Source organism: SAR202 cluster bacterium (assembly GCA_016872285.1).
Taxonomy (GTDB): Bacteria; Chloroflexota; Dehalococcoidia; order Lucifugimonadales.
In genome coordinates this window covers 1-57346 of sequence record VGZZ01000004.1, presented here as the reverse complement: position 1 = coordinate 57346, position 57346 = coordinate 1, and the positions used below count along the sequence as shown (strand labels likewise).

54 protein-coding genes and 2 tRNA genes (1 of these 56 cut by a window edge) are annotated in these 57346 nt (G+C 60.0%); 25 read left to right on the top strand and 31 right to left on the bottom strand.

Annotated features, from left to right (window positions below; translation table 11 throughout):
• Both FJ320_02400 and FJ320_02395 read right to left on the bottom strand, forming a co-directional pair.
• Positions 1-400, bottom strand: the beginning of a protein-coding gene (locus tag FJ320_02400) for a B12-binding domain-containing radical SAM protein (protein MBM3924828.1). It extends 1220 nt beyond the left edge of the window; 400 of the gene's 1620 nt are visible here — the first part of the coding sequence; its start codon is at positions 398-400; its stop codon lies beyond the left edge, outside the window.
• A gap of 156 nt (positions 401-556) precedes the next feature.
• Complete coding sequence (locus FJ320_02395; protein MBM3924827.1) at positions 557-1174, bottom strand: cyclase family protein; 618 nt, start codon at positions 1172-1174, stop codon at positions 557-559.
• Positions 1175-1225: 51 nt separating this feature from the next.
• Between FJ320_02395 and mtaB the strand changes: the two genes are divergently transcribed.
• A complete protein-coding gene (mtaB, locus tag FJ320_02390; GenBank protein MBM3924826.1) occupies positions 1226-2539 on the top strand; it encodes a tRNA (N(6)-L-threonylcarbamoyladenosine(37)-C(2))-methylthiotransferase MtaB in 1314 nt (437 codons plus the stop codon).
• Positions 2540-2589: 50 nt separating this feature from the next.
• On the opposite strand, the gene FJ320_02385 is transcribed toward mtaB, so the two are convergent.
• On the bottom strand, positions 2590-3420 hold the full coding sequence (locus FJ320_02385; protein MBM3924825.1) for an MBL fold metallo-hydrolase: 831 nt from the start codon (positions 3418-3420) through the stop codon (positions 2590-2592).
• A 287-nt stretch (positions 3421-3707) separates the two neighbouring features.
• On the opposite strand from FJ320_02385, the gene FJ320_02380 reads away from it, so the two are divergent.
• Together FJ320_02380 and FJ320_02375 are read left to right on the top strand one after the other, a co-directional pair.
• Positions 3708-4106, top strand: coding sequence for a VOC family virulence protein (locus tag FJ320_02380; GenBank protein ID MBM3924824.1), 399 nt, complete (start codon positions 3708-3710; stop codon positions 4104-4106).
• A 258-nt stretch (positions 4107-4364) separates the two neighbouring features.
• Positions 4365-5489 carry a CBS domain-containing protein gene (locus FJ320_02375; GenBank protein MBM3924823.1) on the top strand — a complete coding sequence of 375 codons (1125 nt, stop codon included), beginning with the start codon at positions 4365-4367 and terminating at the stop codon, positions 5487-5489.
• Positions 5490-5671: 182 nt separating this feature from the next.
• On the opposite strand, the gene FJ320_02370 is transcribed toward FJ320_02375, so the two are convergent.
• From FJ320_02370 to FJ320_02360, 3 genes are all read right to left on the bottom strand, one after another.
• Positions 5672-6718, bottom strand: a complete 1047-nt coding sequence (locus tag FJ320_02370; protein ID MBM3924822.1) for an LLM class flavin-dependent oxidoreductase — start codon at positions 6716-6718, stop codon at positions 5672-5674.
• Between the two features lie 337 nt (positions 6719-7055).
• Positions 7056-8102 (bottom strand): LLM class flavin-dependent oxidoreductase, encoded by a 1047-nt coding sequence (locus FJ320_02365; protein MBM3924821.1) that lies wholly within the window; start codon positions 8100-8102, stop codon positions 7056-7058.
• A 220-nt stretch (positions 8103-8322) separates the two neighbouring features.
• Positions 8323-9447 carry an LLM class flavin-dependent oxidoreductase gene (locus FJ320_02360; GenBank protein MBM3924820.1) on the bottom strand — a complete coding sequence of 375 codons (1125 nt, stop codon included), beginning with the start codon at positions 9445-9447 and terminating at the stop codon, positions 8323-8325.
• Between the two features lie 454 nt (positions 9448-9901).
• On the opposite strand from FJ320_02360, the gene FJ320_02355 reads away from it, so the two are divergent.
• Entirely contained in the window at positions 9902-11083 is a 1182-nt protein-coding gene (locus FJ320_02355; GenBank protein MBM3924819.1) for an acyl-CoA dehydrogenase, read from the top strand.
• A 279-nt stretch (positions 11084-11362) separates the two neighbouring features.
• Here FJ320_02355 and FJ320_02350 read toward each other — a convergent pair whose 3' ends face one another.
• The 8 genes from FJ320_02350 to FJ320_02315 all read right to left on the bottom strand — a co-directional run bounded on the left by FJ320_02350 (position 11363) and on the right by FJ320_02315 (position 17154).
• Complete coding sequence (locus tag FJ320_02350) at positions 11363-11983, bottom strand: DUF4389 domain-containing protein (protein MBM3924818.1); 621 nt, start codon at positions 11981-11983, stop codon at positions 11363-11365.
• A gap of 51 nt (positions 11984-12034) precedes the next feature.
• The gene (locus tag FJ320_02345) at positions 12035-12718 is read right to left on the bottom strand and encodes a TrkA family potassium uptake protein (GenBank protein ID MBM3924817.1); all 684 of its coding nucleotides are present in this window, start codon (positions 12716-12718) and stop codon (positions 12035-12037) included.
• A 12-nt stretch (positions 12719-12730) separates the two neighbouring features.
• A complete protein-coding gene (locus FJ320_02340; GenBank protein ID MBM3924816.1) occupies positions 12731-13690 on the bottom strand; it encodes a hypothetical protein in 960 nt (319 codons plus the stop codon).
• Complete coding sequence (locus FJ320_02335) at positions 13426-14202, bottom strand: hypothetical protein (protein MBM3924815.1); 777 nt, start codon at positions 14200-14202, stop codon at positions 13426-13428. The genes FJ320_02340 and FJ320_02335 overlap by 265 nt, the downstream gene beginning before the upstream one ends.
• A gap of 130 nt (positions 14203-14332) precedes the next feature.
• A tRNA-Arg gene (locus tag FJ320_02330) sits at positions 14333-14409 on the bottom strand.
• 72 nt (positions 14410-14481) lie between these two features.
• Positions 14482-14558 (bottom strand) — tRNA-His (locus tag FJ320_02325).
• 339 nt (positions 14559-14897) lie between these two features.
• The gene (locus FJ320_02320; protein MBM3924814.1) at positions 14898-16418 is read right to left on the bottom strand and encodes a leucyl aminopeptidase; all 1521 of its coding nucleotides are present in this window, start codon (positions 16416-16418) and stop codon (positions 14898-14900) included.
• A 130-nt stretch (positions 16419-16548) separates the two neighbouring features.
• Positions 16549-17154, bottom strand: a complete 606-nt coding sequence (locus FJ320_02315; protein ID MBM3924813.1) for an ATP-binding protein — start codon at positions 17152-17154, stop codon at positions 16549-16551.
• 241 nt (positions 17155-17395) lie between these two features.
• On the opposite strand from FJ320_02315, the gene FJ320_02310 reads away from it, so the two are divergent.
• Positions 17396-17977: a methyltransferase domain-containing protein gene (locus FJ320_02310; GenBank protein ID MBM3924812.1), complete on the top strand. Its 582-nt coding sequence runs from the start codon at positions 17396-17398 to the stop codon at positions 17975-17977.
• Here the strand turns inward: FJ320_02310 and FJ320_02305 are convergent.
• The 5 genes from FJ320_02305 to proC form a co-directional block, all read right to left on the bottom strand.
• A complete protein-coding gene (locus tag FJ320_02305; protein MBM3924811.1) occupies positions 17962-18828 on the bottom strand; it encodes a DegV family protein in 867 nt (288 codons plus the stop codon). The genes FJ320_02310 and FJ320_02305 overlap by 16 nt on opposite strands.
• Positions 18807-19811: a hypothetical protein gene (locus tag FJ320_02300; protein ID MBM3924810.1), complete on the bottom strand. Its 1005-nt coding sequence runs from the start codon at positions 19809-19811 to the stop codon at positions 18807-18809. Before FJ320_02300 ends, FJ320_02305 begins: the two co-directional genes overlap by 22 nt.
• Before the next feature lie 7 nt (positions 19812-19818).
• Entirely contained in the window at positions 19819-20163 is a 345-nt protein-coding gene (locus FJ320_02295; GenBank protein ID MBM3924809.1) for a PadR family transcriptional regulator, read from the bottom strand.
• 60 nt (positions 20164-20223) lie between these two features.
• On the bottom strand, positions 20224-20412 hold the full coding sequence (locus FJ320_02290) for a YggT family protein (protein ID MBM3924808.1): 189 nt from the start codon (positions 20410-20412) through the stop codon (positions 20224-20226).
• A gap of 89 nt (positions 20413-20501) precedes the next feature.
• Positions 20502-21305, bottom strand: coding sequence for a pyrroline-5-carboxylate reductase (proC, locus tag FJ320_02285; protein MBM3924807.1), 804 nt, complete (start codon positions 21303-21305; stop codon positions 20502-20504).
• Positions 21306-21422: 117 nt separating this feature from the next.
• Between proC and FJ320_02280 the strand changes: the two genes are divergently transcribed.
• Positions 21423-22124 carry a hypothetical protein gene (locus FJ320_02280; GenBank protein ID MBM3924806.1) on the top strand — a complete coding sequence of 234 codons (702 nt, stop codon included), beginning with the start codon at positions 21423-21425 and terminating at the stop codon, positions 22122-22124.
• A gap of 339 nt (positions 22125-22463) precedes the next feature.
• Here the strand turns inward: FJ320_02280 and FJ320_02275 are convergent, their stop codons facing one another.
• The 7 genes from FJ320_02275 to rsmH form a co-directional block, all read right to left on the bottom strand.
• On the bottom strand, positions 22464-22646 hold the full coding sequence (locus FJ320_02275; GenBank protein MBM3924805.1) for a hypothetical protein: 183 nt from the start codon (positions 22644-22646) through the stop codon (positions 22464-22466).
• Between the two features lie 18 nt (positions 22647-22664).
• Entirely contained in the window at positions 22665-24941 is a 2277-nt protein-coding gene (locus FJ320_02270; protein ID MBM3924804.1) for an adenosylcobalamin-dependent ribonucleoside-diphosphate reductase, read from the bottom strand.
• 329 nt (positions 24942-25270) lie between these two features.
• Positions 25271-25519, bottom strand: coding sequence for a hypothetical protein (locus FJ320_02265; GenBank protein ID MBM3924803.1), 249 nt, complete (start codon positions 25517-25519; stop codon positions 25271-25273).
• A 50-nt stretch (positions 25520-25569) separates the two neighbouring features.
• Positions 25570-26118: a transcriptional repressor NrdR gene (nrdR, locus tag FJ320_02260; GenBank protein MBM3924802.1), complete on the bottom strand. Its 549-nt coding sequence runs from the start codon at positions 26116-26118 to the stop codon at positions 25570-25572.
• Positions 26119-26659: 541 nt separating this feature from the next.
• Positions 26660-27802 carry a cell division protein FtsZ gene (gene ftsZ / locus FJ320_02255; GenBank protein ID MBM3924801.1) on the bottom strand — a complete coding sequence of 381 codons (1143 nt, stop codon included), beginning with the start codon at positions 27800-27802 and terminating at the stop codon, positions 26660-26662.
• A gap of 37 nt (positions 27803-27839) precedes the next feature.
• Complete coding sequence (gene ftsA, locus FJ320_02250) at positions 27840-29075, bottom strand: cell division protein FtsA (GenBank protein MBM3924800.1); 1236 nt, start codon at positions 29073-29075, stop codon at positions 27840-27842.
• Between the two features lie 11 nt (positions 29076-29086).
• Positions 29087-30046: a 16S rRNA (cytosine(1402)-N(4))-methyltransferase RsmH gene (rsmH, locus tag FJ320_02245; protein MBM3924799.1), complete on the bottom strand. Its 960-nt coding sequence runs from the start codon at positions 30044-30046 to the stop codon at positions 29087-29089.
• 569 nt (positions 30047-30615) lie between these two features.
• Between rsmH and FJ320_02240 the strand changes: the two genes are divergently transcribed.
• From FJ320_02240 to secF, 10 genes are all read left to right on the top strand, one after another.
• Entirely contained in the window at positions 30616-31902 is a 1287-nt protein-coding gene (locus tag FJ320_02240; protein MBM3924798.1) for an anion transporter, read from the top strand.
• A 39-nt stretch (positions 31903-31941) separates the two neighbouring features.
• On the top strand, positions 31942-32436 hold the full coding sequence (locus FJ320_02235) for a MogA/MoaB family molybdenum cofactor biosynthesis protein (protein MBM3924797.1): 495 nt from the start codon (positions 31942-31944) through the stop codon (positions 32434-32436).
• A 4-nt stretch (positions 32437-32440) separates the two neighbouring features.
• Positions 32441-33199: a tRNA (guanosine(37)-N1)-methyltransferase TrmD gene (gene trmD / locus FJ320_02230; GenBank protein MBM3924796.1), complete on the top strand. Its 759-nt coding sequence runs from the start codon at positions 32441-32443 to the stop codon at positions 33197-33199.
• A gap of 86 nt (positions 33200-33285) precedes the next feature.
• Entirely contained in the window at positions 33286-33888 is a 603-nt protein-coding gene (locus FJ320_02225) for a hypothetical protein (GenBank protein ID MBM3924795.1), read from the top strand.
• 90 nt (positions 33889-33978) lie between these two features.
• Positions 33979-34365: a 50S ribosomal protein L19 gene (locus FJ320_02220; GenBank protein MBM3924794.1), complete on the top strand. Its 387-nt coding sequence runs from the start codon at positions 33979-33981 to the stop codon at positions 34363-34365.
• A gap of 43 nt (positions 34366-34408) precedes the next feature.
• On the top strand, positions 34409-36835 hold the full coding sequence (priA, locus tag FJ320_02215; GenBank protein MBM3924793.1) for a primosomal protein N': 2427 nt from the start codon (positions 34409-34411) through the stop codon (positions 36833-36835).
• Positions 36836-36914: 79 nt separating this feature from the next.
• Positions 36915-37439, top strand: coding sequence for a peptide deformylase (gene def / locus FJ320_02210; protein MBM3924792.1), 525 nt, complete (start codon positions 36915-36917; stop codon positions 37437-37439).
• 52 nt (positions 37440-37491) lie between these two features.
• Positions 37492-38973 carry an HD domain-containing protein gene (locus tag FJ320_02205; protein ID MBM3924791.1) on the top strand — a complete coding sequence of 494 codons (1482 nt, stop codon included), beginning with the start codon at positions 37492-37494 and terminating at the stop codon, positions 38971-38973.
• A gap of 34 nt (positions 38974-39007) precedes the next feature.
• Complete coding sequence (gene secD / locus FJ320_02200; protein ID MBM3924790.1) at positions 39008-41686, top strand: protein translocase subunit SecD; 2679 nt, start codon at positions 39008-39010, stop codon at positions 41684-41686.
• Positions 41647-42630 (top strand): protein translocase subunit SecF, encoded by a 984-nt coding sequence (gene secF, locus FJ320_02195; protein ID MBM3924789.1) that lies wholly within the window; start codon positions 41647-41649, stop codon positions 42628-42630. The genes secD and secF overlap by 40 nt, the downstream gene beginning before the upstream one ends.
• A 126-nt stretch (positions 42631-42756) precedes the next feature.
• On the opposite strand, the gene FJ320_02190 is transcribed toward secF, so the two are convergent.
• Together FJ320_02190 and FJ320_02185 are read right to left on the bottom strand one after the other, a co-directional pair.
• Entirely contained in the window at positions 42757-43191 is a 435-nt protein-coding gene (locus FJ320_02190) for a hypothetical protein (protein MBM3924788.1), read from the bottom strand.
• Positions 43192-43347: 156 nt separating this feature from the next.
• Positions 43348-44163, bottom strand: coding sequence for an SDR family oxidoreductase (locus FJ320_02185; GenBank protein ID MBM3924787.1), 816 nt, complete (start codon positions 44161-44163; stop codon positions 43348-43350).
• A gap of 50 nt (positions 44164-44213) precedes the next feature.
• Here FJ320_02185 and FJ320_02180 point away from each other — a divergent pair, with 50 nt between their 5' ends.
• From FJ320_02180 to FJ320_02155, 6 genes are all read left to right on the top strand, one after another.
• On the top strand, positions 44214-45074 hold the full coding sequence (locus tag FJ320_02180) for an LLM class F420-dependent oxidoreductase (protein MBM3924786.1): 861 nt from the start codon (positions 44214-44216) through the stop codon (positions 45072-45074).
• 80 nt (positions 45075-45154) lie between these two features.
• Positions 45155-46138 (top strand): polysaccharide deacetylase, encoded by a 984-nt coding sequence (locus FJ320_02175; GenBank protein ID MBM3924785.1) that lies wholly within the window; start codon positions 45155-45157, stop codon positions 46136-46138.
• The gene (locus FJ320_02170) at positions 46128-47042 is read left to right on the top strand and encodes a hypothetical protein (protein ID MBM3924784.1); all 915 of its coding nucleotides are present in this window, start codon (positions 46128-46130) and stop codon (positions 47040-47042) included. Before FJ320_02175 ends, FJ320_02170 begins: the two co-directional genes overlap by 11 nt.
• Before the next feature lie 8 nt (positions 47043-47050).
• Positions 47051-47413, top strand: a complete 363-nt coding sequence (locus tag FJ320_02165) for a VOC family protein (GenBank protein ID MBM3924783.1) — start codon at positions 47051-47053, stop codon at positions 47411-47413.
• 21 nt (positions 47414-47434) lie between these two features.
• On the top strand, positions 47435-47833 hold the full coding sequence (locus FJ320_02160) for a hypothetical protein (GenBank protein MBM3924782.1): 399 nt from the start codon (positions 47435-47437) through the stop codon (positions 47831-47833).
• Between the two features lie 87 nt (positions 47834-47920).
• Entirely contained in the window at positions 47921-49339 is a 1419-nt protein-coding gene (locus FJ320_02155; GenBank protein MBM3924781.1) for an amidase, read from the top strand.
• Here the strand turns inward: FJ320_02155 and FJ320_02150 are convergent.
• Positions 49336-50211: a hypothetical protein gene (locus tag FJ320_02150; GenBank protein ID MBM3924780.1), complete on the bottom strand. Its 876-nt coding sequence runs from the start codon at positions 50209-50211 to the stop codon at positions 49336-49338. The two genes, FJ320_02155 and FJ320_02150, sit on opposite strands and share 4 nt — an antisense overlap.
• Positions 50212-50985: 774 nt before the next feature.
• On the bottom strand, positions 50986-52629 hold the full coding sequence (locus FJ320_02145) for an ABC transporter substrate-binding protein (GenBank protein ID MBM3924779.1): 1644 nt from the start codon (positions 52627-52629) through the stop codon (positions 50986-50988).
• Positions 52630-53138: 509 nt separating this feature from the next.
• Between FJ320_02145 and FJ320_02140 the strand changes: the two genes are divergently transcribed.
• The 3 genes from FJ320_02140 to FJ320_02130 all read left to right on the top strand — a co-directional run bounded on the left by FJ320_02140 (position 53139) and on the right by FJ320_02130 (position 56200).
• Complete coding sequence (locus FJ320_02140) at positions 53139-53891, top strand: glucose 1-dehydrogenase (protein MBM3924778.1); 753 nt, start codon at positions 53139-53141, stop codon at positions 53889-53891.
• Between the two features lie 24 nt (positions 53892-53915).
• Entirely contained in the window at positions 53916-54671 is a 756-nt protein-coding gene (locus tag FJ320_02135) for a glucose 1-dehydrogenase (GenBank protein MBM3924777.1), read from the top strand.
• A gap of 356 nt (positions 54672-55027) precedes the next feature.
• A complete protein-coding gene (locus FJ320_02130) occupies positions 55028-56200 on the top strand; it encodes a PAS domain S-box protein (GenBank protein ID MBM3924776.1) in 1173 nt (390 codons plus the stop codon).
• A gap of 61 nt (positions 56201-56261) precedes the next feature.
• On the opposite strand, the gene FJ320_02125 is transcribed toward FJ320_02130, so the two are convergent.
• The coding region (locus tag FJ320_02125; GenBank protein ID MBM3924775.1) for an amidase at positions 56262-57346 on the bottom strand (1085 nt) is incomplete at its 5' end.

Sequence of the window (57346 nt, the reverse complement as noted above, 5' to 3'; positions counted from 1 at the left end):
AGAGCTGGCCTATGATATCCTCGCCCTCGCGCTGGACAATGACATCGAAGCCGCCTTCGCGAATGGCCTCGTCGGCCAGTGGGCTCATGTGGGGGCCGCCGCCGATGGTGACGATTTTGGGGTGGCGCTCTTTAGCCTCGCGAGCGATCTCGTAGGCCCTGGGGGCCTCATTGATGAGGGCGGATATGAGGAGGACATCGGCGTCCTCCAGGTCTTTCTGTGGGTCGATTTTGCCGCTGCGGTCCTCGAACCAGATCATGCGCTCATAGAGGTTGGGGCCTTGCCACTGCTGCAGGGCGCCGGAGAGAAATAACATGCCCTGCCTGGGTATGGCTACGTACTCGAAGTTGCCCCCTGGCGACCTGGGCTGGACAAGGACTACTTTTTTGAATCTAGACACTAGGGAACCTCCGCCTTTTTTTCCACCACCCCAGAGCCCCAGGCACCTTGGAGGGGCTATGAATATTAAAGGCTATTATACATGGCAGGGCGTGGCGTATAAATAGCGGTCGCAGCAAAGTAAGCGGTTTACCTACAAAGCTGGCGCAAATCACTCTTAAACCAGGACGGCCCGGGCGGGCGCGCCCTCCGCTTTTAAGATTTTGAGCGGCAAGCAGTAGAGGGTGCGAAGGCCCAAAGGCGCGGAGGACAGGTCCAGGCCCTCAAGGATAACAATGCCAGCGCCGAGCAAAAGATGATGCGCTGGATAGCCCCGGTCGCCGGCCGAGGAGCCTTCGATGGATAGCTGGTCGATGCCGACCAGATTGACGCCGCGCTCGACGAGCCATTGGGCGGCGTCGGCTAGAAGCCCCGACTCGCTTTCTGTTGATGATCCCCAGCCTGACAAACGAGTTCGGAGGAGGAGGCGCTGGGTCGCTTGAGGTATGCCTAGGGACTCCAATGTGGCGCTGGATATGGGGCCGGGGCCGACACGGCATACATAAGCTGGCCCGATGAGCGCATTCAGGGGCAAGGTTTCGACGGAGCCGGCGTCCTGGATGAAGTGGCTGGGGGCGTCGATGTGCGTGCCGGTATGGCTCGACATGAAGATGCTGCTCAAGGTGTAGGGATGGCCCTTCTCCAATCGCTGGTGGAATCGCAGGCGAAAGGGCGGGTCTCCCGGGTAGATGGGTGTGTCAGGCGATAGAGGAAGGGAGATGTCGTGAATACGCATAGGGCAGTCCTGCGTTGAGGGTGTTTTGCGGCGGCGCCTATAATAGCACCTATGGAGCCATTATCTATCATTGAGGGTCTGGGGAATAAGGGCGGCACGGTGGCAATAGTCACCCACGGCTGCAAGCTGAACAAGTCGGACAGCGACGAGATAGCGCGGCAGTTTGTCCAGGCGGGGTACCGGCTGGTGGAGCCGGATGAGGGGCCGGACGTGTTTGTTCTCAACTCTTGCACCGTGACCCACGAGGCGGACGCCAAGGCGCGGCAGGCGCTGCGGAACGCCCATCGAAGCAACCCGGGGGCCGTAGTGGTGGCGACGGGCTGTTATGCCCAGCGAGCGCCGCAAGAACTGGCGTCGATAACCGGTGTGGGGCTAGTAGTCACGAACTTCCAGAAACCGGGGCTGGTGGTATTGACCCTGTCGGCCCGGGGGCAGGCCGAGACGCCCTGCGCCATGGATGAAGAGCCCGGACTGGGGCCGGGCGTGTCAGGGAGGACTCGCGCGTTCATAAAAATACAGGAGGGGTGCAATCAGGTCTGCGCCTACTGCATTGTGCCCAGGGTGCGGGGCCGCGAGCGCAGCGTGCCTGTGGAGGAACTGGTGCGACAGGTGGAGCGATGCGTGTCGGAGGGGTACAGGGAGGTGGTGCTGACGGGGACGCAGCTGGGATCCTACGGGTTTGATTTAGAGGGCGCAAGCCTGGAATCTATGATTGGGCTGATATTAGAGAGGACGGGGATAGAGCGGCTGCGAGTTTCGTCTTTGCAGCCGCAGGAGGTAACGCCGGGCCTGCTGGGCCTGTGGCGGGACAGCCGGCTGTGCCCGCATTTCCACATGCCCCTGCAAAGCGGCAGCGACGGTGTGCTGGGGAGGATGCGACGCCGATATACGTCAGGGGAGTATGCTTTTGCCGTAGAGGAGATAAGACGGGCCGCGCCGCAGGCGTCGGTGACGGCGGACGTCATCGTCGGGTTCCCGGGGGAGAGCGACGCTGAGTTTGAGGAGAGCTTGGCCTTCTGCGAGAAGATGCCTTTTGCCGGCTTGCATGTTTTTGAATACTCGGTCCGGGGCGGGACCAGCGCGGCGCATATGCGGGGGCAGGTGTCCGCCCCGGCGAAGGCGGAGAGGATGGGAAGGATGCTGGCCCTGGCGCGGGACAAGGCGTCGGCCTTCCGCAGGGGTGCGGTAGGAGAGGTGCGGCCGGTGTTGTGGGAGATGCGCAAGAAGAAGGGCTGGTACGAGGGACTTACGGACCATTATCTGAGGGTAAGGACAGAGAGTGAGTCGGCGCTGGGTAATAGGATAACGCAGGCGCGGATGGCGGCGGAGGAGGGGGAATGGGTCGTGGGCGAGGTGACAAAATAAAAGAAGCCCCCTGATTTCTTGGGGGGCTTCTGATTAGGTCTGTGCGGAGTCTAGAGGTCGATGGGGCGGAGGCGGGTCAACTGGTCGTATCGCTCCAGGTATCCGGCTTTGCGGTCCATGCCGTGGGAAAAGACCAGGAGCCAGCCGTCCCTTTCCGCCTGGTGCAGGATTTCCCGCTTTTGCTGCAGGGAGTCTTCCGGAGAATGGTCCAGGGCTGGAATGGCCGCCAGGTCCAGGTGGTGGGCGGTGGGGACCAGATCGCCCAGGAAGGCTACCTTTTCGCCGCCGTGGTTGGTCACTACGATCTGATGGCCCTTGGAGGGGCCATTTGTGACGATGACGGAGAGGCCGGGGAGGATCTCCTCGTCGCCGTCCAGAAGCTGAAGTTTGCCGGACTCCTCGATGGGAAGGAAATCGTCCTCGAAGTATACGCTCTGGAAACGCTCGTTGGGCTGCTGGGCCTCTTCCCAGCACTTGCGCTGCATGAAGTGGGTGGCCCTGGGAAAGGTGGGAATGAGGTCGCCGGTCCTGTCGAGCTTGGTGCAGCCGCCGGTGTGCTCAAAATGAAGATGAGTAAGTATAACGATATCGATCTGATTCGGCGACACGCCCAGGGCTTTGAGGCTTTTGACCAGACGGCTGGGGCCCAGGCCGTACTCGTCCCTAAGGCCCTCCACCTCTTTGGAACCTATTCCCGTATCCACCAGAATATTCTTGCCGGCGAGCTGAATCAGGAGGCAGTTGAGATTCAGAGTCATGCGGTTTCTGCGGTCTGTGACGATTCTATTTTCCCAGACCGCTTTAGGGACCTGTCCGAACATACAGCCGCCGTCCCGCTTCATTGTCCCGTCACTAATTAACCGTATAGATGTGGTCATCATGTGCTAATGATCACCCCCCTGTCTTAAAAGTAATAGAAAATGCTAGTAATCCGCGTGCAAAAGGGGTTGAATGGGCGAGACGAGATAAACCCTTGAAAGCTGCCTCCCTTCCTGCAGGGCCTATTGGACTCTCCCGCCCTGCGCACTATCAATTGGACTAATCCATTTGGATAGTGTTATCTAGGTTGATAAGATAACATAAAATTTAGAAGTGTCAATAGTTTTTTATGAAAATTCTTATCTTATTTTAAGAAAATTAGCTAAATAGAGACGAAATGGAGGCTATCATGAAGGTAAAAGGCTTTGACCACCTGGTATTAAGCGTGCGGGACGTGGACCGGTCTTTAAGGTTTTTCCAGGACGTGCTGGGCTTAGAAGCGCTGCGGGTGGAGGAATACCGGCGTGGGGAGGCGCCATTTCCGTCGGTGCGGCTGTCGGCCACGTCGGTCATCGACATAGTGCGGAGCAAGGAGCCTCGACGCGGACAGAACGTCGACCACTTCTGCCTGGTCATCGAACCCACAGACCTGGAGGGGCTGGCAGCTGGGCTTAAAGAGAAGGGCGTAGAGGTAACGGGGACGCCGGGGCGGCGGTGGGGCGCCCAGGGCTGGGGCGTGTCGCTGTATATCAAGGACCCTGATGGGAATACTATTGAGCTGAAATGCCACCCGGAGGGGTATAAATAAGGGACATGGCTATGCAGTGGACATAAGAAATGGCGCACAGGATTAAAATTTTATAAGAATATTTCAACCTTGGGCATAGCGGACAGTTTTACGGCTGCTTATTAACCATACCTGCCTTTCCTGAAGGGCCCGTTAAAGAACCAGTGTCCACGGCCTTGCGGCCTGAGCAGCCGCATATAGAAATCTTTCTGTTCAGGCACAACCGTCGAGTGTTAACATTGAAGTAGTCAGGCAGATCACTTTCGCAACCGAGGGCAAATGGGCGGAACTATTGTAATAGGCCGAATTTTCGGCATCGATATAAAGATCCACTTCTCATGGGTGTTGATCTTTATTCTTGTAGCGTGGTCTTTGGCCAATACAGAATTCAAGACGGACTACCCGGATTGGGGAGTGAACGTCCGCTGGGGTCTAGGAATTCTTGGAAGCATCCTTCTTTTTAGCTCCGTCCTATTCCACGAGCTGAGCCATTCCATTCTGGCCATGGTACGAGGGCATAAGGTTCGGGGCATCACGCTCTTTATTCTCGGCGGGGTGTCGGAGATAGAGGAGGAGGCGCACAAACCCGGGGAGGAGTTCTGGATTGCCTTTGTGGGGCCGCTGTCCAGCTTTTTCCTGGGCGGTGTGTTCTACCTGCTGGCCTGGCAGACGGAGGGCGTCAATGACTATGTGCATGCCTTAAGCGCGTATCTGAGTTTTATTAACCTGGCGCTAGGAGTGTTCAACCTGATTCCGGGATACCCAATGGACGGCGGTCGGGTGTTGAAGGCGGCGGTGTGGCGGGCCACCGGCAGCGTTAGCCGGGCGACGCGGGTGGCGTCCCGTTCCGGGATGGTGGTGGCGTTTTTGATGATGGCAGGGGGCCTGGGCCTGGCGTTTATCTGGGACTCCTGGAGCGGGCTGTGGCTGGTGCTAATTGGCTGGTTCCTGATGTCCGCCGCGTCTTCGACACGGCGGCAGGAGGCGGTGCGGGCGCACCTTTCGGGCCGCAGGGTGCGGGATGCCATGCGGTCGGGGTACCCGTCGGCGCCGCCGGGGATATCGGTGCAGCGGCTGGTAGACGAGTATATGGCCAGGGGTTTCGAGCGGACGTACCTGGTGGTGCTGGGGGATACGGTACACGGGCTGGTGAGCGCAGCGGACGTGGCGCTGGTTCCGCCGGAGGAACGGCATAGCAAGTATGTGACTGAGATTATGGTGAGGCCGCCGAACATTGCGTTCGTCAGCCCTGATGACCCTCTGGAGGCGGCGATGCAGAAGATGAGCGCGGGGGAGTTCCATCAGCTGCCGGTGCTGGAGAACGGGAAGCCGGTGGGGATGGTGTCGAGGGGAGATGTGATGAGGGTGCTGGAGTTGTCGTCGCTGGTGGGGCCGAGGAAGTAGCCCTTTCGCGGGTCCTGGTTTATATTAAGCCACCCTTATCTTTAAGCGGGATACCTTCATCCCCTGGCCCCTTCTTCCTGCTGGAAGAAGGGGAAGATAAAAATTACACCAAATTCCCCCTCTAACTCCCCCTTTTCCTCACGAGGAAAAGGGGGAGAACCTGAGGAGGCATCCCCAACTCCTTACTTAAGTTTTGGGGTGACGTGTTCAGCCAGGAGGCGGAAGGAGCGGTCCAGGGCTGGGCCGGGGATCATACCGCCGAAGTTTACGTCGGCGATGGCGCTGCTGAGGCTTAGTTCTTCTTTGAGGGCGAGGAGGCGGTCCGCCACGCCTTCCGGCGTGCCCGCGACTAGGTGATTTCGCAGCACGTCGTCGTAGGTCATGGCGCGGTGCTTGTCGGCGCGGGCGACGCGCTGGAGGTTCTCCTCGTCGGATAGGCCGGCGATGGGCGTGTTCTGCGCGGGCATGATTTTGGTGTAGAAGTTCATGGCGCTGTCTTTGGGCTCGTCCAGGGCGGCTTGCGTGGTGGGGGCAACGTGGACTGGGAGGCGGAGGCAGACGTCAGGCGCGCCGGGGCGCTGGGCGTCGTGCCATGCCTGCTTGTAGGACTCGATGCGAGGTTTGAGGACAGCGGAGGGAGCGTTGAGGCCGAGGAAGATAGGAAGGCCCCGCTGGCCGGCCCAAGCGAAGGAGGCTGGCGAGGTGACGGCGATGCGCATGGGCGGATGGGGCTTCTGCAGGGGCCTGGGAACGACGGCGATGTTGTCGAAGGCGTAGAAGGCGCCCTTGTGGGTGAGGCGGTCGGTGGTCATGGCCTTGATGAGCACGTCCAGGCACTCGTCGAAGCGATGCTGGCTTTCCATATAGGGGACTTTGAAGCCTTTGTAGGCGCCCTCGCCGCTGCTACGCCCGACGCCGAATTCGAAGCGGCCCTGGCAGAGGTTGTCCAGGGTGGCGACTTCTTCAGCGAGGCGGACGGGGTTGTAGAGGGGGAGGACGTTGACGGCGGTGCCGATTTTTATGCGTTTGGTGCGGCCGGCCACGGCGGCGGCCAGGACCATAGGTGCGGAGCAGAGGGAGCGGTTGGGCTGGAAGTGGCGCTCGGCGATCCAGACGCTGTCGAGGCCGCAGGACTCGGCAATGTCCACGTGGCGGAGGGCTTCGGCGAAGGTGGGGGCGTGGGAGTCGCCGTCGCGGGGCGGGAGGTCAAAGAAGAGGCCTAGTTCCATAGGGGGCTCCTTCTGGGGGAATGGCCCTCATCCTCTTCCCCTCCCCTGCAGGAAGTGGGGAAAGGGAGAATTCGTAGCGTGGAAGGCAGTAGTGATAAAGGATTGTGGTGCCAGTGTTTCACCCTCATCCTTCGCCTTCTCCCATCAAGGGAGAAGGGATTTTCTCGATGGCGGTCAATCCTTTCAGCGCACGTAGAACCTGGACTGGTAATAGCCATCATCCAGAGAAAGGAGATTCTTGACAATGGAGAGTAACTCGGTTCGCCAGACTGGGCAGCAGTCATAACAGATTCTTCGACTTCGTCGGAGTACCGACTTCGCTCAGAATGACAGAGCATCACTTCAACCGTGGTGCGACTTTTTCGGCGAAGAGAGTTAGGGAGCGCTGGACTTTGTCTTTGGGGATCATGCCGCCGAAGTTGGCCTCCATCATGACGCCGGTGAGACTGAAGGTCTCTTTTAGCTCTTGCAGACGGTCGGCGACGGCTTCAGGGGAGCCGAAGGCGGAATCGGTCTCTAGGAACTCGTCGTAGCTCATGGACTGGAAGCGTTTGGAGCGGGCGGCGCGGTCGGCGTTTTCCTCGTCGGAGAGGCCGGGGAGGGGTTCGCCCAGGGTGGGGACCAGGTTTTTATACCAGTTCATGGCGCTGGGCTCGGCCTCACGGTGGGCTTTTTCGGTGGTGTCGGCCACATAGGTGGGAACGCGGATGCAGATGTTGGGCTGGCCTGAGTGGCCAGCCTTTCGCCAGGCGTCTTTGTAGCTGTCGACGCGCTCCTTGGCGGAGTCGAGGACGCCTCGGAGGCCGATGAAGATGGGAAAGCCCATCTGGCCGGAGAAGGGGAAGGAGCCGGCGGAGGAGGCGGCGTTTCGGATGGCGGGGTGGGGCTTCTGGAGGGGTTTGGGGATGACGCAGACGTTGTCATAGTTGTAGAACTGGCCGTGGTAGGAGAACCGCTCCTCAGTCCAGGCTTTCTTTATCACTTCCAGGCACTCGCGAAATCGGGGGCGGCTTTCGGGGTAGGGGATGCCGTAGCCGACGTACCCTCGTGGGGCGCCGCTGCGTCCGATGCCCAGCTCGAACCGCCCGTTGGTGACGTGGTCAAGGGTGGCCATGTCCTCGGCCATGCGGACGGGGTTGTTGAGGGGGAGGACGCTGACGGCGGTGCCGATTTTGATTTTCTTGGTGCGGTTGGCGATGGCGGCGGCGGCGATGAGGGGGGCGGAGATGACGGAGCGTTCCGGGGAGAAGTGGAGCTCGGCGAGCCAGGCGATGTCGAAGCCGACCTTTTCGGCTAGCTGGATGTGCTGGAACTCCTCCTCGAAGGCCTGGTGCTCAGACTTGCCGTTGCCTCGAGGGAACTCGAAATAGACGCCGATCTCCATGGACGCCTCCGCGGTGCGGATATTGGGATGAGGTTGGGGGAATTGTAGCACCGGAGAAGGCCATACGCTATGTGAAGGGTTAGAGAGGCGGATGTGAAAGGCTAGCGACTCTCTTGCCGCGAACTAAGGAAGGGCTGGATTCCGGCTTCCGCCGGAATGACGGAGAAGAGGGAGAACAAGGGCGCGGCGACCTCGCCCCTACATAAAAATGGAGAGTAGGTTACAGCTTGGGGGCGACTTTTTCTGCGAAGAGTTGGAGGGAGGCGAGTTCTTTGTCTTGGGGGATGAGGCGGCCGAAGTTGGGTTCGGCGATGACGCAGGAGAGGTTGAAGGTCTCTTTTAGTTCCAGAAGCTTTTCGGTCACTTCATCGGGGGTACCGTAGGCCAGGTCGGTCTTGAGGATGTCGTCGTAGGTGATGGAGCGGAGGCGCTGGCCGCGCTCGGCGCGCTCTCGGTTCTCCTCGTCGGACAGGCTGGGGATAGGCGTGCCGACGGTCTCGATAAGCTGTCGATAGAAGTTCATGGCGCTGGCTTTGGGGTCCTCCAGGGCGCGGCGCCGGTCCTCATGGACGTAGACGGGGATACGGAGGGAGAGGTGGGGCTTGCCCGGGTGGCCGGCGGACTCCCAGGCCTCACAATAGCTGGCGACGTGCTCGACGAGCTGGCTTCGGACGCCTCGAACGCTGAGGAAGATAGGAATGCCGGCTTTGCCGGAGAAGAGGTAGGTGCCTGGGGAATTGGTGGCGATGCGGATGGGCGGGTGGGGCTGCTGGAAGGGGCGGGGGACGACGCGCACGTCATCGTAGTGGTAAAACTGGCCGTGGTGGGAGAAGGTATCGTGAGTCCAGGCTTTTTGAATGACTTGGAGGCACTCGGAGAAACGCTGGCGGCTTTCGGCATAGGGAATGTTCATGCCGATGTAGCCTCGAGGGGCGGCGCTGCGGCCGACGCCGAAGTCGATGCGGCCTCCGGCGATGTGGTCGAGGGTGGCGACGTCCTCAGCGAGGCGGAGGGGGTTGTAGAGGGGGAGGACGGCGACGGCAAGGCCGATGCGAAGCCGCTGGGTGCGGGAGGCGGCTGCTGCGGCCACGACGACAGGGGAGGAGAGGACGGACTGCTCAGGCTCGAAGTGGAGCTCGGCGAGCCAGACGGAATGGAGGCCGGAGGACTCGGCCAGGTCGATGATTTTGAAGGCGCGGTCAAAGACCTGGGCGTCGGTGGCGCCTTTGGGGCGGGGGAACTCCATGAAGATGCCTACGTCCAATAGCGGCTCCTGGGGGCGTGGGTTGCTGGGGGCGGGCCGACACGTCGGCCTGCGCCGATTATATGCTGGTTCGTGGCGCATTGTAGCATCGGGAGGGGTGGGAGGGTAGGGAGGGGATTTTGAGGGGATAACAGTTGTATCGAGAGACAATCATGGATTAAAGTCAGGCGATGACTAAACCAATAATAAAGGGGACGATATAGGTAAGGCTAAAAAGACCAAAAGAGATAAGGTGACCACACCTAAGCGCGTAAGTAAGCGCGCGCCGGCGTCGCCGTTTGAGAAGTATAGGGGATATCTAAAAGAGCTGGCGGGAAAGGATCCTGACGAGTTGGTGAAGGAGATGCGTGGTGAATGACCGGAGGGGTGGCCGACTCAGCGCAACCTGGGTAGTGGGCATAGATCCTTCGACTGCGTCCCGACGAGTACATCGGGACTTTGCTCAGGATGACAAATCCCTTACACCTACAGACCTAGCACTGCGTCGACGGGAGTGAGGCGCTATACTGGGGCGGACTTGGAGGTGTCGCGTTTAATGGATTTCAGGCTGACGAGGGAGCAGGAAGAAATCGTCGCCAGGGCGGAGGGGGTGGCAAGGGAGGGGCTGGAGCCTCGCGCGGCGGAGGTGGACGCCCGGGCGACGCATCCCGTGGAGGGGTGGCGAGAGGTGTGGAAGGCGGGGCTGCTGGCCACCACGGTACCGAAGTCGTACGGCGGGTTGGGGCTGGACATGCTGACCTACGTCATGGTCATCGAAAAGCTGGCGTGGGGCTGCGCCAACACGGCCATGACGGTGCACATGCACTCGATAGTGCAGAAGTATATCGACCAGTTAGGGTCGGCGGAGCAGAAGGCGTCGTTTTATCCTGACGTGGTGGAGCACGGGAGGCTGTTTGGGAGCTGGGGGAGCGAGCCGTCGAGGCGGGGAGGGTCGGGCGTCGCGAACACGATTTTGAGTCCTCGTGATGATGGCTATGTGATCAACGGGCCGAAGCATTTTTGCACCATGGCGGGTGGGGCCTACCGGTACATGATCCATTGCGCCATGGAGGGGTACCAGGCGGAGAAGAGTGCGACTATGGCGCTGGTCCCCAGGGACAGTCCTGGGCTGACGATTACGGGGGGCTGGGACACACTAGGGATGCGGGGGACGGTAAGCCCCAGCGTAACCTTTGAGGAGTGCCCGGTGAGGAAGGAGTGCGTGCTGGGCAAGCCAGGGGACAGCGAGAGGGCGGGGCTGGGGCTGCATTTCGCCATGGGGTACGCGGCGGTGTTCATTGGGGCGGCGCAGCGGGCGCTGGACTACACCAAGGAGTTCGTAAAGAAGAACAGGTTCGACCCGGACCCGGCGCCTATGTCCCACAACTCGATTATTCAGCGGCACGTGGCGGAGATGGGGCTGGTGGTGGAGTCGGCGAGGCTGGTGATGCATGAGTCGGCGTATCGGTGGCCGGAGGGGCCGGACCCGCTGCTAATGCTAACGCTGGGGAGCCGGGCTAAGAACCGGGCGACGGAGGCGGCGCTGATGGTGACGTCTCGCGCATTGCAGGTGTGCGGGGGGCGGGTGGCGCATAAGAGGTACCCGCTGGAGCGGCTGTTTCGTGACGTGCGGACGTGCACGCTGATGCCGCCGAACGCGGACCGGACGCTGGAGGTGGTGGGGAGGGCGGAGCTAGGGCTGCTGGAGGGGGTGATGGAGGAGAGGTATAGGGTGTAGGTGGGATTCGTACTGGAAGTCAATCCTGTCTTTAATCGGGATACCATCTCACCCTTAATCCCTCTCTTCCTGCAGGAAGAGAGGGAAAGAAAACGGTTGCACAATTCCCCCTCCTTCGGACAGGCTCAGGACGGCGTCTAACTCCCTCTTTTCCTCACGAGGAAAAGAGGGAGAACCGGATGAGATGGACATCCCCAGGTACCCCGGAAGGGTCATAGGAATCCCGACACCCCTTAGGTATCTCTACCTAAAGAGGCAACTTGCAAGAATGCATGGGGACTACTCCCCCAGCCTAAAGGGTGGGTATTCGTCGGTGGTGAGGGCGGCGTAGGCGAAGACGCGGTAGACTAAGTGGTTGATGCCCATAACGAGTTCCCAGAGGTCTTTGGGGTAGGACTTGTTGAAGAGGTTGCCGACGGTGGCGAATAGGACCAGGAGGATTTGCAGGCCGCCAAATCGATAGCCGGCGCCGCCGACAAGCAAGGCGACGACGGCGTAGTGGGGCAGGGCCAGGAGCCACCACTTGATGAGGACAACACCTCGGTGGAGCTTTTCGGGGTAGTCGATGGTGATGTCGGCGGGGTAGGAGTCCAGGGGCTGAAGGGAGAAGGGCGGGTACTTGTTGGTGCCCATGGCCTGGTAGCTGTAGAAGCCGACGCGCCAGCCCCATCGTATGACGCCGACGTTGTAGTCGAAGAGGGCGCGGGGGTATTTGCCGGTGAAGGCGATGGCGATCATGGAGCCGAGCCAGCTAAAGATGAAGCCGATGTAGAGAAAGATAAGGAGTACCCAATGGGGAAGCAGAAGGAGCCACTTTATGAGAAAGAGCCAGCTACTGATAGGCTCCTCAAGCTGGCCGCGAATCTTAGCGGGATACTGCTTCGTAGCAAGGGTGTCCATTACGTCTCCTGAGATGAAGAGTGAACACTGGTTTTGAGAGGGCGGCTAACCCTACGTGTGGCCGTTTTTGTCCCTGTCGTCGGGGCGGGCCTCGACGCCGGGAAGCTCATGCAGGTCGCGGTCACGGGCGGAGATGACCAGGATGTCGCCGTCGGAGATGTTTTCGTGGTCGGACGGCTCCTCAATGATCTTGTCGCCGCGTCGCAGGATCAGGGTGGTGGCTTTGTATTTGTCGTAGAGCTTCTGGACGGTGAGGCCCTTTAGCTTGGAGTTGGCCTTGACGATGGCGACGCCGAAGTCTTTGTACACGGGAAGGTAGTCCACCAGGTTGGTGCCCATCATGTGGACGGCGCGGGCCACGCTGTCCCTGTAAGGCTCCAGGACGGCGGAGACGCCCAGGCTACGCAGGACCTCGGCGTGGAACTCGTTTTCCGACTTGGCGATGATGCGCGGCACGCCGGCCTTTTTCAGCAGCACCACGGTCTGGATGTTGTCGGCCATGTTGTAGCTGAAGGCGACGATAGCGATATCGATGTCTTTGACTGGGAGGTCGCGCCAGAGGCCGGGGCTGGTAACGTCGCCCTGGACGGCCTTGCTGATGGAGTCAGAGATTTCAGCCACCTTGTCCTCATCATTGTCGACACCCAAGACCTCATAACCGAAGCTGGTCAGCTCGACGGCCAACTGGCCTCCGAAGGGGCCGAGGCCGAGTATAAGAACGCTTCTTACGGCCATAAAATTCTCTCCTTAGCCGATGGGCAGGTCTCTTTGGGGCAGTTCATATCGAAGCTCGCGGTGCTGGCGGGCCAGGGCGTAGCCGAGGGTGAGGGGGCCGAGGCGGCCGATGAACATAACTACAATAATAATAACCTTTCCAGCGGGGGTCATGTCCGGGGTGATGCCGGTGGACAGGCCCACGGTGCCAAAGGCGGACACAACTTCAAACAGGACCTGCCTGAAGAGGAAGTCTTCAGTGAAGGTGAGGAGGAGGGTAGCGGCAAAGACCAGCATTATAGCCATGGCTACTATGGCCATGGCGCGATAGACCAGACGGTGGCCGAAGCGGCGGCCAAAGGCCTGGCCATGCTCATAACCTCGAACGCTGGCCCAGGTAGCGAGCATGAGGAGGGCAAAGGTGCCAACCTTAACGCCACCCGCGGTGGAGCCGGTGACGCCGCCTATAAACATAAGGCCAGAGATAAGGAACAGCGTCTCATCTCGGAGGTCTCCAATGGATATGGAATTGTAGCCCGCGGTCCTGGCGGTGACCGATTGGAAGAAGGAGTTGGTGAGCTTATCAGTAGTGTTAAGCAAACCCAGAGTAGCGTCGTTGTTAAACTCGGCCAGGAGAATGCCGCCTGCTCCAGCGCCCCACAGGACAAGGGAGAAGAGGAGGACTATATTGGTGCTGGGGGTGAGCCTTCGCCAGTTCCGCTTGGAGGCTATGTCCAACAAGACCAGGACGCTGATGCCTCCGGCCATGATGAGGACGGATACAACGGCCAGCACGAAGGGCTCAGAATTGAAGGGGACAAGATTGGCGTAGTCGCCCATAATATCGAAGTCAGCGTTGTTGAAAGCGGAGATGGCGTGAAAGGCACTTTCCCAAAGGCTTTCGCCCCCCCCGGGAACTGGTCTCGAAAGTGAACCCACAACGCAAAGGCGCCCAGGGCTTCGAAGGCTAAGGTGAGCAGGATAGTCAGCCAGAGAAGGCGGGTCACGCTCTGCACGCCGCCCGCTCTAGACATTTCGTGGACCTCAAAGGTGTCTTTGAGGGAGACGGGCCGTCGGAAAATAACCAGTACGAACATAGTGGCGGTCATGACGCCCAAGCCGCCAAGCTGGATGAGGGCAAGGATGACGCCCTGCCCAAAGCCGGTCCAGTAGGTGCCTGTGTCCTGGACTACCAGGCCGGTGACGCATACGGCGGAGGTGGCGGTGAAGAAGGCGTCCAACAGGTCCAGGTTGCGGCCTGGCGCGCGGGCCTGGGGCAGGGACAGGAGGAGTGTGCCGATAAGGATCAAAAGGGCAAAACCGACGACGACGCCCATGACGCCGATGGCGCGGGGCCTGGGGAAGGGCTTGGCGCTAAACTGGAGGACCCGGGCCAGGGGTCGATAGACACGCAACATGCGGACTACGCGCAGGTTGGTGTCGCCGGGGCGAGATATTTGAGGGGTGTCCGGACTGTTGGGAGAGTCGGAGGCTGGCTCTCTCAAAATGGGTCCTTGAGGGTTTAGCTGGGGTGAGAGTGGCCTAAAACGCGATGGGTGTCAAGGGTTTGGGCGTGGGGGTCGAGCGAGGATTCCAACGCATTTTGCCTGTCGATAACTTGATAGCGAGGAGAAGTGGCGCCCCGGAGAGGACTCGAACCCCTAACCCCTTGGTCCGAAGCCAAGTGCTCTGTCCACTTGAGCTACCGGGGCGCGTGATGGGGAGAGAAGCCCCCCATCCCAGTCTTTCCCCTCAAGGGGGAAGGAATATAAAGGTGTCATTGGTGGGGTGAGCGGAGGGATTCGAACCCTCGATCTCCTGATCCACAGTCAGGCGCCTTAGACCGCTTGGCAACGCTCACCACGAAAAGCGACCCCCTAGAGAGGGGGCCTTTAATACTATATCGCAGAGAGGAGTTTTTGTCATTTGTGGAGGAGGCTGGGCGCAGCAGGTCTGTCTTGAAAAGCTGATTTTGGTCTTAGTCGGGGCGCCCTCATCACCCTTAATCCCTCTTCTCCCGTAGTCGGGAGAAGAGGGAAAGAGAAATAAAGCGACCACCTCTCCCTCCATCTCCCTCTCCTCCTTGCCAAGGAGGAGAGGGAGGGCCAGAAAGACGACCCACCTCAGCCCTGCTAAAGATAACCAAGCTTGGCAAAGCGAATCGAGCCTTGCCTATTTAAGGATTCACTAAAGGTACGGGTTACTTTGCCTCACTTAAGGCCAGGTTGACCAGGGTGCGGACGGGGCCGCCGGTGGAGCCTTTGACCTGCCAGCCTTTGTCACCCTCACTGCGGTAGGTGCCGGCGATGTCGAGGTGGACCCAGGGGGTGTCGCCGGCGAATTCGGAGAGGAACTTGGCGGCGACAATGGAGCCGGCGTCTCGATTGCCGGCCACGTTCATCATGTCGGCAACGTTGCTCTTGAGGGCGTCTTTGTACTCGTCGAACATGGGGAGCTGCCAGACGCGCTCGCCGACGCCGTTGCCCGAGGCCATGACCTTGTCCGTCCATTCCTGATTGTTGCCGAAAACGCCGGTGCAGACCCGGCCCAGGGATATGACGATGGCACCGGTGAGGGTTGCGATGTCGACAATGCGGGTGACGCCGCACTTCTCGCGGGCGTAGCACATGGCGTCGGAGAGGATTAGGCGGCCCTCGGCGTCGGTGTTGATAACCTCGATGGTCTTGCCGTTCATGGCGCGGACCACGTCGCCCGGGCGCTGGGCCTCGCCGCCGGGCATGTTTTCGGTGGCGGGAATGATGCCGGTGACATTGATTTTGGGTCGAAGCTTGGCCAGGACCTTCATGGTGCCGATGACCGAGGCGCCGCCGGTCATGTCGCCCTTCATGTTCTCCATGCCCAGGGCGGGCTTGAGGGAGATGCCGCCGGTGTCGAAGGTGATGCCTTTGCCGACGAAGCCCAGGACGCTGTCGGGATTGGAAGGGTCGCCCTTGTATTTGAGGACGATGAGTTTGGGAGGCTGGTGGCTGCCCTTGGCGACGCCTACTAACGCGCCCATGCCCAGGGCCTCCATGTCCTTGCGCTCCAGGATGTCCACTTCCAGGCCTTCGGCATCGGCGACCTGGCGGGCAATCTGGGCCATGCGGGTGGGTGTCATAGCATTGGCGGGCTCGTTGGCCATGTCGCGGGAGAGGCAGACGCCTTCCGAGATGGTCTTGCCCAGGGTCACGCCGTCTTTGAGGGCCTGAATCTTGGCGGCGTCGCCTTCCACAATGGTGAGATCGTTCAAGTCTTTGGAGTCGCCGTTATTGGCGAGGTACTCGCGGAAGCGGTATATACCGAGGATGGCGCCTTCAGCGATGGCTTGGCCGGCGGCCTTGGGGTCGAGGCCGGCGATGCCCGCGCCGTGGGCAATGGTGCAGGCGGAGGTGACGCCTTTGCCTCGAAGGAATCGGGCGGCGCTGCCTATCACCTCGCGGGCAGTGTTGGCTGTGAACTTGTCCTGTTTGCCGAGGCCGGCGACGAGGACTCGCGCGGGGCCGATTTTGCCGAAGGTGTGGATAAGGGTTAGCTCGCCGCTTTTGCCCTTGATTTCGCCGTCGGCAATAAGCTGGGTAATGGCGCCGCCCAGGGCTTTGTCGACAGCGCCGGTGGCGCCGCCGGGATTCTTGACGCCGTCGAAGAGATTGACGATAAGGGCGGGGGTCTTAACCTTGGTGACGTCGTCGCGGATGACTTTGATATCGATGATGTTGGGCATGGGGTCTCCTTTAGGGTGGGGGCTTTAGGGATTGGAAATAAGGACAGGGTTGTCTTGGGATGGAATGATAAAGAATTTTGGTGGAGGGTGCCAGTCGGGGTGTGCAACGCAGCACATTGGAGCAGGACTGTTAGGTCAAAGGCAAGACTTCTCGCAGTCGATGAGCCAGTTTTTCTACAGTCGGTGTGATGTCTTTAGAAGTGTCCACCAGCAGGTGATCCCGCTTGGGGAGTTGGACGCCGGGGAGCATTTTTAGATAAACGGTCCAGCTGGCGTCAGAGCAGGCGGCTTCCAGGCTGCCCTTTTCGCGTGTATCGAGGCGGGCTTTGATCACATTCTGAGGGGCGGTGGTGAAGACGATGAAGAGTTTTGCATCCAGCTCGTCGGTGAGGCGGTAGAGGGGTGCGCGGTTGCGCTCGTTAAGGTTGGTGGCGTCGAAAAGGACAGGGATGCGGCGCTGGAGGAGGCGGTGGATGAGGAGGTGGAGGGCCGGGAAGAGGCGGGCGCTTTCCTGTTCCGAGTATATGGGACGGGGGAAGAGGGCCTTGCGCATAACGTCGGACTGGACGCAGGCGAGGGGGACTTCTTCGATGAGGCGTCGGGTGAAGTAGGACTTGCCGCTGCCGGGGAGGCCGCAGACGAGGACGAGGATGGGCCTGGGGGCCGGTGGCGGGAGGTCGGCGAGGGCGGATTGGAGGATGGAGAGGTCGGAGGGCATGGCGGGGTTATGATGCATCTTTGTTTTGAAGGGGCGGTTGAATGGGTATAAGCTGGCGCTAAAAGGACTAGTCCTAAAGAAATCGGACGGATATCGACTAAGTCAGACGGATGGTGCAGGCCCGGCGAATCAGCTACACAATTTATAGCCGCACGTGGTGGGGAGGATAGGGGTGTTTAGGCATCTTACCGATACGAGCACAGCCGACTCGCTGGCAAACAGGCTGCGCCGCAAACGGTTTGCTCTTTTTCATTCGTTGATGGAATCTATACCGAGGCCGTGCAGGATTTTGGATGTAGGTGGTAATCAGAGTTTCTGGGAAAATATGGGTATGGTCCGGGAACCTGGAATGGAGTTCCACATCGTGAACCTGTCCGTTGGTCCATCCAGGTATCCAAATGTGACATGCGGTGTTGGCGATGGCAGGGATATGAGGCAGTTCAGGGACGGAGAGTTTGATGTCGTGTTTTCGAACTCAGTGCTGGAACACGTGGGCGGGCTGTCGGACCAGACGCGAATGGCGCAGGAGGTCAGGCGCGTGGGCCAGCGGTATTTCCTGCAGACGCCAAATCGGTACTTCCCGGTGGAGCCGCACTACCTGACACCGTTTTTTCAGTTTATGCCGCGGGGCCTGCAAAGGGGCGTGGCGGGCAGCGTAAAGCTGGGCTGGTTTGGCAAAGAGTCAGTGGGAACGATACGGTTAGTGACCAAGGGGGAGCTGAGCCGGATGTTTCCTGGGGCGACTATTCTGCCGGAGAAGTTCAAGGGGCTGAATAAGTCCTATATGGTGTTTGACGGGTGGGGATACCCTAGGGATATTGACCGTCAGTCCTCGGTGTAGAAGGCGAGGCCCAGGAGGCCCGGGCCGGTGTGGGCGCCCATGACGGGTGTGAATTCGCTGATAAAGACTTCCAGGCAGTTGATGGAGGCCTGGGCACGAAGACGCAACTCTCGTGCATCGTCGGGAGCGGCGGCGTGCATGATGTTAACGTGGGCGGGCTTGCCGTTCAGGCGCTGGCAGGCGGTCTGAAGCATCTGCTCCATTGCTTTGGCGCGGCTTCTAGGTTTGGCGATGAGGCGGGCCTCGCCCTGGCTCATCTCGGTGAGGGGTTTGAAGCCCAGGAGGGAGCCGGCCCAGGCGGCCACTTTTGGAATCTTGCCGCTTTTTCCCAGGTATTGGAGGGTGTCCAGAAAGGCTAAAAGCTGGACCTTTGGCATAAGGGCTTCCACCCTGGCGGCGGTCTGGTCAAGGCTTGCGCCCTGCCACGCTAGGCGGGCGGCGCCCAGGGCCATGAGGCCCTGGGCGCCGGCGGCGGCCTGGGTATCCATCACGCGCACATCCAAGGAGGGCGATTCGTCTTTAGCCATTCGGGCGGCGATCTGGGCGGAGTCGAAGGTGGTGGCGCTGAATCGTGGGGACAGGGTCAGGCAGAGGACTTGTTTGCATAGAGCGCCGGCTTTGAGGAAGGCCTGGAGGAAGGCGTTAGGAGAGGGGCCGGAAGTGGTGGCGGTAACGCCGCGGCGCTGCATTTGGTAAAAGCGCACAGGATCGATGTCCACGCCGTCCAGAGAGGCGCGGCCGCCGATGACGAGCTGATGGGGGACGACAAAAAGCCCGCAGGTCTCCTGGAGGTCTTTAGGGAGGCAGCAGCTGCTGTCGGTGACTATGGCTAGGCGACGCTGGAGAACCAATGGGTCACCACTTCCTCCTTGGCGTCCGCGTCATCCACCGCGGGGCGGCGCTTTCTGAATCGGGCTTCCAGGAAGGCGGGGCTTAGGAGGAAGGCTATGGACGACAGCAAGATTAGAATAGCGGCCAGGAAGCCGAAGCTGATAGGTATGGCGACGGTGGTATAGACCACCAGCAGGGCGGTGGACGCGGTGAGCAGCCCGATCTGAAGCGCGCGCCTTCCCACCTTGAAGAAAACGGCAGTAGTGAGGGCCATGGCGAGAAAGATAAGGGCGCGGTCGCCGTCGGTCTCCTGGACGCGGGGGGAGCCAGCCCAGAACCCGCCCTGCCAGTTAAGGAAGAGGATCCACGAAGTCAGGAAGGGAAAGGGGAGGGCGGTGAGGGAGGCCATGAGCCAGTCCCGCTTGACTACTCCCCTGGTGACGCGGGCCAGAAGCCAGAGACTGAAGGGGACGTAGGCGACTAAGAGTATGAAGAGGGGCACGCCGAAGGGCAGGACGCCGGTGGTGACAAAGGTCCAGGCGGCATAGCCCAGGGCGAAGAGGGAGAAGAGCCAGGAGATGGCGGGGGCGGCCAGGGAGTAGCCGAGCCAGGAGTAGGCCCACTTGGCGCGACCGCTGCGCCAGCCCTTGTAGGCGATGAAGCTGACGGAAGGTATGGCGACCAGCAGGACCAGGTAGTTGTTCCAGATATGCATGGCAAAGAGGGCGGCCAGCAGCAGATGGGGCAGGGCAGCGAGGAGGACCTCCATCCAGGTGCCGCGGCTGTGGACGGCGTAAAGGTCGTCGGCGAGGAGGTCGGGGCGGCCCAGCTCCTGGGTGGCCCTGCGGTACGCCTGGGTGGAGGGGAGGCCATCGCGCTCCAATTCGCCGGCGCGCTCTTCGATGTGGCTTTGAAGCTCTTTGAGAATGTTATCTTTGGTGCGCGGGTCTAGCTTGAGCCGCCTGGCGAGGCCGAAGAGATATTTCTGGATCTGGTGGTCCATGAACGCCTCAGGAAGCGGGCTGGGAATCTAGCGCTGGCATGACCATGTTGACGGCGTCGGCGAAGCGGCGCCACTCCTCAAGGCGCTGCTCCAGGACTCGCCGGCCTTTGGCGGTGATAGCGTAGTAGCGTCGCGAGGTGTGGTTGACGCCCTGGCCCCAGTCTCCGCGGATGAGGCCGCCGGCCTCCAGGCGGTGGAGGGCGGGATAGAGGGTGCCTTCCTTGAATTGGAAGTAGCCGCGGCTGCGGCTTTCGATCTCGCGGACTATGCGGTAGCCGTGCATAGGCTCCCGGGCGATGATGGATAGAAGAAGGGTCTCCGTGTTGCCCTTCAGCATCTCTTTTTGCGACATGTCAGTCCCCTCGGCGGAGGAATAGGACAAATTTAAGGCCCAGGGGTTGGGCAGGTCAAGTTAACCGGCGGCCTGTCTGAAGATTTCCGCGATGATGCCCAGGACGATGATAGCGATCATAGGAGTGAAGTCAAAGAGGCCGACGCGGGGTATGACTTTGCGGAGGGGGGCCAGGATAGGTTCGGTGAGCTGGTATACGAGGTTTACGAATATGTTGTTGGACTGGCCCATGGGGCTGACCCAGGACATGAGAACCCGGGCCAGGACGGCGATCTGCAAGAAATACACAAAATAGGCGATGACGTCGCCGCCGGTGGTTTCAGCTCCGATAAATCCCACTAGTTCTCCCCTAAAGCAATGGATTTTTGATAGGCGGCCTGAACGGCGTTGAGGACGGCGGCCTTGAAGCTGGCGTCCTCCAGGGCCAGGAGGCCCGCCACGGTGGTGCCGCCGGGCGATGTGACCATATCCGTCAGCTCCGCCGGGTGCTTGCCGGTCTCTTTGACCAGCCGCGCGCTGCCTAGGACGGTCTGAAGGGCCAGGGTGCGGGCCATGGGCCGGGGCAGGCCGATGAGGACGCCGGAATCGATGAGGGATTCGATGAAGAGAAAGATGAAGGCTGGGCCGCTGGCGCTGAGGGCGGTGGCCATGTCGATGTACTTCTCGTTATGGACGCGGATCTCCTCGCCGAGGGTCTTGAGGATGGCCTGGGCCTCTTTGGCGACCTTTTCATCGACGCCAGGGGAGGTCATCCAGACGCTCATGCCGGCGCCGATTTGGGCGGGGGTGTTGGGCATAACTCGGATGACGCCGTTGTGGCCGAGGCCTTTGGTGAGGGCGGCCATTCTTGTGCCCGCCAGGATGGAGAGGACGGTGTGGTTGGGCTTGAGGGAGGGCTTGAGGTCCGCGGCGACGTCATTGAGGCTCTGGGGTTTGACAGCGAGGATGACCAGGTCCGCGCTGCGGACGGCTTTGGCGTTGCTGGGTGTGGCAAGGATTCGGTACTGGTTGGCTAGGTAGCGGCATCGCTCTTCGACAACCTCACCGACGGTTATCTCTTCGGGCTTGGCCATAGAGGCCGAGAGTGCGCCTTTGATGATGGCCTCAGCCATGGCGCCGCCGCCTATAAACGCGAGTTTCATGAAAAGATTCCTGGTGGGTACATCAAGGGATTATAACATTCTGAGGGGCCGGTGGCAGGCGTGAGGGACAAGTCCCTGTCAGATTGGCGTCCATGGAAAGCCAGCCTCGCTGTGCGCATGAGATACCATCATCCTCTTTATCTCTTTCTTTCAGCGGAAAGAAGGGGAAGAGAAAATACTCCACCACAAACCCTCCTTCGATCCGCCAGAGGCGGACTCAGGACGGCGTCTAACTCTCCCCTCGGCCCGGGCCGAGGGGAGACCGCATTCTCAAAGGAGAGTTCAGGCTGGTATGAGATGAGCTGTCCTAGCGAAGCGCATTACAGGTGTATCTTCGTAACCTTAGCGGAGTTGAAGAGGGATATACTTCCCGAATTTCACAAAGGATTTGTTGGACTAATCATTTGGGAGGTAGAAGGCCTAGTACTCTTGTTTGATGATGAGGGCAATCCTGGAAGTGGGGGAGGTATCATGGCCGAAATGAGGAGGCAGGAACAGGAGGAAGGCGCAATGGAAGGACAGCACAATCCTACAACCGAGGGACAAGGCCGGGGAATGGGCTACGATAAGCCTGAGTCGCCCATGGAGGCCGCGCCGTTCATCGCCTCGGTAGTGGAGGCGATGGAAGGGGTGGAATTTCCCGCTACAAAAGAGGATGTGCTGCAGTGCGCTGGGGACCAGGAGGTCCAGTATAAAGACCAGCGTATCTCCATTAGGAAGGCCATTGAGAGATCAGATATGGATAAATTTTCCTCCGTGGCCAATGTGGTGCAGGCAATAAGGGATAGGATAGAGGAGGGTGCGATACCGGAGCGCTGAAATGGCGAGTGTCCCGATATCCCCAAAGAGGCGTTCGTGAAAAGCCAGCGTTTCTTTACTAGGGATACCATCCCCTAGCCCCTTCTGCTGGAAGGGGAAGAGAAATATAGAGCACCAATTCCCCCTCCTTCGGCCAGGCTCAGGACGGCGTCTAACTCCCTCTTCCCATTTGCAATAGGAGAAGGGGAGAACCGGATGGGAGCCTTGCCCTTCGTTTGCCACAGTAAAGCACCACGCTCACATAGACACCTTGAAAAACAAAAGCGCCCCGAGGGTGGCCGGGGCGCTGTGACTACCGTGGAGGGAGCAGTCCAGGGTAGCAAGGAGGATCAACTGTATTTATGACGTAAGACCACCCGATTTTGTTCCCGTGGATGCCTTTTTGCCAGCGGAGGCTGACTTAGATTTCTTCTCAGGCATAGGGCAGGGCGTGGAACGGATATGCTTTGGGACTTTGGTGCCGTCCTTTTTTGTATAGGAATCGATTCGGATAAACTTCTGACCTTTTTCTGTTTTAGCCATTCCCAACCTCCCTATCCGCTACTCACATTTGTTCCAGCCGCAGGAGAGGCAGGCCAGGCATCCTTCCTGGAAGACCAGGCCGGAGTTGCAGTGGGGGCATCGAAGGCCGGAGCCTTTGGAGTCGTGGCGGCTGTGGCCGTTGCCGTTGGACAGCATTTTGGGGGCCTGGGGGTCCTTAGTCTCCAACTTAAGCTGGGCTGCCACGGGCTGCTTGTGTCCGCTTCTCAGGCCGCCGGTGATTCGACGCTCCATGGCCAGGGCCACGGCGTCGGCGGGGGAACCCACCAGGACGCCCTGGTCCCAGGCGGGGACGCAGGTGATGCCGCGAAGCTGCTCGACGATAGCCTGGGGGTCGACGCCAGAGCGGAGGGCCAGGGAGATGAGGCGGGATATGGCCTCCAGGCTGGCGGACTCGCAGCCTCCCGACTTGCCGAGGGTGGAGAAGACCTCGAAGGCCTTGTCGCTGTCGTCAAAGTTGATGGTGACGTACATGTTGCCGTGGCCGGTGCGGACGCGGTCGGTGACGCCGGTCATGTGGGCGGGGCGCTCCCTGGGGGTGAGAGTCACCGAGGACCTGCCGGCTTCCACGACGGCGGGCTTGGCATCGGCGGACTTTCCTTCGACTGCGCTCAGGACAGGCTTGGAGGACTTGACTTCCAACACCTGGGTAGGCTTAGAGCCATCTCGATAGATGGTGATGCCGGTGCAGCCGAGGTCGAAGGCCATTCGATAGGCTTGCTCAATGTCGTCGCGAGTGCCGGAGTTAGGCATATTGATGGTCTTGCTGACGGCCAGGTCCGTGTGCTTCTGGAAGACGGCCTGCATCTTAACGTGGGTCTGGTAGTCAATTTCCAGGGCGGTCTTGAAGAGGGCCTTCACGTCCTGGGGCACGGTGTCGATCTTCTGGACGGAGCCGGTGCGCGCCACTTCGTCCATGAGCTCCTTGCTGTAAAAGCCGCGCTCCTTGGCGATCTCCTCGAAGTAGGGGTTGACCTCGGTAAGCTGCTTGCCGTCCAGGACATTTTTGACGAAGGCGACGGCGAAGATAGGCTCTATGCCGCTGGAAGCGCCGGCGATGACGCTGATGCTGCCGGTGGGAGCGATGCAGGTGCGGGTGGCGTTGCGGACGGGGATGCTTTCTCGGCAGGCGGGGTAGGAGCCCCGCTCGCGGGCCAGCTCGAAGGAGGTCTCGCGGGCGGTGTCGTTGATTAGCCGCATGACCTCATCGGCGACTCCCAGGGCTTGAGGCGAGTCGTAGGGGATGCCCATCTTAATAAGGGCATCGTGCCAGCCCATGACGCCCAGGCCAATCTTGCGGGTGGCGTGGACGGCGTCGGTGACCTCCTGGACGGGGAACATGTTGATGGTGACCACGTTGTCCAGGAATCGAGTGGCGTTGCGGGTCAGGTCCTCCAGCCCCTTGTAGTCCACCCTGCCATTATGGACGAACTTGGCCAGGTTGATGGAGCCCAGGTTGCAGGCCTCGTGGGCCAGGAGGGGGACCTCGCCGCAGGGGTTGGTGCTGTCCAGGTTGCCCAGGTGGGGGGTGGGATTGTGACGGTTGGCCTGGTCAATGAAGTAGAGGCCGGGGTCGCCGGTCTTCCAGGCGGAGTCGATGATGTCGTTCCAGATCTGATTGGCAGGGAGGGTGCGGACCACCTGCTTGGTGCGGGGGTCGATGAGCTGCCAGTCCTTGCCCTGGTCCACGGCCCGGATAAAATCGTCGGTAATGGCCACGGAGACGTTGAAGTTCTGGGCCTCTTTGTTGGTGTCCTTGAGGTGGATGAAGTCCAGGATTTCAGGATGGGAGACGCTGAGGATGCCCATGTTAGCGCCGTGGCGCTTGCCGCCCTGGGTAATCATGTCGCTGAGGCCGCTGAGCATTTTGAGGACGGCTACGGCGCCGCAGGCCTTGCCCTGGGTGGTGGCGATTTTGCTGCCGCGAGGGCGCAGCTTGGAGAAGCTGTAGCCGATGCCGCCGCCGAACTTCTGGATCATGGCGCTGGTGGTGGCGGCTTTCATGATGCTGGACATAGTGTCTTCCACAGGGATGACGAAGCAGGCGGAGAGGGTGCCCTGGCCGGTGCCGGCGTTGAAGAGGGTGGGAGAGTTGGGCATGAACTGGCAGGAGGCCATCATGTCGAGGAAGACCTCTTGCCAATGGGCTTTGTCGGCCTCGGGCTGCGCCAGGGCTTTGGCGACGCGGGTGAAAAGGCCCTCCGGGGTCTCGCCGCCTATAAGGTAGCGGGTCTTGAGGACGATTTCAGCGTTTTTAGTGAGCTGCAGTGTGGTCATTAATATATGCCTCCCCTTCTCTTTTTTGTCCTTTATTAAATATTGGCGGCGGTGCGGGTACTAGAAATGGGGCCTTCTCCTGCTTGGATACCATCTCCCTCTACCTCTCCACCCCGACCCCCCATCCTAACCTTCCCCCTCAAGGGGGGAAGGGACCTGAGGGTTGCCTCGGAGTCTACTATCCCCTCGACCAGGCTCGGGTCAGATTCTAAGGATTTGGCGCTCTCTAGACTCTCCCTGAAAGAACTTCCCCAGCGCCTCCATCGCAGGGGTCTTGGCCCTTTTCGGACTCTTGCGCTTGGTATTCGGCGGCTGTTGGACATTTCCCTCTAGTTCAGGCAGATGACGCCCATGGCGCCTACCGATAGGGCCTGGCGAGAGGCGGTGAGGCGATAGACGTACTGGGACTGGCGGATGGAACGTTTCACCAGGCGGCGCTCCCGCAGCCGCTCCAGGGCCTGGGTAGCCTGGGGGTAGGTGATCTTGAGCAGCCGAGCTAGCTGGCCTCTGGTGATGCCGTCCGGCGGGGTCACCAGGGGAATCATGGTGTCGATAACGGCCAGACGTTCAATATTCATTCCAGCGGTTCCTTTAGTCGAGAGGTGGGGACAGAAAGGGGACGGGCGGGTTAAGCAGGGGTGCGGCTGCGCCGCCGGCCCCTGCCTTGCTGCGGTCGTTTCATGGGGAAGTCGTCCTTAAGGAGGGAGAGCTGGGTAGAGTCCTCCTTGGGGCGCCCCTCTCGCAGGTCTTTTACAACCTGCTCAAAGCTCTCTACGTCTTTGAAGTCTTTGTAGACGCTGGCCCACCGGACGTAGGCCACCCGGTCCAGGCTGCGCAGGCGCTCCATGACCATCTCACCGATGATGTAGGATGGGACCTCTGCCTTGCCGGTGGAGAGTAGCTGGCTTTCTATGTCCTGGGTCATCTTTTCGATCTGCTGGGAGGAGATGGGGCGCTTGGCGCAGGCGGTGATAATGCGGGACAGGAGCTTATTGCGGTCGAACTCTTGGCGGCGACCGTCCTTCTTCACTACCAGCAAAGCGGCGGTCTGTACCCGCTCATAGGTAGTGAAACGAAGGCCGCATCGAACGCATTCCCGCCGGCGGCGGATGGAGTCGCCTAGGGCGCGGGAGTCGGTGACCTTGGAGTCAGGATTATCACAGTAAGGGCATTGCATGAGGCAATTTCCCGAAATGGCCTACCTTTTGTATAACTGTTAGCGCAGGACACAATATATAGTATCGCATTTTTTCCGTGTCAAGGGGAGGGGGAAGAAATTTGGGGAGATTTTTAGCAATTTTTAAGGGGTTCAGGAGGGGTGAGGGGTGGCTGAGGGCGGCCTGGCGGCGGGGGGCTTCGGCCCTGACTCGCGACACCTTGCCATAAGCGGGACACCCTCATCACCCTTTATCCCTCTTCTCCTTTTCAATAGGAGAAGAGGGAGTACCTGAGGGGAAGGGGCCAGGCGGCTCCTTCATCGATATCAACATTGCAGGCGTTGTAAACAAAAAGGACTCGCGATACTGCTGCTTCCCAATCTAAAGAAGGGATATTCGACCTTAACAATTAAAATAATGTCAGGATGAAACCAAGAGCACGGCAAAACAGAGAGACCCCCCGATTAGTCGGGGGGTCTCAGATGGTTCCCGGCGCCTTATCGGTTTATAAAGAAGGAAGAGTCCATGGCCCCGGGAATATTACTCAGAGTTAATCAAGGTCTAGCCGAAGAGTCCCCGGCCCCTGGCTTTGGCTTCTTTGCGCAGGAAGCTGGGTATTTCCAGTTCGTCGCCGTTGCTGGCTACGGTGTCGCGGAGGAGGGTGCGCAGTTCCTCCTGCTTCTGCTGGAGGTTTTCCTGCTGCATGGGGAAGGAGGCGGCCACCAGGGTGACGCGGACCTCGTCGTCTAGCTTGGAGTCCTTGGAGGTGCCGAAGATGACGTTGGCGTCCTCGTCCACCAGGTCATGGATAACCTCGGCGGCCTGCTGGACCTCCTTGAGGGTGAGGGAAGGCCCGCCGCTGATGACGAAGAGGACGCGCTTGGCGCCTTCGATGGCGATGTCCAGGAGGGGGCTCTGGGTAGCCATTTTGGCGGCATCGACGGCGCGGTTCTCGCCCTTGCCCTTGCCGATGGCGAGCCAGGCCTGGCCGGCGTCGCGCATGATGGAGCGGATGTCGGCGAAGTCGACGTTGATCTCGCCGGGGACGGTGACGATTTCAGCGATGGAGGCGATGCCCTGCTGGAGGACCTGGTCGGCCATTTTCAGGGCGTCCTCCCAGGACTTGTTGGCGTCGTTGGCGTTCATTTTGAGAAGGGCGTCGTTTGGCACAGTGATGAGGGTGTCGCAGTGCTCTTTGAGGCGGGTCAAACCCTCTTCAGCGTTGCGGCGGCGCTGGGCGACTTCAAAACCGAAGGGCTTGGTGACGACGGCTATGGTGAGGGCGCCGGCCTCCTTGGCCAGCTGCGCCACCACGGGGACGCAGCCGGTGCCTGTGCCCCCGCCCATGCCGGCGGCCAGGAAGACCATGTCAGCGCCCTGGACCAGTTTCTGAAGCTGCTCTCTGCTCTCCTCCGCCGACTGGCGGCCGATGTCCGGGTTGCCGCCGACGCCCAGACCTCGGGTGAGGTTATGGCCGATGGCCAGTTTGTTGGGAACGTCGCATCGTGAAAGATGCTGGGCGTCCGTGTTGATAACAAAGTAGTCCACCCCTGGGAGTTTGTCCTTGTACATGCGGTTGACCGCGTTGCTCCCGCCGCCGCCGACGCCGAGGACTCGAATTATAGGGCTGCCGTAGGGTTTTACCTGGTTAGGAACAAAGCTTGTGGAGACATCGTCCGAAGGGACCTGCTCTTGGAACTGCATCTATTCCTCCTTTAAGGAATTCCTTTTGTTGCCGAGGTTACTTAGCTTCTATGACCTTCTTGATCCGCTGGAAAAGGGAGCCCTGCTGGCCGGGACTCTTCTCCGCGCCGGCCTTGTGCTTCTTCTCGTTTAGATGGTTGATGCCCCAGAGGAGGAGGCCCACCACTACGGAGTAGGGGGGCTTCTTCTCATCCGCCGAAAGTCCCGGCACGCTGGTGGGACCGGCGATGCGGACGGGGCAGCTATAGAGAAACTTAGCTAGCTGCTCAATGCCCGCCATTTCGGCGGTGCCGCCAGTGATGACCACGCCGCCGGGGGGCATTCTGGTCATGCCGGCTTGCTGCACTTTCATCATGACTAGGCCCAGGGTCTCTTGTAACCGCTCGGAGATGGGGCGGCAGGCCATAGAGCGTTTGACCATGGCCTTTGGCCGGCCCTGGAAGCTAGGCATAAGGATCTCCTCATCGCCATCCTTGGGGCCGAGCATGGCGTGGCCCCACTTGAGCTTCAGCTCTTCGGCATAATGGAAGGGGATGCTAAGGGCAATGGAGAGGTCGCGGGACACCAGGCGTCCGCCCACGGGCAGGCAGGTGTTGTACCAGAGGTTGCCGTTGCGGAAGACGGCGACGTCGGTGATGCCGGCGCCGATGTCTATCAAGACGACGCCGACCTCCTTCTCGCCTTCGGTCAGCACGGCCTCGCTGGCGGCCAGGGCATTGAGGGCGACGCCTCGAACGGGGACGCCGCAGCTTTCCACCGCCCGCTTGATATCTTCCACCGACGACTTGTCGGACAGGACGACGTGGGACTCGACCTCGAGCTTGGTGGCGTGAAGGCCAATCGCATCCCGCACGCTCTGATTGCCATCGATAATAAAGTTTCTCGGGTAGAGGTGGAGGATCTCCTTGTCCTCAGCGGGCCTGGGCACCGAGAGTTCCAGGACATGGTTGACGTCCGAGGCGCTGATGGAGCCGGAGGGGTTGAGGGCCTGAGTAGTGCCGGTGGTGTTGACGCAGGTGATGTTATCTCCGGTGACGCCCACGAAGGCGGGAGGAAGCTGGCCGCCGAGGTATTTCTGGGCTTCCGAAAGGGAGGCCTGAAGGGCTTCCTGGATCTCCGCCATGTTGACAATACGGCCCCGGTTGACGCCCTGGGAAGGCACATATCCCGCGCCGACGATCTTGAGCTCTCCCTCCTGTCCCACCCGGGCCACCAGGGTGGATATCTTGCTGGTCCCTATATCTATTGCTGTGTAGAAAACGTCTTTAGCCAAGCCGCTGCCTCCTAATTAGTAGTTGAAAGTTGTTGGTCCGCGAGGGGGAGACGCTCCGCGACCCGCAGTTTGGCGCTGCGGCTGCGGGGATTCCGGGCAATTTCTTCCCGGGATGGGGTGATGACTTTTTTATTGACCAGTCGAAGAGCGGCTTTGTGGCCGCAGACGCAAAGGGGTGTGGCGGGAGGGCAGAGGCAGTCGCGAGACTCGCGGCGGAGGAACTCTTTGACCAGCCGGTCCTCCAGGCTGTGATAGCTGATGACGGCCATCCTGCCGCCAGGCTTGAGGATACGAAGGGTCTGGGAGAGCCAGGACTGGAGGTTTTCCAGCTCTTTGTTGACCGCGATGCGAAGGGCCTGGAAGGCGCGGGTGGCGGGGTGGATGCCCTCTCGACGGCCTCCGGCGGCGCGGGCGATGACCTCGGCCAGACGGGCAGAGGTGTGGATGGGCCGGGCGGCGATGATGGCCCGGGCGATGGGGCGGGAGCGGCGCTCCTCACCCAGGGTCCAGATGAGGTCGGCCAGCTCTTCCTGGGTGTAAGTGTTGACGATATCCGCCGCCGTCAGAGGTTGGGATGAGTCGAAGCGCATGTCCAGGAGCTCGTCGCGCTGGAAGCTGAAGCCGCGGCCCGAGGCCTGCAATTGCATAGAGGAAAGGCCCAGATCGATAAGCATACCGTCGGCGGGGACAAAGCCGTGGTGCGAGGCCACGGACTCCACTTTGGTGTAGCTGCTGTGGACGGCGACCAGGTGTGGGAGGAAGGCCTGGAGGCGTAGGTTAATGGCGTCGATAGCGGCGGGGTCGGCGTCGAGGGCGAGGACGCGGCCACCGGGGAGGGAGTGTTGGAGGATAGCCTGGGTGTGGCCGCCTTCGCCGGCGGTGCAGTCGATATAGAGGCCGCCGCGCTGGACCTGGAGGGCCTGGAGCACTTCCTGGACCATGACGGGCTGGTGGTAGGGAATTAGCGTCATAAGCCACCGCAGCTCGGTTTGAGCTGTTTCAACCGCCAACCCATATGAAAGCGTAGCCAGCACCGGCCCTCCTCGACGAGATGGGTGCTCCTGGGCCGCCGGCGCCCCTTGGGTAAAACCCGGGGGCGCCCCAAGGCCGGAGGCCTGGAGCCTGTATTGAGGGGCCCGGGTAGGGGCCCGAAGGGCCGGGCAGCCATGCCGCCCGAGAAAGTTAGGGGGTGTTGCCCATGTAGCACCAGGCCCCACCCCCTAGATGATTGCGGAAGGTTACCACATCGATTTACTAAATTCAAGTATTTTTCGAACTATTTTTAAAATTTTAGATGATTTTTGTTTTAGTATACATAAAATCATAGACAGGAATCGATACAAAACGGCCTGCTAGCAAGAGCAGATGCAGGGTTAGGGGCATGTCCTTCATATATTATGGATAATTTCTAAGAAAAGTTTAAAGTTTCTGGAGCATAACGTCGTCCCTGATTTACCTGGATAAGGCGCGTAGACTTACAGCTTCAGGCCATCGAGGCGGCGTATAATCGGAGACATTTTTATCGGGGACGGCGATCTAGATGGCGGCTGCCATCCTTATCCTGGTCTTTACATATCTCGGAATTATCTTCACCCGCCTGCCGAGGATTAACTTCGACCGCACCATAGCGGCTATGGCGGGCGCCATTCTTATGATAGTGGCGGGGGTGCTGACCTTTAGCGAGGCGGTGGGCGCGGTGAACTTCGACACCCTGGCGTTGCTGCTGGGCATGATGCTGCTGATTGTAGTGCTGCAACGGGCGGGGCTCTTCGGGCTGCTGGCGTCGCAGTCGGTGGCGGTGGCGACGAATCCGTGGCGGCTGCTGGTGGCGGTGGTGGCGGTGACGGCGGTGTGCAGCGCCTTTCTGGTCAACGACGTGGTGGTGCTGCTGTTCACGCCAGTGATTATCCAGGCGTGCCGGATGATGAGGGTCAACCCCGTGCCGTACCTGGTGGCCGAGGCCATGGCGTCCAACATCGGCTCCACGGCGACGATTGTGGGCAACCCGCAGAACGCCATCATCGGCGTCACGTCGGGAATATCATTCACTCGTTTCTTCCTATACCTAGCGCCGGTGGCCGCCGTCAGCACAGCGATACTTCTCGCCGTCGTATTCCTTTTCTATAGAGGGAAGCTAAAGGTTTCGGACAGTCAACCGATAGCCGTTCCCGCAGTCGGCGGGGCGTCGCCCGACGATCCAGAGCCTCAGATAGGCGTTAAAGTGGACCGAAGCCTGTTGTATCGTACGGCGCCTATATTGGCTCTGACCATCGCCGGCTTCTTTTTATCCAGCGTCATCGACGTGGATGTGACGGTGGTGGCCCTGGCGGGCGGCGCTGCGGCGGTGCTGATAAGCGGCATCCGGCCCTCAGACGCGGTCCGAAGCGTCGACTGGCCGCTGCTGGTGTTTTTTGGCGGGCTTTTTGTGGTAGTGGGTGGGGCGCGGGAGGCGGGCGTGCTGGACTTTTTTCTCGATAGAGTGAGCCTGGAGCCTGATGCCAGCGGCATTGTGTCTATGCACATATTCAGCACGGTGGTGTCGCAGGTAGTGAGCAACGTGCCGCTGACAGTTATCACGATTCCGGTCATCGAAAATGTACCGGGCGACGCTTTGTGGATTAGTTTGGCGGCGGGTTCGACGCTGGGAGGCAACGCCACGCTCATCGGCGCGGTGGCGAATATTATCGTGGCGGAGCAGGCGTACCGGCAGGGTGTGGAGGTGAAGTTTGGAGAGTTCGCCCGGGTGGGTGTGGTGGTGACGGCGCTGACGGTAGCGGCGTCTATGGGGATATTGATACTGGAGAGGGAACTGGGGCTTCTGCGGTAGCGTGGATAGGAGGGCTGTGCTACTATGCCGCGCAAAGCCATGTTCACTCTAGGCATACTCACCGTCAGCACCAGCGGCTTTCACGGCCAGCGAGAGGACACCAGCGGCAAGGCTATCAGCGAAATCCTGGCGCCGCCGGAGTACGAATCGCGAAAGTATGAGATTGTCCCGGATGACAGGAGGACGATAGAGACGCGGTTTAAGGAGTGGTCGGATAGAGATAGGTTGGATCTTATCGTTAGCACCGGCGGAACGGGTTTTGCGCCTACCGACGTGACGCCGGAGGCGTGCCTGGCGGTATGCGACCGGTTGGCCCCGGGGTTGTCGGAGGCCATGCGGGCCAAGACCATGGAGAAAACACCGATGGCGATGCTAAGCAGGTCTGTGGCGGGAATTCGAGGGCGGACGCTTATCGTGACGCTGCCTGGGAGTCCCAAGGCGGTGCGGGAGTGCCTGGAGGTGGTCAAGCCGGTGCTGTCCCACGCTTTGCAGCTTTTGAAGGAGCAGGCCCAGGGGCATCCCACAGGGTCGTAGGCCCATGCGCATCCACATCTTCACGCTGTTCCCTGAGATGTTCCAGGGGCCTTTTGACCACAGTATTGTCCAACGAGCGGTGGAGGATGGGAAGGTGCATATCCAAGTCTATGACATTCGCGACTTTGCCCACGACCGGCACAAGACCACCGACGACTACCAGTTCGGCGGCGGCGCGGGAATGGTGATGAAGCCAGAGCCGATATTCAGGGCGGTGGAGTCGGTGCTGGACACGCTGCCCCAGGAGGAACGTGCGGAGGCGCCGGTGGTGCTGACCTCGCCACAGGGGAGGCTGTTCAGCCAGTCGATGGCGGAGGAGCTGTCGTCACGGCGGAACTTGCTTATCATATGCGGCCATTACGAAGGTGTGGACGAGCGGGTGCGGGAGCATCTGGCCACCGACGAGGTGAGCATCGGCGACTACGTGCTGACTGGGGGAGAGCTGCCGGCGATGGTGATAGTGGACGCGGTGTCGAGGTTGGTGCCAGGGGTGGTGGGGAGTGAGGAGAGTGTCAAGAGCGATTCCATCACCACAGGGCTGCTGCAGCACCCCGTGTACACTCGTCCCGCCGAGTTTCGAGACTGGGGCGTGCCGCCGGTGCTGATGTCGGGGAACCATGGGGAGATTGAGAAGTGGCGTCGGCGGCAGTCGCTGGAGCGGACGCTGCGGCATCGGCCTGACTTGCTGTCGAGGGTGGCACTGACGGCGGAGGAGGTGAGGTTTTTGGAGGGGTTGGGGTGGAGGAAGTCAGAGGCAAAATAACGGATTTAGATAGGGCCTGATAGATTATCTGTGCTATTTAGGTTATGCTTTTTATATAGCAAGCCTACTAGGCAACTATTAGTGAAATGGCAACTGCTTTTAAGATTCCGAGACCGGCGGCTCTGGTCTTACAAGAAAAAGAGGCCGATTCTTCCGGCCCGTTGATTGATAGATGGTTTGAGCTGCTTACACCGCTGACGCAGTCCAAGACGAGAGGAGAGCTTCACGGGGCTGTCGAAGAGGCGATCGTCGCGTTCATTCCGTTTAACCAGATAACCATGAGGGCTGAGACGTTTCAAATCGCGGTCGAAGCCACGCAAGAGTCGGGGGATTACCAGGTAAAAGAAGCGGTGTTCAACAGTCTTGTTAAGGGCGCCATCAGGCTATTGTCGACAAAGGACCTGGTTACTCTAAACAAGGCCCTCAGAACACGGGATGACTTTAACACCATGATTAGAGAACTGGCGCCTACGGATCGGGCATCATCCATGTCGCTTTACTTAGACAGGTTTTGGGGTCTTCAAAAAATCGAGCTGCTGATTTCAGCCCTCATTTTTGTCGCGTCTGGTGATTTGAAGCCGAGGTCCAAGAGCCTGGTGCGATGGGTCTGCTCGGAGATTCAGGGGCACGCCAAAGGGCTTGAGACGGCCATTGCCTCCAAGACCCCCGCGTTGGGGGTGGCTTCCTAAAGGGGCCGAAGGTCTGATTACTGGCTCTTGCCCATTCTGGCACCAACGCTGTAAAATAGCTCGGTTACGAAAACAGGAGATTTTCTTCCCATGCACGCTCATAAGTATGTTACTGTGAAGGCCAACCCCAAGATCCAGGAGTTTGGCGCTGGCGATACGGTAAAGGTGAACTTCCGAGTCCGCGAGGGCGATCGGGAGCGCATTCAGGCCTACCAGGGTGTGGTGATCAAGCGGCAGGGCGGCGGGCCCACCGAGAGCTTCACCGTGCGCCGCATCACACAGAACATAGGCATTGAGCGAACTTTCCCCCTGGGTTCCCCCCTCATCGAGTCGGTGGAAGTGCTGCGGCGGGGCAACGTGCGTCGCGCGCGCATCTACTACCTGCGAGGCCGTTCCGGCAAGGCTGCGCGCATCAAAGAGCGCAGCCGGTTTGTCGTCGCCCAGGACGGCAAAGACACCGAGCCTCAGCAGTCCTAGGCTCTAGCCCCTTGTTCTCATAGCCCCGGCAAAGGGGGCTTCGATGAAGTACGTCGAGGTTGCGGTGGACGCCCCGTTGGGTGTCAATCGTACGCTTACCTACGCCGCGCCGGAACATATCCACCCCGTGCCCGGGCAGATGGTATGGGTCCCTTTGGGCCAACGGCCGGTACAGGGAGTAGTATTTTCAGTAGCCGCCCAGACTCCTCTTGATTCAGTTCGCGACATCATATCCACCATAGAGCCGTCGCCGTTATTGTCGACGGCTTCTTTGGAGATGGCGCGGTGGATTAGCCGGTACTACATATCGTCGCTGTTTGAAGCGGCCTGCCTGATGCTGCCCCCGGGTTTTCGAGACCATGTGAACGTTTATTTGGAGCATGTAGAGGGCGAGGCGGAATCGCTTTCAGAAGTCGACGCCGCTTTGAGAAGGCTGGTGTCGCAGCGGGGACAGGTGTTGGAGCGGGAGGCGCTGTCGAGTTTGGGGGCGAAGGCGCGAGCGTCGATTGACCGGCTGGCGCGCCGGGGATTCTTGCGGCGTGTGTGGCGCATTCCGAACCATGCGCCGCCTGTGCGGTATGACACTTACCTGGTAGCCGCTTTGCCTGATGCCAGGACCGAAGAGGCGTTAGCTGCCTCACCCGCCAAAAAGACCAAGCGGGCCCTAATGGAGGCGGCCCTTTTGAGGGCTCTCGCAACTTCCAGGCTGGACATGGCTGTAGCCAGGAAAGAGTTTGGCAGAGAGACAGTGGCGAGGTTATTGGAACGTGGGCTGGCGGGGCAGGAGTGGGTAAGGGAGGAGGCGGTGTTTCGAGTCGACAAGCCGGAGGATGAGGGGCCGATCATTCTGACCGGGGAGCAGTCCGGCGCGGTGGACGCGATCACGGCGGCGCTAGAGGGTAAGGGCGATGGTCCGAGGACTTTTCTCCTCCACGGCGTCACAGGCAGCGGCAAGACGGAAGTGTACCTGCGAGCGCTGGAACGGTGCGTGGCGAAGGGCTGGCAGGGGCTTATGCTGGTGCCCGAGATATCCTTGACGCCGCAGACGCTGCATCGACTGAACGCCAGGTTTCCAGGTCGAGTGGGGGTGTTTCACAGCCGGCTAAGCGCCAGGCAGCAATCCGAGGTGTGGTGGCAGGCGTGCGAGGGGGCTTTCGACGTGGTGGTGGGGCCTCGCAGCGCTTTATTCATGCCCTTGCCCCGGTTAGGGCTGATTATGGTGGATGAGGAGCATGACGCCAGCTATAAGGAGCAGGAGAGATCGCCACGGTTCCATGCGCGGGATGTGGCGCTGAAGCTGGGGCAGTTGGCGGGTGCGCCGGTGGTGCTGGGCAGCGCGACTCCGGACATCGCCAGCTATCGCAGGGCGCTGCGGGGGAGGCATCATTTGCACGAACTGTCTTACAGAGTCGGCGTGGGGGTTAAGGCCCAGGGCGGAGGGGCGGGGCTGGCCAGCGTACAGGTGGTGGACATGCGGGAGGAGCTAAAGGACGGGAACTATAGCTCCTTCAGCCGAATGTTATCCCAGGCGCTGCGAGAGTGTGTATCGAAGGGTGAGCAGGCGATATTATTTTTGAATCGACGAGGCGCGGCTACCCTGGTGCAGTGCCGCGACTGCGGCCACGTGCTGCGGTGCCGGAGCTGCGACGTGTCGCTGACATATCATCGAACCGTAGGGCTATTGTGCCATCGATGCAATCGACGGCAGAAACAACCTGGGGCGTGTCCAAACTGTAAGGGGCCGAAGGTCCATTATCTAGGGCTGGGAACGCAGAAGGTGTCGGAAGAGCTAACGGCATTACTGCCTACGACGGCGACGATGCGGTGGGACGCAGACGCCGTGAGGGAAGCGGGGGGGCACGAGGCGCTGATGGAGGAGTTCACCAGTGGCCACTCGCAGGTGGTGGTGGGGACGCAGATGATCGCCAAGGGGCTACACGTGCCGAAGGTGAGCCTGGTGGGGGTGGTGCTGGCGGACGTGGGGCTTTATATGCCGGACTTTACGTCAGGGGAGCGGGCCTTTCAACTGCTGTGCCAGGTGGCGGGCCGAGCGGGGCGGGGGCTTGTTCCCGGGCGCGTTATCATTCAGACCTACAGCCCGGACAACTACGCCATTCAGGCGGCGTCGCGGCAGGACTATAAAGGCATGTACGAGAAGGAGATAGGGATGCGCCAGGAGCAGGGGAACCCGCCCTTCAGCCGCATTGTGCATATGATATATCACCATACGAACGAGGAGTCGTGCAGATTGGAGGCGGCTCGATTTGCGGATGAGATGCGCACCAGCGTACAGTCGCAGGGGCTGGCGGGGCTGGAGGTGGTGGGGCCGGCGCCGGGGTGTCCGTCCAGGGTGCGGGGGCGCTACCGGTGGCATTTGCTGCTGCGAGGCGTCAACCCCCATGCGCTATTGGAGACGATGGCGATTCCGAAGGACTGGACGGTAGATGTGGACCCGGTGTCAGTGTTGTGAAGTAAACACGAGTCAGCTTTACACTTTTATATACGCTGACTATAATCGACGAATCCCGTAATTATGAGGTCCTTGTCCTGTGGCTGTCCGCCCCATTGTCCATGCGCCAGACCCTATTTTGAATAGAAAAACGGTTCGTGTTAAGGCCATTGATGCCTCACTTCATAAGCTATTGGATGATATGGTTGAGACTATGATTGCCGCCAGCGGCGTGGGCTTAGCGGCCAACCAGATAGGGGTGCCGCTGCGGGTGGCGGTGATCCAGTTGCCGGAAGATGAGAAGGCCACGGTGCTGATTAATCCGGAGGTGGTAAAGCGTGAGGGTGTTAGGGAAGTGGATGAAGGGTGCCTGAGCATCCCGGGCTATCGAGGGCTGGTCAGGCGGTCGGTGAAGGTGCATGTGAAGGCGCTGGGCGTCGACGGCAAGCCAATTAAGATTAAGGCTGAGAATGACCTGCTGGCCGAGGCGCTGGAACACGAGACGGACCACCTCAATGGAGTCCTTTACGTCACTCACCTGGTCGACAAAAATGGCCTGGTCAAGGTCAGCGAAGAGGAGGAGGCGGAGGATGGCGGCGAGGCTGAGGCTCCGAAGGCTTCTTAGCTAGGACTGGTATCCTGCTACAATTACTATCGAAACAACGCATTTGACTCCCTTGGTTACTACTCTTATGAAGACCCCACCGACTTTAGACTCGCTTAAGGCCTTTTTTGCCTCGCAAGGTGCGGCCGCCTACCTGGTGGGCGGGTACCTTCGGGACTCGCTGTTGGGTCTGGACAGCAAGGATATCGACGTGGCGGTGAAGGGGGACGCCGTGGTCCTGGCGCGGGAGCTGGCGGACAGCATGGGCGGCGCTTTTGTGGGCCTGGACACGGAGCGAGGCATTGCCCGCGTGGTGTTTGTGGAAAGCGGCCTTGTGGTGGACGTGTCCACTTACGAAGGCGATATCTTGAAAGATCTGGCTCGCCGCGACTTCACCATTGATGCTATGGCGCTGCCACTGGGCGATATGGAGGAACTGGGCTGGCGAGAACAAGTATTGGACCCGCTGGGCGGACGCAGGGACATGTCGCTGAAGTTAATCCGCATGACGGCGCGGGACGTATTCAAAGAAGACCCCTTGCGACTGCTGCGGGCGCTCCGACTGGCGCATCGCCTGGGTTTTCAAATCGAAGAGGCCACGGAGGGCCAGGTTAGACGGGACACGGCCCGGCTGGCGCAGGTCTCCGCCGAGCGGGTGCGGGACGAGTTTTTGGCCCTCATTTCCCCGGATGGCGCTTATGAGGGCCTGGGAAGATTGGACGGCCTGGGCCTTCTAGACTATATAATTCCCGAGCTGGCCCTGGCGAAAGGGGTCAGCCAGCCCAAAGAACACTACTGGGACGTTTTTGAACATACAATGCAGACGGTGAAGGCGGCGGAGCGTATTACATCATCGCGGGCGGACGACGCGCTGGCCCAGGACGTTTACGGGGGAGATGACGTGTCGTCGTATTTCGGCGAACATGTGGGGGACGGGCACACGCGGCGGACGCTGTTGAAGCTGGGGGCCCTCTTTCACGATATAGCCAAGCCGCAGACCAAGGCCGTCGACGCCACGGGGCGCACCCGTTTTCTGGGGCACCCTGTCCTGGGGGCGTCCATGGCCCAGAAACGCCTGCGAGCGCTGCGCATGAGCGCGCGAAGCGTAAAGAGCGTTGGCTTAATGGTGGAGCACCACCTTCGGCCCACCCAGATGTCCCAGGGGGTGGAGACGCCGACGGCGCGGGCGACGCATCGATTCTATCGCGAGTTGGGAGACACGGCGGTGTCGGTCCTGTACCTCAGCCTGGCGGACTATGTCGCGGCGCGGGGGCCGCGGCTGGAGGTGGAGGAGTGGCGGAATCGCGTGGCCCAGGTCAACCACGTGCTGGAGAACAAGAGGCGTGAGGAGGCTCCCGAGCGAAAGGAGCGGCTTGTCACGGGACACGACCTGATTGAGGCCTTTCAGCTTCGGCCAGGGCCTATGTTCCAGACTTTGCTGGAAGGTGTAGAGGAGGCTCAGGCGATGGGGGAGGTCAGGGATAGGGTTGAGGCTTTGGAGTGGATGAAGGCGGAGCTTGCAAAAGAGAGGGGGCTAGAAGACACCCTTGCGTAGGCATAATCTCAGAATATTTCTTTTTCTGTTCTTAATGACGGCTCTGGCGGGGCTGGTCATAGGCTACCGGGATATAGACCTGCCAGGCGATGAACTGGACCGCGGCGGCACCGGCCCTATGGGGCTGGTGTTGGGTCTGGACCTGCGGGGCGGCGCCCACCTGGTGTATCAGGCGCAGCGGCCCGTAAAGCTGGATATCACGTTCGCTGAGCCGGTGGCGGAGGAGACGCTGCGACAGGGGCTGACGGGGATGGGCCTAGGCGCGGCGCAGGTGACCTCATTCACGAAACAGAATTTTGTGATAGAACTGCCTGGCCTGGCGGCCGATAGAGTCGACGGGTTTATCCAGGAGATGGAATCCAAGACTTCGGATATCACGGCGGCGACGCCGACGAGGGAAGACCGCACGCGTCTCGAGATCCTCGCTAAGCCTGAACCTAACGAAGGCCGGATTAAAGAGGCGGCCGCTGCCTTAAATTACCCCGACGCCGAGATCCAGACCGTCGCCAGCCAGTTCTTCGCTATCCTCAAACTGCCCGAGGACATAAACGCGGACGCTGAGAAGGCGCTGAAGGACGCACTGGAGCGGCTTTACCCGGTCCAGACTTTCCAACTATTGGACTCCCAGGCCGATGAGAACCATAAGGAGGGCTACGTAGTCTTTCAGCCCATTCCGGTGGAGGGGACTATACAGGGCGTCCTGGAGGACTTGAATCACACGCGGGCGCCCGTGATTACGGAGGATGGGAGGGCCTTCACCACAGCCATTGAGGCCCTGGACGAAGCGGGCCAGGCCAAGCTGGTGACGGACCTTAAAGAGAAGATGCCGGCCATAGAAGAGGTGAAGACGTCCAAAATTGAGGCGGCGATTTTAGACTTAACCTTCCAGACGGGCATTGACCAGGGCACGCTGGAGAACGTGCTGACGGAGCTGAATTTTGACAACGCTCTGGTCGTTTCGGCCAAGGGCACAAACTATTCTGTAGACCTGGCGGCCCTGGCGCCAGAGCGGGACCTGGCCATTGAAGGCGAGTTTGCCAGCAGGGTGGGGCCGATAGCAGCGGGCGGCTTCCGTCTGCAGCGGGATGACCCCACATCCGAGCGGATGGAGGGGGTGATCGACACCATCGAGCGGCGCGTTGACGCCTTCGGCGTTACGGAGCCGGTGGTGCAGAGGCTGGGCGACGACCGCGTCATAGTCCAGCTGCCGGGCGTGGAGGACACCCATATAGAGGTGGGGTTTGCTTCGGTTATAACTAGAGATTCGCTGGAGCAAAAGCTTAAAGAGCTGGGTTTCAGCAAGAGCAGCGTAGAAAGCATCCAGGGTTCGCCTATTCCCAACTCGGCCTTGATAATCGCGGCTGGGCTTACCGAGGAGAATACGGAGAAGATTCGGACCGCCTTAACAGACAAGTTCGGCGCTTTGCAGAACTACAACTACAACCAGGCGGCCAACAGCATACAGGTAGTCTTTGGACAGCAGGTGTCCACCACGGACCTTCGGGCGCTGCTGTCGGAGCAGGGCATCACGAATCCGGTGATTACGCGGGCGCAGAGCACGTCCTTCCGGGTGCGAGTGCCTACCCAGACCGCTTCAGAGCAGGAGAGGCTGCGCTCAGACCTGGCGGCAGCCTTTGGGTCGGTCGTGGGATTCAGGGTGACCGGCGGCGTGGAGCAGGCCAAGCAGCTCATAGGCCAAACGGCACAGCTGGTTATCAAGGAACGGACCTGCCTGGACCTGAACTGCACGCAGTTTACCGACAAGGAGGCCGTGGGCCGTTCCGGCGAGTCCCTTACCGGCGACAGGCTAGTCAGCGTGTTTCCGGGAACCCATCCCACTACGAGCGCGCCTATAGTCAACTTTGTCTTCGACGGCACCGGCACCCGCATTTTCCGGGAGCTTACGGACCGCATTGCCGGAGACACCACCAAATGCGTAGCCCACGTGCTGGACGGGGAGAGCATTGTGTGCCCGGTGGTGCGGCAGCCCATAACCAACGGCAGCGGCTTCATAGAAGGTCAGGACTTCACCTTCGATAGGGTGAGGACGCTATCGATACAGCTTCAGTCTGGCAGCCTGCCGGTGTCGCTGGACCTGGTGAGGGAGACGACGGTAGAGTCCATTTTGGGCGACGAGACTCTCAAGGCCAGCCTGGAGGCGGGGGTACTAGGCCTGTTGTTGGTAGCGATATACATGATTGTCTACTACCGTATGGCAGGACTTATGGCGTCAGCAGCGCTGGTGGTCTACGTCATTATGGCGCTGGCTATCTTCAAGACGGTGCCGATAACGCTGACCCTTTCAGGAATCGCCGGCATCATACTGTCGATAGGCATGGCGGTGGACGCGAATATAGTGATATTTGAGCGGCTGAAGGAGGAGCTGCGGGCGGGACGCAGCCTGCTGTCGGCCATGGAGATAGGGTTCAGGAGGGGGTGGCCGGCCATTCGAGACGGCAACATAGCCACCTTTATAAGCTCCGCCATTCTGTTCTTCTTTGGCCGCGAGCTAGGCGAGCCAAAGATTACAGGGTTCGCCATCACACTGGGTATAGGCACTGCCCTTAGCATGTTCACGGCTATTACTATCACCAGGAACTTCATGAACCTGATGGTGTTCACGCCGGTGGGACGCAAGCTCAATTTATTCACACCTGAGAGCCTGGAGCGGCCATCCGCAGTCCCCGTACCCGCTCAGGGGGGAGAGAGATAAACGTGGATATAGTCGGCAAGCGAGGCTGGTACTTTCTGCTGTCCGCGCTGGTCATAGTGCCGGGCATCGTATCGTTGTTGATACCTCCGCCGCTGAAGGCAGGTATAGACTTTTCCAGCGGTTCGGCCTTCGATGTCACCTTTCCAGCGGAGGTGGCAGTGGAGGACGTGCGGGGCGCCCTGGGGACGGCAGGTCATGAAAATGCGCGGGTCCAGCAAATTGACTTCAACGAGGTCTTTGTCCGGACCAAGGAGCTGAGGGAAGGCGACCGACAGAGGATAGAAGAGGCCTTTCAAGCAAGGCTCGGCGATAAGGGCACGTTCTCCAGCATCGACACAGTATCGGCGGAGGTGGCCGGAGCCACTGTGCGGAACGCTATCATTGCCGTTGTCCTGTCCACCATAGCCATCCTGTTCTTTATCTGGTGGGCCTTCCGCAACGTGCCGGGGTCCTATCGCTACGGGATAGCAGCAATACTGGCGGTAATCCATGACGTGCTGGTAATCCTGGGGGTCTTCTCCATATTGGGGAAGGTGATGGATACCGAGGTTAACGCCATGTTCGTGGTGGGAGTGCTGGCAGTGGTGGGCTACAGCGTGAACAACACCATAGTGATATTCGATCGGATCAGGGAGAACGTAGCCAGGGACGTGAACCGTCCCTTTGCCGAGACCGTAAACATAAGCATTCTTGAATCGGTGGGCAGGACCATGGGCAGCAGCATGACCACGCTCGTTGCCCTGGTGGCTATCATGGTCTTTACCGGTTCGACCCTGAGGGAGTTCTTGCTGGTGTTCCTCATCGGCCTGGTGGCGGGCACATACAGCGCCATATTCATCGCCAGCCAGTTCCTGGTGCTATGGGAGCAAGGAGAGGTGGGCAGGGCGTTCCGCTTCTTGCGGCCCCGGCGGGCGCGGGCTGCGGCGGCTTCGCAAAAAGCGTAGAAGCGCCAGGCCAATAGACGACTTACAGCGATAGCAACGGGTCAAAATGTAAGCGGGCGGTCCGCCTCAGGCGGACCGCCCGCTTACATTTTTCGGCTTTAGACCTGACGTCCAGGGCCGCGGTTTTTAGGCTTTAGCCTGGTGGTCGTCGCCGGGGCGGGCCAGGATGATGCCGGCTTTGATGGCCTGGATAACCGCCGCCGGAGCGGTGAATATGGCCATGTAGCTGACGATGAGGTTGAGGTGGTCGCCAAAGCCGCCTGCGACGTCATTTAGGGTGGTGAAGGGGTCGGCGGTGCCGACAAGGACTAAGGCTATGGCCGCGACCAGGTAGGGGATGATCTCTTTGCCGGTGATGTTGAAGAGGCCTACCAGGAGACCCATAATCACTAGAGCCAGGGAGACGCTGCCGCTAATATCATCATTGGCTATGCCCGCAATGACCGATAGGACGTAGCCCGCGATGAAAGAGATGGCGGCCGCGACGCTCGCCAGCCACTGCATCTGGTCCATTCCCCCTTTTACACGCCCACCGCCGCCATCAGACTCGTGAGTTGCCATGTTTGCCTCCTTTTTAAAGATTCATGGCTTGGCACGGGTTTCGAGCGAACCCGTTTGTAACCAGGGCAAAGCTACACTCACAGGCGTGGAAAAGTCAAGTGTTTTAGAAACGTCTAAAACGGAATATCTAAAGGTAACAAGAGTCCCAGTATTCGCCTAATACCAGGGGCCGGGGCGCTGGTATCCGCCGGTGACGTGGAGGGCGGTGCCGGAGACCCAGCGCGCGGCGGGGCTGGCTAGATAAAGCACGGCTTGTCCAACATCTCGAATGGAGCCGATGCCCAGGGGGTATTCGGCGATGCGCGTCGCCCGCTCTTCAGGCGTCCAGCCGAAGTCGCGCGATTCGATAAGGGCGGGCATGATGGCGTTGACCCGGACGCCCCGATCTGCCACCTGGGCGGACATGGCTACCGTCAGGCCCAGGAGCCCGGCCTTGGAGGCGTTGTAGGCCGGCGAGCCCCTTTTGCTGCCGGCGACTCGCGCGGCCTGGGAGCTTATGTTGACGATGCCGCCATGTCCCGCTGCCAGCATAGGCTTGAGAGCGGCGCGGGAGCAGTAGAAGGCGCCGTTGAGGTTGACGTCAATGACGCGCTGCCACTCGGAATCGGGGAGGTCCCAGGAATTGCCCACGGGGGCGTCGATACCCGCGTTGTTGACCAGGATGTCGAGGCGGCCAAACTCTTTCATGGCTAGGGCCACCAGGGCGTCGGCGTCGCGGGAGCGGCTGACGTCCATGACTGTGCTGACGGCCTTGCCGCCGACGGAGGTTATCTCTTTGACGGTGCCCTTGGCGTCCTGGAGGTCGCCGATGACGATGGAGGCGCCAGCCTCGGCCAGCACCAGGGCGATGCCCTTTCCGATGCCCTGGGCCGCGCCGGTGACGATGGCGACGTGGCCGTCGAGTCGAAAATCGTTTGGCATAGAGTCCTCGCTTAGAGGGGTTTTGCGCAAGATGGCATCAAGCATAGCCATTGCACAGAATTATTGCTAACATTTGGGCCATCTCCGAAAGGAGGCTGGCTATGAAATTTGGCGTCAATGTCACAACGTTCAAACCAGACCTCGACGTTGCCGATGTCGCACGGCGGGTTGAGGAATTGGGGTTCGAGTCCTTCTGGCTGCCGGAGCACATTCTGTATCCTGTGCAGCCCAAGTCGGCGTACTACGGGGCGTCGGACGGGAAGATACCGTCGATTATGGAAGAGTTTATGGACCCGTACGTGGGGCTGGCGAGGGCGTCTGCGGTAACGAAGCACGTTTTGCTTGGAACCAGCATTTCGTTGGTGCCGGAACACAACCCGCTGGTACTGGCGAAGAGAATATCGACGCTGGACTACTTCTCTCGGGGGCGGTTTCTGTTCGGGATGGGCACGGGTTGGCTTCAGGAGGAAGGAGAGATTATGAAGGTGGACTGGGAGCATCGATGGGCACAGACTCGCGAGTGCATCCTGGTGCTGAAGGAGCTGTGGACCAAGGAGGCGGCGGAGTTCCACGGCAAGTACTACAACTTCCCGCCTGTAAGGATGTACCCCAAGCCCTTCTCTCGTCCGCACCCGCCCATGATTATGGGAGGCACGGCCAAGAACGTGTTTAAGCGCGTCGCGGCCCTGTGCGACGGGTGGATGCCTTCCCACGCCACGCCGGAGATGATTAGGGATGGGAAGGCGGAGATAGAGAGGGAGTGCAAGGCGATAGGCAGGAACCCGTCGACGGTGGAGATTACGGCCTTCGGGCCGGGGTTGGACATCGGCCAGACGGAGGAGTTCGAGAAGGCGGGGGCGAAGCGGATGGTGGTGCGCCTGGAGCCGCCGACGGGGAGGAAGGAGGGGTTTAAGGAGCTGGAGGAGTACGCGAGGAAGCTAAAGAAGCATTTGAAGAATTAAAGCCAGGGCGAGACGTGACAGCAGACACGGCGATTAGATTCTTCGACTGCGTCTCAGAATGACAAATTGGGGAGGTTGTCATGACGCTGCCGCCGAATATGTATGATTATCTGCCTATCGTGGATAGGCCGCACATAGAGTGGCCGAAGAAGGCGAAGATAGCCTTCTGGGTGGTGCCTAACGTGGAGCACTACGAGTACACGGTGGACCTGGTGTCGGCGCGGAACCCGTGGCCCAGGACGCCGCACCCGGACGTGCAGCAGTACGCCTACCGAGACTACGGGAACAGGGTGGGGTTCTGGCGGATGCTGGAGCCTATGGATAAGTACAAGATCCGATGCACCGTTTCGCTGAATATGGCCGTGCTGGAACACTTCCCCGAGGTGGGGAAAGCGATGGTGGAGCGGAACTGGGACTTCATGTCCCATGGCATCTATAACACCCGATACATAGGCACCCACACCTCGGTGGCGGAGGAGCGGGAGTTTTACAAGGACAACATTCGCACGCTGAAGAAGCACACGGGGAAGCAGTTGAAAGGCATGCTCAGTCCAGCGATATCGGGGTCGGAGCACACGCCGGACCTAATGGCGGAAGCTGGGCTTATCTACTACACGGACTGGATGCATGACGACCAGCCGGTGCCGCTGAAGGTGAAGAAGGGCAAGCTGGTGTCGGTGCCGTACTCGGTGGAGCTGAACGATCACATCATCTTCACTAACCACTACGAGGGCGAGTACTTTGTCCAGACGTGCAAAGACCAATTCGACCGGTTGTACAAAGACGCGGACCGCTACGGCGGCATGGTGTTGTGCATACCCTTGCACCCCTTCCTCATCGGCCAGCCGCATCGTGTGAAATACCTGGAGGAGACCTTCGATTACATCATGTCCCACGACGGCGTGTGGCAATGCACTGCCGACGAAATCGCCGAGCATTTCATCGAGAATTATTACGATGAGTTCGTGAACCGGGCGGCCAGGTACGGCGATGGTGAGCCCGCTCGACAGGCTCAGAGCAGGCCCAGGGCCGGGGCCAGAAAGGGGGGCCGCCATGCCCGCTAATCGAAAGTACGGGCTGGACCACCCGCACCACAAATGGTCGACGCTGCCGGAGCGGAAGGCGCTGCGGTGGCCCAACAAGTCGAGACTGGCGCTGTGCGTGGTGGTGAACCTGGAGCACATGGACTGGAAGACGCCGTCGGGAGCCTACGAAGCGCCGAACATGGCGGGGGGACTGACGCCCCGCCCCTGGCCGGACTACGCTCGATATGGACACCGGGACTACGGGCATCGGATAGGCATTTTCCGGGTGCTGGACGCGTTGGAGGAGCGGGGTATCAAGGCCACCGTGGCCATGGACGCCATGACGGCGCAGCACTACCCCTTCCTGGTGGAGCATTGTTTACAGCGAGGATGCGAAATCATCGCCCACGGCGTCGCGGCCAGCAGGATGATTACGTCCAAGATGACGGCGGCGCAGGAGCGGGCTTACATAAAAGAGTCCATCGATGCCATCGCTGAGGCCACGGGGAAGAAGCCGCAGGGGTGGTTCAGCCCGGAGTACGGCGAGTCCACTCGGACGCCGCAGCTTCTGGCCGAGGCGGGGATTCGATACGTCTGCGACTGGCCCAACGACGAGCAGCCTTACCCCATGACCACATCGAAGGGCGAGATGTACAGCCTGCCGCTGATGCTGGAGCTAGACGACCTCCAGGCGCTGTGGTATCGGAAGATACCGGCGTCGCGGTACAGCCAGATGCTGAAGGAAGCCTTCGAAAAGATGTACGCGGATGGGGCCGAAAGCGGCCGGCTGCTGGCGCTGAACCTGCACCCGTGGGTTATCGGACAGCCGTATCGAATCGGCTGTCTGGAGGAGGCGCTGGCGCACATGACGGCGCGGGGCGGGGTGTGGTCGGCGACGGGTGGGGAGGTGGTGGAGGCGTATAGGAAGCAGATGAAGAAGTGAGGTAGTACATGGCGCAATATAAGGGACTGAGCCATATACACATAGCGGTTGAAGACCTGAAGCGCTCCATCAAGTTCTATGAGCGAGCCTTTGGCCTGAAGGAGCAGTTTTGGGACGGCCCTAGCATGGTCTTTTTGAGCACGCCGGGCGGTTCAGATCTTATTACGCTGAGGCAGGCAGAGAAGGGGGAAGCGGTAGGGCCTGGGGGCGTGGGGCATTTTGGTTTTGGGCTGAAGGACAAATCAAAATTGGACGAAGCGGTGGCGGATGTGGTAAAAGCAGGCGGCAAACTTGTCCAGCGAGGCGAGCACCAGCCCGGCCACCCTTACGCCTATGTGAAGGACCCTGACGGATATTTGATTGAGCTTTAGCGCTATTAAAACAGAGGACTGATGTCTCCGAACTTAATAGCAGGCCTGACTCCGAAGGCCGCTAGTCACATCTGTATGCGCCAATGCAAGGCGATGTGCTGTCGCGGCCCGATAATACTTCGCCTGACTCGCGAAGAGACGGCGGCCTTCCGCAGTCACGCCGCGGCGCTGGGTGTCGCGGTAAAGATTACCCAGGCCCCTGATGGCGCTGGCTGGGTCCGTTTTGCTGACCATGCAGGGGAGCGCTGCCCCATGCTGGACGACGTTACCTCTGCCTGTCGAATCTATAATGACCGGCCTCATCGCTGCCGTGCCTTCCCAGAGGCCCCCACGCCTGGATGCGCGATATCGGGGTGGCAGACGGGTGATGGCGAGGTTGGATTATTAACTCTAGAGAAGGTAAAGGGCCCTGGCGTTTGAACTGTGGAAACGAGTTTGCAGACAAAACAGATTCTTCAACTACGTCCGAGTACGGACTTCGCTCAGAATGACAAAGAGGAGAACTGAATGAAAAAGTCCAACATCCCCTTCCTGACTGCCATGGAGCTATCGAGGCGGATTAAGAACCGGCAGGTGTCGGTGGTGGAGACGGTGGAGGCATACCTGGCGCGCATCGCCAAGCTGAACCCGCTGCTGAACTCCTACATCACCGTCAGCGCCGACGAGGCGTTGGAAGCCGCCGCTCGGGCGGATAGGGAGATAGGGAAGGGGCAGTATCGGGGGCCCATGCACGGCATACCGGTGGCGGTGAAGGACCAGGTGCTGACTCGAGGTGTCCGCACCACGGCGGGGTCTCTGATACTGAAGGACTGGGTGCCGGAGGAGGACGCCACGCTTATCAGCCGGCTGAAGCGGGCGGGGGCCATTATCATCGGCAAGACCAACATGACCGAGTTCGCTATCACTACCAACCACCACTTCCCCTACGGTATGACCACCAACGCGTGGGACACCAGCCGGTTCGCGGGGTCCTCCAGCGGCGGATCGGCGTCGGCAACAGTGGCGTTTATGTGCGCAACGTCTATAGGTGAGGACACAGGCGGCTCCATACGCGGGCCGGCGGCGGTGAGTGGGCTGGCGGGGCTTCGGCCCACTTGGGGGCTGGTGAGCCGGTACGGGCTGTTGGGCGCGGCCTGGTCCATGGACATCGCCGGGCCGATGTCGAGGACGGTGGAAGACTGCGCGATGACGCTCCAGGCCATCGCGGGCTACGACCCCAAGGATGACTCGACGTGGAAGGTGCGAGTGCCCGACTACGTCCGCGCGCTGGACGGCGGCATCAAGGGGCTGAAGGTGGGGGTGGTGAAGGAGCGTATTCATACCGACGATGCGGCGCCGGAGGTGCGAAAGGCGGTGAGCAAGGGCATTGGCGTGCTGGGGGAGCTGGGGGCGGACGTGGAAGAGGTGTCGCTGCCGATGATTGTCCACTCGGCGGCGTTTTCGATGACGGTGTGCCTGGTGGAAGGGGCGGCGGCGCATCGCCAGTATATTCCTGACAGACTGAACGACTATCAGCACGAGCTGCGGCTGGTGCAGCAGGTGGGGATGGTGATGCCAGGGCAGACCTACTACAAGGCGCAGAAGCTGCGGGAGATGTGGCGGCAGCAGATGCTGGGGGCCCTTAGGAAGTACGACGTGCTGGTATACCCGACCAGCCCGTCCCTGGCGCCGCCGGCGCCGCCGCCGACAGGCTTGCAAAACAAGGCTGACGCCAAGGCGGACCTGTACGGACGCCGCAGCTTTACGCATCCGGTGAACCTGGCCAGCGCCTGCGGGCTGTCGGTGCCGTGCGGGTTCAGCGAGTCGGGGCTGCCCATAGGGATGCAGATCATCGGGCGGCCCATGTCGGACGCGATGGTGATGCGGGTGGGGCACACCTACCAGCAGGCGACGGACTGGCACGAGCGAAGGCCGCCGGTGGGTTAGAGGACGGGGGCGGGAATGGCTGCGCCGTTGGCAGGCTGTTTCAGGCGGATTTTGATAGTGTCGATGGCTTGGGTGGGAGAGGGGTCAATGCCTTGCAGCAACGCCAGGTAGTAGCTTACATAATCGCCCAGCAGGGTGGTGAGGAGTACCTGGGCGATGGGCGACCGGCCTTGACCTTGGACGGTGATGGACTCGACGCCATGGGCGTTCAAGACATCACTGGTCAGTTGGTAGCGCAAGGCGACTCTATCGTGCAGATATTGAGGCTTTAGCAGCACGGCCACGGCCAGTCTTCGGACAGCGTCGGGCTGGGCGTAGCCGACCACGGCGTTATGATTTATCTCCGGAATGACGTCCCACATGCTCCAGACCTTGGCGTTCTCGTTAAGCTGGGTCTTCCATCGGTGGGCCACGCCCCGGAAGATACCGCCGCCGTAGATGACGGGCAGCCGTCCCAGGAGGGCATGGGCTAGCTGTTTGGCCTGGTTGCGGTCTGAGGGCGCCCGCCGGCTCATCTGGCCGGGCTGGTGGGTGTACGCGTCTTCTTTCCCCTTTTCGCCCCCTCTCTCCCGCACGACTTCCCCAGTTGACCCCGGTCTCGTGTCTGAAATATCCGCTTGCTCATGAGCGTCGCTTTCTTTGGATTCCACAGGGTTTTCGTCAGCGGTATCCATGTCTCTTCTAGGAGTCCGCTCGTCCCACTCTTTCTTGAACGGGGTGTCCCGACGCATCTCCTGGCCTTCTCTGTCGTCTTCGAAGGCTTCGCGGTTGCTCCTTGCCTGCTCTTCGATGCCGGGCCGCTCCTCCGGGGCTTGCTGCTCCGGCCCGGCGCGTGATCTTTCACAATGTGGCGGCATCTGATGTTCCTCCATAAGCTAAAGCCCGGCTGGAAGCGGGTGTGATGAGATTCAAGATGCGGGCATCCTGTAATGCCAAAGCGATCTCAGCCGGCGAGTGCGTTTAATTCAATCCGCAATGTTTGGCAGGCCCTCCTCCTCATCACAGCCACCCCACTGCCATGCGTACGCTAAAACTTATCTGAAGCGCAATTCAATCCAACCGCTGATAACTGTCTAGGGTAGCGGCCCGCCTCAGCGGGCCGCTACCCTAGACCTGTCGTCTAGTGATTGTGCCTGGACCCTGAAAACGAACCTATGAGGTTTATCAGCAGCACTACCGCAGCGGCTATCAGCAGAAGCCATACAAAGGCTCCCCAGTTCACCGCAAACCCTACAAGCCATAGCACTATTAGCACTATGAAAATCAACCAAAGGATTCCTGCCATAGTAGCCTCCTTCAGGCTGCATTCAGCCGTAGCGTTTGGGGAGAGGTGAAATTCTCTATCGAGACTTACCTTATCAGCGAGCACGCCGCGTCCCATCCATCAAAGCGACAACCCAAAGCTATTCGTGGAGACTACTAGAAATATCCGTTTGCATGAGATTTGTAAGGGACAGAATGCACACAATCCAATAACTAGCGATAGCAGAACGCCGCTGAGGGGCAGAAGCGCCGCCTGGATCGCTTATCGGCTTAAAATTTTCCCTGACGTTGCATCTAAAAGGACTATCCATAAGATGCGTGGAACGCGGCAAAGAAAAAGCCCTCCCATTTTGGGAGGGCTTTTTCTTGCGTCTTAGCGTGAATTACCGCTTCTGCACGGCCTTAGTGTACTCGTGGTATCTGATGGGTCCCATGTGAAGCTGATTTACCGCGTAGTCTTCAACGACGCTCTGGTTTATAGCAGCCTCTCCGAAAATCCAGAGGAGGGGAACGCTGTAAGACTCCTTCAACCAGAGGGTGCCCAGGTCTGATGCCAGCTTGCGGCGCTCATCCAGGCTGGCTATCTCATTGCATTTCTTCCAGAAGTCGGAGATAGGCTCGTGCTCCATGTAGCCAATACCAAGCTCCCATACGTGGGCAAAGGCTACCGCCGCGCATATGGGGTCCAGAGACTCGGCGGCCGTTCTGAGCCATTGACTGCGCTCCCTGGCCCGCGCCACTGTCCGGAACTCGCCAAAGCTGTTCACAAACTCCAGCTTTGACCTGACTTTGATGGCATTAAAGTGCTGAACAAAGCGTTCGCACATGTCCGGCCACTCAGGCACGGTCTGATGTACCCGGAAGCAGGTCAGCGTTATCTCGAACCCGTCGGGCACACCGGAATCAGCCAACAGTTTCGAAGCGGCGGCGGGATCATAGGGGTAGGGATAACCGCCGTCCTTGCCCGTCTTGCCTTCAGGGCCGGGGATAGGAGCCCATTCGTCCTTCCAGTCGTCGCGCCAGGGCGGGAAGTAGCTGACAGCCGGGAACGCCTTTCCGTCAAAAAAGACCTTGTTGATTTCGTCACGGTTGATGGCCAGGTTCAAGGCTCGGCGGACGGCGGGCTTCCGGGTCGGGTCGTTGACGTCGTAAGCCTTGGAGGGGCCGCAGGGTGCGCCGGCTCCAGGAAGAGGCGTGCCGTTGACGCAGTAGGCGTTTTGCCTGTAGTACATGATCTGGAGCGAGCTATGGAGTCCCGGCAGAGTGCTCTTCACGGTTTTGAAGCCTGAAGTTTCCACCTGCTGGCGCTGCGAGCGCAGCAGGGGGATGATGTCCACTTCTTTAGCCAAAAGCTGGGCCAGCCGCGTAGCAGCCTCTTGCACAAAGAGTATCTGGAGTTCGTCAAACTCCGGGGTCTGCCTATAGTGACCCTTTACTGCCTTGTGGAGGAAGTTCTGGTTGGCGGAGTGGCTGACATAGCTCCAGGGGCCGTTGCCAATGGGGTTTGCCATGTAGCCGTCTTCCCCGCCCACCGCATCCCAGTGCTGCTTGCTCACGATACCGGACTCCCACTCGTCCGAGAAGAAGAAGGCGGCGTCCAGCCATACTTTGGGGGAATGGAGGATTACACGGTTGTCGTTGACAACTTCCCAGTTGCCCGCGCCGGAACCCAGACGGTTATTCCATTCGCCGGGGCTTTTGGCCTTGGAAGTTTTAACCGCGCCTTCCTCTCCGTTTAAGAGGTCCCAGGTAAGCACTACGTCCCTGGCGCTGAAGGTGTAGTTATTGAAGGCCTTGCCGTCTCTGTAGAAAGGAACGCCCTGCCTCAAATCGAAGGTCCAGTCCTTGCCGTTAGCGGCAACCGCCCACTTGCTGGCAAGCTGCGGCACCTCAACATTGGTGCGAATGTCCCGTCCCACCAGATGCTCGTAGGAAGGCATAATCTTTTCGGAGGTCTGAGTCTGCGTGTAAGGCACAGTGAACTGCTCGCCGGGAGGCGGGACGGCTACCCGTAGCCGGGGTTGCACGGGAACGCTTGCTCTGGCCGTGGGCGTGGGGGACGACCTGGAAGTGGACGTTGCGCCGGCGGTCTGTCCGGGGGCCGGCGTGCCCTCCTCATCTTCACCGCAGGCAAGGATGAAGAGCGTGAATAGCGCCGCCAGGGCTAGTATGCCAAGGCTTGATATGCGTCCTAGCCGTAAACCGTTGCCCATGGGCTGCCTCCTTAATGGCTTTCCTGAGCGAGACGCAAACTACCACTTGGCCCTAGCCTTGTCAAGGATATGTTACGAATGCAGGCTACTTGTCTTGCTAAGGAAGCATATAAATGCGCTAATGATCGCCTCCTAAGTACTTGCCGTAGATTTATGCGTAAGAGTCCAACGATAGTGATAACATACCCGGAGCATTTTTAACTGTCGCAATGGGATCTGGATTCGCAAGATGGAATTCCACTTATAGACTCCATTGACATGACCTATTCGGCAACCTACACTCCCTCCGACTAAAAATTAGGTAAGCCGACGTGGAGGACTGGATGCGATTGGAAGGCAAGGTTGCGCTTATTAGCGGCGGCGCTCGTGGAATTGGCGAGGCGGACGCGCGGCTCTTCGCCAAGGAGGGCGCCAAGGTTGTCATTGGCGATGTGCTGGAGAAGGAAGGCCGGCAGGTGGAGGCCGCGATAAACGAGCAGGGCGGCGATGCCGTATTTCTCAAACTCGACGTGACCAACGAAGCCGACTGGTCGCGGGCCGTGGACGCCACGCTGCAACGATTCGGCAAGCTGAACGTGCTGGTGAATAACGCGGGCATCAGCGGCGTCCAGTGGATGGGCGAGATGAGCGTGGAGGTCTGGAACAAGATAGTCGGCACCAACGCCATGGGCTGCATGCTGGGCACTCGCGCGGCCATCCCTGCCATGCGGAAAGCCGGAGGCGGCTCCATAATCAACATCTCGTCGCAAATGGGCATCGTCGGGTCCGAGTTTGGCCACCCCATCTACACCGCATCCAAGGGCGCCATTCGCGCCTTCACCAAGGCCATAGCGGTCCACCACGCCAAAGACAAGATTAGATGCAATTCAGTCCACCCCGGGCCTATCGCCACCCCCGGCAACGAGGCCAGGAGGCGCACCCCCGGTTTCAACGAACGGATACAGGCCCAGGTGCCCCTGGGCCGTCACGGGCGTCCGGAGGAAGTGGCCTACGGCGTACTGTATCTGGCCTCAGACGAGTCCAAGTGGATCACCGGCATTGAACTGGCTATCGACGGCGGCTGGCTGGCGCAGTAGACCCCAGGAGGAGTAGAAGGACCTATGAGATTTAAAGACAAGGTGGCTCTGATCACCGGCGGCGCCAGGGGCATGGGCGCGGTAGAAGCCCGGATGTTCGCCAAAGAGGGGGCCAAGGTCGCCATAGCGGACATTCTGGACAAAGAGGGCGGCGCGCTGGAGAAGGAGCTGTCCAAGAACGGACACGACGCCGTCTACCTTCACCTGGACGTCGCCAAAAGCCAGGACTGGCGAAAAGCCATGGAAGCCATCGAAAAGCGGTTCGGCAGGCTGAACATCCTGGTCAACAACGCGGGCATTCGCGGCGAGTTGAAGGACCTGGTAAACATAACTGAAGAGGACTACGACCGTGTGCTGGCCATCAACGCCAAGGGCACCTTTCTTGGCATGAAGTACGCTATACCGGCCATGCGGCAGGTGGGCGGCGGCGCCATAGTCAACATATCGTCGCTGGTGGGCATCATCGGCAGCCGGGGCCGCAACGCCGCTTACGACGCGTCTAAGGGCGCGACTCGAGTTATGACCAAGACTGCGGCTATCACCTACGCCAAGGAGAACATCCGCGTCAACTCCATCCACCCCGGGCCTATCGACACGCCGATGACTGAGGAGAGCTATCGCGATCCGGAAGCCAGGGCCCGCTCTCAGAGTCGTATACCCCTGGGCAGCATCGGTCAGTCGGAGGACGTGGCCTACGCCGTGCTGTTCCTAGCTTCAGACGAGTCTTCCTACATGACGGGCGCGGAGATTGTGGTGGACGGCGGGATGATGGCGTATTAACGCCGAACGTTCTTCCGTCTCGCGGAAAAGATTGCGATTTCTATAATGCCAGCCTGCTGTTTCACATAACAAGGACGGGGCGGAGGTGACAATGGGGTGGAGGACGGGCTGGCGCGGAAAGTCTTCGCCGTCACTGAGAAGCCTATTATTGCCGCCGTGGAATGCCGCGCTTTGAGCAGCGTTAGCGGCGCATTTTCATGTTGAATTCTAAGCTGATAAGCCTTTCTAAACAGCCGTCAGGTCTTGAGTTTCACGGAATTGGACCCGCGGCGTCAAATGTCAATGTTAGTCCCGTATAGGGGTTGGGATAGCGCGTATCCGAGATCAGTATTTAACCATAAATAAAGGAGTGAGAAATGGCCCGCGCAAGAGTCCTGGTTGTGGAAGATGAGGCTATTGTCGCCACTTATATCATGGATATTTTGAAGAGGTTGGGTTATGAAGCTGTTGGTCATGCCGCTACCGGCAGACAGGCCATTGAGCAGGCCCAGGCCCTTGAGCCTGACCTGGTGCTGATGGATATCAGGCTGCAGGGGGAGATGGATGGGATACAAGCGTCGCAGGCTGTGAGACAGCGGACTAGGTCATCGGTGATTTACATCACGGCCCAGGCCGACACTGAAACTGTGAAAAAAGCTTCCGCCACTTATCCCCTGGGCTATCTAATCAAACCCTTTGATGAGAACACTATTAGGGCCACCCTGGAGGTGGTGCTGACCTACCGGAGCATGGAGAAGAGGCTTCAGGAGAGCGAAGAAAGGTTCCGACGAACCTTTGAGGATGCCCCCCTGGGTATGATTATCCTGGCGCCGGACTTTCGCATCCTGGAGGTCAACCGGTCACTGTGCGACATACTGGGATTCAGCCGGAAGGAACTCCTGGAGGGTGCTTTGTCCGACATCACCCATCCGGACGACCTGCCTGAGAGCCTCTCGCTGGCCCTGCAGATAGCTCAAGGGACCATGCCGAACACCAAGCATCAGCAGCGCTGCGTTACCAAGTCCGGCGAAGTGCGATGGATGCAGTTCAGCATAACAAAGCTCATCGACTCAACAAGCTGCGACCCGCATGTCCTGGGCATGATGGAGGACATTACCGAGCGCAAGCAGGCGGAGGAAGAGCTAAAAAGACGGGAGGAGGTCATAACGCAGCTCTCCATGCCCATTCTGCGCATTGGAAGCCGGCTGCTCCTTCTGCCCCTCATTGGCGCGCTCAACCGGCAGAGGGCCAGGCTATTGACGGGGCAGCTCTTAAACGCCATCCGTACCCATCGCGCTAAATCGGTGGTACTGGACATGAGCGGCATGGCTCTTATAGACCAGGACGCGGCCAATCATCTGATCAATACCATTGAGGCTTCCCGTCTTCTGGGGGCCCGAATGATCATCACGGGTTTAAGCTCCGACTGCACTGCCGTCCTGGTATCCATGGGCGTGAACGTAAGCAAGCTGAATGTAGAAGGCGACTTGCAGAGCGGCATAGAAAAAGCACAAATGACACCCGGAGTTGGCGTTCCTCAGGCACACTAGCGCATCCCCTTTAGGCCGCGCGGCGCGGCCTAAAGGGCTGACATCGGCGGCTGCAGGGGTGTCAGGAAATAGGCGGCCTGCGGTTATGCCAGTCGGTGGCTTCCTGATGAGCGAAGCCCACCCGCAGCACCGTGTCCTCCTCAAAGGGCCTACCGAGGATCTGTAAGCCTAGGGGCAGCTTGGTCTTGGAAAAGCCGCTGGGCACAGAAAGGGCCGGCGCGCCCACCACGTTACTCAGGCCGGTAAGAGTACGGCGTGTGTTGATGGTCTCCCGCTTGAACTCCTCTTTGGTGCCTAGGCCGGGCTTGTCTACAATGAGGGGAGCGGGTGCGGCGGCGGTAGGGAAAATGAGCACGTCCACCGTCTTCATAAGCTCCATGTACTGGGCGCGAAGCATGTGACGCAATCGCTGCCCCTTGTAATAGACCTGCGAAGGCATGATGCTGCCAACTAGCAGCGTGATCTGCATGTTATGGTCGTAGTCCTTAAGGCGCTCCCGGACCGTCTTGTGGTGGACCATGGAGCCTTCCAGGTAAACAATGGGGCTGTATAGGGCGCGGTCGTGGACGGACATGGGGAGCGATACGTCCCGGACCTCGGCGCCCAGTTCCTGGAGGACCTCGGCCGACTTGAGAGTGGCGTCCTCAACTTCCTTCTCTATATTTTTGGCGTAGAGTTTCTCTTTTAATATGCCGATGCGAAGCCCCTTGATGCCGCCCTCCAGAGACCTTACGTAATCAGGCACAGGGCGTTTCCAGGAGTGGGGGTCCTTAGGGTCGTAGCCCGCGATGGCCTGGAGGGTCATGGCGCAGTCTTCTACTGTGCGAGACATCGGGCCGACGGTGTCCATGGACCAGCAGGAGCCGATGATGTTGTGCCTGCTGACGCGCCCCTGGCTGGGCCGCAGGCCCACGATGCCGTTGTAGGAGGCAGGGCCTCGAATGGAGCCGCCGGTGTCTTCGCCCAGGGCGGTGGCGCACATATACGCGGCGGTGGCGGAGCCTGAGCCGGCGCTGGAGCCGCCCGGCATGTGCTTCAGGTTCCACGGGTTTCGAGGCACCCCGAAGGGGTAGTGATAGGTGTAGGCCATAGCGAATTCGGTGAGGTTTGTCTTGCCGATCATGATGCCGCCGTTGCGCTTGAGCT

Coding starts and splice junctions, on each gene's coding strand:
- FJ320_02395 (MBM3924827.1), bottom strand. CDS start 1,174: ATGCGTATTCACGACATCTCCCTTCCTCTATCGCCTGACACACCCATC.
- mtaB (MBM3924826.1), top strand. CDS start 1,226: ATGGAGCCATTATCTATCATTGAGGGTCTGGGGAATAAGGGCGGCACG.
- FJ320_02385 (MBM3924825.1), bottom strand. CDS start 3,420: ATGATGACCACATCTATACGGTTAATTAGTGACGGGACAATGAAGCGG.
- FJ320_02380 (MBM3924824.1), top strand. CDS start 3,708: ATGAAGGTAAAAGGCTTTGACCACCTGGTATTAAGCGTGCGGGACGTG.
- FJ320_02375 (MBM3924823.1), top strand. CDS start 4,365: ATGGGCGGAACTATTGTAATAGGCCGAATTTTCGGCATCGATATAAAG.
- FJ320_02370 (MBM3924822.1), bottom strand. CDS start 6,718: ATGGAACTAGGCCTCTTCTTTGACCTCCCGCCCCGCGACGGCGACTCC.
- FJ320_02365 (MBM3924821.1), bottom strand. CDS start 8,102: ATGGAGATCGGCGTCTATTTCGAGTTCCCTCGAGGCAACGGCAAGTCT.
- FJ320_02360 (MBM3924820.1), bottom strand. CDS start 9,447: ATGCGCCACGAACCAGCATATAATCGGCGCAGGCCGACGTGTCGGCCC.
- FJ320_02355 (MBM3924819.1), top strand. CDS start 9,902: ATGGATTTCAGGCTGACGAGGGAGCAGGAAGAAATCGTCGCCAGGGCG.
- FJ320_02350 (MBM3924818.1), bottom strand. CDS start 11,983: ATGGACACCCTTGCTACGAAGCAGTATCCCGCTAAGATTCGCGGCCAG.
- FJ320_02345 (MBM3924817.1), bottom strand. CDS start 12,718: ATGGCCGTAAGAAGCGTTCTTATACTCGGCCTCGGCCCCTTCGGAGGC.
- FJ320_02320 (MBM3924814.1), bottom strand. CDS start 16,418: ATGCCCAACATCATCGATATCAAAGTCATCCGCGACGACGTCACCAAG.
- FJ320_02315 (MBM3924813.1), bottom strand. CDS start 17,154: ATGCATCATAACCCCGCCATGCCCTCCGACCTCTCCATCCTCCAATCC.
- FJ320_02310 (MBM3924812.1), top strand. CDS start 17,396: ATGGAATCTATACCGAGGCCGTGCAGGATTTTGGATGTAGGTGGTAAT.
- FJ320_02300 (MBM3924810.1), bottom strand. CDS start 19,811: ATGGACCACCAGATCCAGAAATATCTCTTCGGCCTCGCCAGGCGGCTC.
- FJ320_02295 (MBM3924809.1), bottom strand. CDS start 20,163: ATGTCGCAAAAAGAGATGCTGAAGGGCAACACGGAGACCCTTCTTCTA.
- FJ320_02290 (MBM3924808.1), bottom strand. CDS start 20,412: ATGTCCTGGGTCAGCCCCATGGGCCAGTCCAACAACATATTCGTAAAC.
- proC (MBM3924807.1), bottom strand. CDS start 21,305: ATGAAACTCGCGTTTATAGGCGGCGGCGCCATGGCTGAGGCCATCATC.
- FJ320_02280 (MBM3924806.1), top strand. CDS start 21,423: ATGAGATACCATCATCCTCTTTATCTCTTTCTTTCAGCGGAAAGAAGG.
- FJ320_02275 (MBM3924805.1), bottom strand. CDS start 22,646: ATGGCTAAAACAGAAAAAGGTCAGAAGTTTATCCGAATCGATTCCTAT.
- FJ320_02270 (MBM3924804.1), bottom strand. CDS start 24,941: ATGACCACACTGCAGCTCACTAAAAACGCTGAAATCGTCCTCAAGACC.
- FJ320_02265 (MBM3924803.1), bottom strand. CDS start 25,519: ATGAATATTGAACGTCTGGCCGTTATCGACACCATGATTCCCCTGGTG.
- nrdR (MBM3924802.1), bottom strand. CDS start 26,118: ATGCAATGCCCTTACTGTGATAATCCTGACTCCAAGGTCACCGACTCC.
- ftsZ (MBM3924801.1), bottom strand. CDS start 27,802: ATGCAGTTCCAAGAGCAGGTCCCTTCGGACGATGTCTCCACAAGCTTT.
- rsmH (MBM3924799.1), bottom strand. CDS start 30,046: ATGACGCTAATTCCCTACCACCAGCCCGTCATGGTCCAGGAAGTGCTC.
- FJ320_02240 (MBM3924798.1), top strand. CDS start 30,616: ATGGCGGCTGCCATCCTTATCCTGGTCTTTACATATCTCGGAATTATC.
- FJ320_02235 (MBM3924797.1), top strand. CDS start 31,942: ATGTTCACTCTAGGCATACTCACCGTCAGCACCAGCGGCTTTCACGGC.
- trmD (MBM3924796.1), top strand. CDS start 32,441: ATGCGCATCCACATCTTCACGCTGTTCCCTGAGATGTTCCAGGGGCCT.
- FJ320_02225 (MBM3924795.1), top strand. CDS start 33,286: ATGGCAACTGCTTTTAAGATTCCGAGACCGGCGGCTCTGGTCTTACAA.
- FJ320_02220 (MBM3924794.1), top strand. CDS start 33,979: ATGCACGCTCATAAGTATGTTACTGTGAAGGCCAACCCCAAGATCCAG.
- priA (MBM3924793.1), top strand. CDS start 34,409: ATGAAGTACGTCGAGGTTGCGGTGGACGCCCCGTTGGGTGTCAATCGT.
- secD (MBM3924790.1), top strand. CDS start 39,008: ATGACGGCTCTGGCGGGGCTGGTCATAGGCTACCGGGATATAGACCTG.
- FJ320_02190 (MBM3924788.1), bottom strand. CDS start 43,191: ATGGCAACTCACGAGTCTGATGGCGGCGGTGGGCGTGTAAAAGGGGGA.
- FJ320_02185 (MBM3924787.1), bottom strand. CDS start 44,163: ATGGCTATGCTTGATGCCATCTTGCGCAAAACCCCTCTAAGCGAGGAC.
- FJ320_02180 (MBM3924786.1), top strand. CDS start 44,214: ATGAAATTTGGCGTCAATGTCACAACGTTCAAACCAGACCTCGACGTT.
- FJ320_02175 (MBM3924785.1), top strand. CDS start 45,155: ATGACGCTGCCGCCGAATATGTATGATTATCTGCCTATCGTGGATAGG.
- FJ320_02170 (MBM3924784.1), top strand. CDS start 46,128: ATGCCCGCTAATCGAAAGTACGGGCTGGACCACCCGCACCACAAATGG.
- FJ320_02165 (MBM3924783.1), top strand. CDS start 47,051: ATGGCGCAATATAAGGGACTGAGCCATATACACATAGCGGTTGAAGAC.
- FJ320_02160 (MBM3924782.1), top strand. CDS start 47,435: ATGTCTCCGAACTTAATAGCAGGCCTGACTCCGAAGGCCGCTAGTCAC.
- FJ320_02155 (MBM3924781.1), top strand. CDS start 47,921: ATGAAAAAGTCCAACATCCCCTTCCTGACTGCCATGGAGCTATCGAGG.
- FJ320_02150 (MBM3924780.1), bottom strand. CDS start 50,211: ATGGAGGAACATCAGATGCCGCCACATTGTGAAAGATCACGCGCCGGG.
- FJ320_02140 (MBM3924778.1), top strand. CDS start 53,139: ATGCGATTGGAAGGCAAGGTTGCGCTTATTAGCGGCGGCGCTCGTGGA.
- FJ320_02135 (MBM3924777.1), top strand. CDS start 53,916: ATGAGATTTAAAGACAAGGTGGCTCTGATCACCGGCGGCGCCAGGGGC.
- FJ320_02130 (MBM3924776.1), top strand. CDS start 55,028: ATGGCCCGCGCAAGAGTCCTGGTTGTGGAAGATGAGGCTATTGTCGCC.